This is a genomic window from Shewanella sp. SW24 (assembly GCF_025653395.1).
In the GTDB taxonomy this organism is placed as follows: Bacteria; Pseudomonadota; Gammaproteobacteria; order Enterobacterales; family Shewanellaceae; genus Shewanella; species Shewanella oncorhynchi.
This window is the reverse complement of the sequence record NZ_JAKKSH010000001.1, coordinates 346,030-403,700: the sequence shown is the minus strand read 5'-3', so window position 1 is coordinate 403,700 and position 57,671 is coordinate 346,030. Positions and strand designations below refer to the sequence as shown.

The 57,671-nt window shown below is 46.2% G+C and carries 46 protein-coding genes (2 of these 46 only partly in view); 14 read left to right on the top strand and 32 right to left on the bottom strand.

The window, feature by feature from the left end; all coding sequences use genetic code 11:
* The 19 genes from L5M17_RS01805 to L5M17_RS01725 all read right to left on the bottom strand — a co-directional run.
* Positions 1-234: the 5' end (the start) of a nitrate reductase cytochrome c-type subunit gene (locus L5M17_RS01805; protein ID WP_028760144.1), read on the bottom strand. The gene continues 252 nt to the left of window position 1, outside the view; only the first 234 of its 486 coding nucleotides appear in the window; the start codon lies at positions 232-234; the stop codon falls past the left edge of the window.
* 10 nt (positions 235-244) lie between these two features.
* Complete coding sequence (gene napA, locus L5M17_RS01800) at positions 245-2,734, bottom strand: nitrate reductase catalytic subunit NapA (RefSeq protein WP_028760145.1); 2,490 nt, start codon at positions 2,732-2,734, stop codon at positions 245-247.
* A 2-nt stretch (positions 2,735-2,736) separates the two neighbouring features.
* Complete coding sequence (locus L5M17_RS01795; protein WP_028760146.1) at positions 2,737-2,994, bottom strand: chaperone NapD; 258 nt, start codon at positions 2,992-2,994, stop codon at positions 2,737-2,739.
* 43 nt (positions 2,995-3,037) lie between these two features.
* On the bottom strand, positions 3,038-3,196 hold the full coding sequence (locus L5M17_RS01790; protein ID WP_028760147.1) for a nitrate reductase: 159 nt from the start codon (positions 3,194-3,196) through the stop codon (positions 3,038-3,040).
* 605 nt (positions 3,197-3,801) lie between these two features.
* Positions 3,802-7,677, bottom strand: coding sequence for an ATP-dependent RNA helicase HrpA (gene hrpA, locus L5M17_RS01785; protein WP_411568927.1), 3,876 nt, complete (start codon positions 7,675-7,677; stop codon positions 3,802-3,804).
* A 122-nt stretch (positions 7,678-7,799) separates the two neighbouring features.
* Positions 7,800-8,216, bottom strand: a complete 417-nt coding sequence (locus tag L5M17_RS01780; RefSeq protein WP_028760149.1) for a CBS domain-containing protein — start codon at positions 8,214-8,216, stop codon at positions 7,800-7,802.
* 290 nt (positions 8,217-8,506) lie between these two features.
* On the bottom strand, positions 8,507-9,190 hold the full coding sequence (locus tag L5M17_RS01775; RefSeq protein ID WP_028760150.1) for a response regulator: 684 nt from the start codon (positions 9,188-9,190) through the stop codon (positions 8,507-8,509).
* 49 nt (positions 9,191-9,239) lie between these two features.
* Positions 9,240-11,900: a sensor histidine kinase gene (locus L5M17_RS01770; protein ID WP_263144792.1), complete on the bottom strand. Its 2,661-nt coding sequence runs from the start codon at positions 11,898-11,900 to the stop codon at positions 9,240-9,242.
* 2 nt (positions 11,901-11,902) lie between these two features.
* On the bottom strand, positions 11,903-12,664 hold the full coding sequence (locus L5M17_RS01765; RefSeq protein WP_263144789.1) for a TorF family putative porin: 762 nt from the start codon (positions 12,662-12,664) through the stop codon (positions 11,903-11,905).
* 34 nt (positions 12,665-12,698) lie between these two features.
* Positions 12,699-13,298 carry a potassium-transporting ATPase subunit KdpC gene (kdpC, locus tag L5M17_RS01760; protein WP_263144786.1) on the bottom strand — a complete coding sequence of 200 codons (600 nt, stop codon included), beginning with the start codon at positions 13,296-13,298 and terminating at the stop codon, positions 12,699-12,701.
* Between the two features lie 9 nt (positions 13,299-13,307).
* On the bottom strand, positions 13,308-15,326 hold the full coding sequence (kdpB, locus tag L5M17_RS01755) for a potassium-transporting ATPase subunit KdpB (protein WP_131525163.1): 2,019 nt from the start codon (positions 15,324-15,326) through the stop codon (positions 13,308-13,310).
* Positions 15,327-15,328: 2 nt separating this feature from the next.
* Entirely contained in the window at positions 15,329-17,053 is a 1,725-nt protein-coding gene (gene kdpA, locus L5M17_RS01750; RefSeq protein ID WP_263144782.1) for a potassium-transporting ATPase subunit KdpA, read from the bottom strand.
* 8 nt (positions 17,054-17,061) lie between these two features.
* Positions 17,062-17,142, bottom strand: coding sequence for a potassium-transporting ATPase subunit F (locus L5M17_RS23120; protein ID WP_105252297.1), 81 nt, complete (start codon positions 17,140-17,142; stop codon positions 17,062-17,064).
* A gap of 381 nt (positions 17,143-17,523) precedes the next feature.
* Positions 17,524-18,537 carry an FAD:protein FMN transferase gene (locus tag L5M17_RS01745; protein ID WP_263144779.1) on the bottom strand — a complete coding sequence of 338 codons (1,014 nt, stop codon included), beginning with the start codon at positions 18,535-18,537 and terminating at the stop codon, positions 17,524-17,526.
* A gap of 52 nt (positions 18,538-18,589) precedes the next feature.
* Complete coding sequence (locus tag L5M17_RS01740; RefSeq protein WP_263144774.1) at positions 18,590-20,071, bottom strand: TrkH family potassium uptake protein; 1,482 nt, start codon at positions 20,069-20,071, stop codon at positions 18,590-18,592.
* Between the two features lie 12 nt (positions 20,072-20,083).
* Positions 20,084-20,443, bottom strand: a complete 360-nt coding sequence (locus L5M17_RS23115) for a DUF4118 domain-containing protein (protein ID WP_411568929.1) — start codon at positions 20,441-20,443, stop codon at positions 20,084-20,086.
* A 287-nt stretch (positions 20,444-20,730) separates the two neighbouring features.
* The gene (locus L5M17_RS01735) at positions 20,731-21,891 is read right to left on the bottom strand and encodes a trans-sulfuration enzyme family protein (protein ID WP_263138312.1); all 1,161 of its coding nucleotides are present in this window, start codon (positions 21,889-21,891) and stop codon (positions 20,731-20,733) included.
* A gap of 18 nt (positions 21,892-21,909) precedes the next feature.
* Entirely contained in the window at positions 21,910-22,914 is a 1,005-nt protein-coding gene (locus tag L5M17_RS01730; protein WP_263138310.1) for an isopenicillin N synthase family dioxygenase, read from the bottom strand.
* Positions 22,915-23,300: 386 nt separating this feature from the next.
* On the bottom strand, positions 23,301-24,332 hold the full coding sequence (locus tag L5M17_RS01725; protein ID WP_263144772.1) for an isoaspartyl peptidase/L-asparaginase family protein: 1,032 nt from the start codon (positions 24,330-24,332) through the stop codon (positions 23,301-23,303).
* A gap of 120 nt (positions 24,333-24,452) precedes the next feature.
* On the opposite strand from L5M17_RS01725, the gene L5M17_RS01720 reads away from it, so the two are divergent.
* Both L5M17_RS01720 and L5M17_RS01715 read left to right on the top strand, forming a co-directional pair.
* Positions 24,453-26,303, top strand: coding sequence for an autotransporter assembly complex protein TamA (locus tag L5M17_RS01720; protein ID WP_263144769.1), 1,851 nt, complete (start codon positions 24,453-24,455; stop codon positions 26,301-26,303).
* A complete protein-coding gene (locus L5M17_RS01715) occupies positions 26,300-30,280 on the top strand; it encodes a translocation/assembly module TamB domain-containing protein (protein WP_263144766.1) in 3,981 nt (1,326 codons plus the stop codon). The genes L5M17_RS01720 and L5M17_RS01715 overlap by 4 nt, the downstream gene beginning before the upstream one ends.
* Positions 30,281-30,471: 191 nt before the next feature.
* On the opposite strand, the gene rplY is transcribed toward L5M17_RS01715, so the two are convergent.
* Positions 30,472-30,759 carry a 50S ribosomal protein L25 gene (gene rplY / locus L5M17_RS01710; protein ID WP_028760163.1) on the bottom strand — a complete coding sequence of 96 codons (288 nt, stop codon included), beginning with the start codon at positions 30,757-30,759 and terminating at the stop codon, positions 30,472-30,474.
* A gap of 303 nt (positions 30,760-31,062) precedes the next feature.
* Between rplY and L5M17_RS01705 the strand changes: the two genes are divergently transcribed.
* Positions 31,063-31,494: a hypothetical protein gene (locus L5M17_RS01705; protein ID WP_106650352.1), complete on the top strand. Its 432-nt coding sequence runs from the start codon at positions 31,063-31,065 to the stop codon at positions 31,492-31,494.
* On the opposite strand, the gene L5M17_RS01700 is transcribed toward L5M17_RS01705, so the two are convergent.
* The 10 genes from L5M17_RS01700 to L5M17_RS01655 form a co-directional block, all read right to left on the bottom strand.
* The gene (locus tag L5M17_RS01700; RefSeq protein ID WP_028760165.1) at positions 31,445-31,993 is read right to left on the bottom strand and encodes a DUF882 domain-containing protein; all 549 of its coding nucleotides are present in this window, start codon (positions 31,991-31,993) and stop codon (positions 31,445-31,447) included. The two genes, L5M17_RS01705 and L5M17_RS01700, sit on opposite strands and share 50 nt — an antisense overlap.
* A gap of 154 nt (positions 31,994-32,147) precedes the next feature.
* Positions 32,148-33,626: a L,D-transpeptidase family protein gene (locus L5M17_RS01695; RefSeq protein ID WP_411568928.1), complete on the bottom strand. Its 1,479-nt coding sequence runs from the start codon at positions 33,624-33,626 to the stop codon at positions 32,148-32,150.
* 324 nt (positions 33,627-33,950) lie between these two features.
* The gene (gene mdoH / locus L5M17_RS01690; RefSeq protein WP_105252289.1) at positions 33,951-36,134 is read right to left on the bottom strand and encodes a glucans biosynthesis glucosyltransferase MdoH; all 2,184 of its coding nucleotides are present in this window, start codon (positions 36,132-36,134) and stop codon (positions 33,951-33,953) included.
* Between the two features lie 23 nt (positions 36,135-36,157).
* Complete coding sequence (locus L5M17_RS01685; protein ID WP_263144760.1) at positions 36,158-37,786, bottom strand: glucan biosynthesis protein G; 1,629 nt, start codon at positions 37,784-37,786, stop codon at positions 36,158-36,160.
* 490 nt (positions 37,787-38,276) lie between these two features.
* Positions 38,277-39,674 carry an ATP-binding protein gene (locus tag L5M17_RS01680; protein ID WP_263144757.1) on the bottom strand — a complete coding sequence of 466 codons (1,398 nt, stop codon included), beginning with the start codon at positions 39,672-39,674 and terminating at the stop codon, positions 38,277-38,279.
* 84 nt (positions 39,675-39,758) lie between these two features.
* Complete coding sequence (locus L5M17_RS01675) at positions 39,759-40,418, bottom strand: response regulator transcription factor (protein ID WP_028760171.1); 660 nt, start codon at positions 40,416-40,418, stop codon at positions 39,759-39,761.
* A gap of 20 nt (positions 40,419-40,438) precedes the next feature.
* Positions 40,439-41,347: an FAD:protein FMN transferase gene (locus L5M17_RS01670; RefSeq protein ID WP_263144755.1), complete on the bottom strand. Its 909-nt coding sequence runs from the start codon at positions 41,345-41,347 to the stop codon at positions 40,439-40,441.
* Between the two features lie 130 nt (positions 41,348-41,477).
* Positions 41,478-42,797 (bottom strand): DUF3570 domain-containing protein, encoded by a 1,320-nt coding sequence (locus L5M17_RS01665; RefSeq protein ID WP_263144753.1) that lies wholly within the window; start codon positions 42,795-42,797, stop codon positions 41,478-41,480.
* 164 nt (positions 42,798-42,961) lie between these two features.
* Positions 42,962-43,180 carry a DUF4266 domain-containing protein gene (locus tag L5M17_RS01660; RefSeq protein ID WP_028760174.1) on the bottom strand — a complete coding sequence of 73 codons (219 nt, stop codon included), beginning with the start codon at positions 43,178-43,180 and terminating at the stop codon, positions 42,962-42,964.
* Positions 43,181-43,183: 3 nt separating this feature from the next.
* On the bottom strand, positions 43,184-43,651 hold the full coding sequence (locus tag L5M17_RS01655; protein WP_028760175.1) for a TlpA disulfide reductase family protein: 468 nt from the start codon (positions 43,649-43,651) through the stop codon (positions 43,184-43,186).
* A 384-nt stretch (positions 43,652-44,035) separates the two neighbouring features.
* Between L5M17_RS01655 and hyaA the strand changes: the two genes are divergently transcribed.
* From hyaA to hypA, 11 genes are all read left to right on the top strand, one after another.
* A complete protein-coding gene (gene hyaA / locus L5M17_RS01650) occupies positions 44,036-45,172 on the top strand; it encodes a nickel-dependent hydrogenase small subunit (protein WP_028760176.1) in 1,137 nt (378 codons plus the stop codon).
* A gap of 3 nt (positions 45,173-45,175) precedes the next feature.
* Positions 45,176-46,879: a nickel-dependent hydrogenase large subunit gene (gene hyaB / locus L5M17_RS01645; RefSeq protein WP_105252282.1), complete on the top strand. Its 1,704-nt coding sequence runs from the start codon at positions 45,176-45,178 to the stop codon at positions 46,877-46,879.
* Between the two features lie 19 nt (positions 46,880-46,898).
* The gene (cybH, locus tag L5M17_RS01640) at positions 46,899-47,573 is read left to right on the top strand and encodes a Ni/Fe-hydrogenase, b-type cytochrome subunit (protein ID WP_028760178.1); all 675 of its coding nucleotides are present in this window, start codon (positions 46,899-46,901) and stop codon (positions 47,571-47,573) included.
* A gap of 7 nt (positions 47,574-47,580) precedes the next feature.
* Entirely contained in the window at positions 47,581-48,138 is a 558-nt protein-coding gene (locus tag L5M17_RS01635; RefSeq protein WP_105252281.1) for a HyaD/HybD family hydrogenase maturation endopeptidase, read from the top strand.
* Between the two features lie 3 nt (positions 48,139-48,141).
* Positions 48,142-50,058 carry a NiFe hydrogenase gene (locus tag L5M17_RS01630; RefSeq protein ID WP_263144750.1) on the top strand — a complete coding sequence of 639 codons (1,917 nt, stop codon included), beginning with the start codon at positions 48,142-48,144 and terminating at the stop codon, positions 50,056-50,058.
* On the top strand, positions 50,051-52,570 hold the full coding sequence (hypF, locus tag L5M17_RS01625; RefSeq protein ID WP_411568926.1) for a carbamoyltransferase HypF: 2,520 nt from the start codon (positions 50,051-50,053) through the stop codon (positions 52,568-52,570). Before L5M17_RS01630 ends, hypF begins: the two co-directional genes overlap by 8 nt.
* A gap of 187 nt (positions 52,571-52,757) precedes the next feature.
* Complete coding sequence (hypB, locus tag L5M17_RS01620; RefSeq protein ID WP_263144744.1) at positions 52,758-53,555, top strand: hydrogenase nickel incorporation protein HypB; 798 nt, start codon at positions 52,758-52,760, stop codon at positions 53,553-53,555.
* A complete protein-coding gene (locus L5M17_RS01615) occupies positions 53,555-53,800 on the top strand; it encodes a HypC/HybG/HupF family hydrogenase formation chaperone (protein ID WP_028760183.1) in 246 nt (81 codons plus the stop codon). The genes hypB and L5M17_RS01615 overlap by 1 nt, the downstream gene beginning before the upstream one ends.
* A gap of 62 nt (positions 53,801-53,862) precedes the next feature.
* Positions 53,863-55,002: a hydrogenase formation protein HypD gene (hypD, locus tag L5M17_RS01610; protein ID WP_263144740.1), complete on the top strand. Its 1,140-nt coding sequence runs from the start codon at positions 53,863-53,865 to the stop codon at positions 55,000-55,002.
* A complete protein-coding gene (gene hypE / locus L5M17_RS01605; RefSeq protein WP_168824040.1) occupies positions 54,995-56,011 on the top strand; it encodes a hydrogenase expression/formation protein HypE in 1,017 nt (338 codons plus the stop codon). Before hypD ends, hypE begins: the two co-directional genes overlap by 8 nt.
* The gene (gene hypA / locus L5M17_RS01600) at positions 56,011-56,364 is read left to right on the top strand and encodes a hydrogenase maturation nickel metallochaperone HypA (protein ID WP_168824038.1); all 354 of its coding nucleotides are present in this window, start codon (positions 56,011-56,013) and stop codon (positions 56,362-56,364) included. The genes hypE and hypA overlap by 1 nt, the downstream gene beginning before the upstream one ends.
* Positions 56,365-56,519: 155 nt before the next feature.
* Here hypA and lpxM read toward each other — a convergent pair whose 3' ends face one another.
* The gene (gene lpxM / locus L5M17_RS01595; RefSeq protein WP_263144735.1) at positions 56,520-57,458 is read right to left on the bottom strand and encodes a lauroyl-Kdo(2)-lipid IV(A) myristoyltransferase; all 939 of its coding nucleotides are present in this window, start codon (positions 57,456-57,458) and stop codon (positions 56,520-56,522) included.
* Positions 57,459-57,562: 104 nt separating this feature from the next.
* Positions 57,563-57,671, bottom strand: partial view of an integration host factor subunit alpha gene (gene ihfA, locus L5M17_RS01590; RefSeq protein ID WP_006081370.1) — the end only. It continues 188 nt past the right edge of the window; the window shows 109 of its 297 coding nt (coding positions 189-297); the start codon falls outside the window, past its right edge; the stop codon is at positions 57,563-57,565.

Sequence of the window (57,671 nt, the reverse complement as noted above, 5' to 3'; positions counted from 1 at the left end):
ATAGCCGTCGATCTTGTGTGGGATCACCGGTGGTTGCATGGGATAACTGCGCACTTCCTTCACATCGGTATTACGCACACTTTGCATCGCAGGTGGCGTAGGCTCGACATTGATAGGCGCTTGGCGCAGGGTATCAATTTTATCTTCGGGAATACTGGCGGCAGACACACTTGTCATGATGAATGAGCCAAATACCAATAAACCGATCGCTGAGACTAATTTTAGGGTTTTCATCGTGTTCTCCTTAAACCTTGACGATCTTCACCGCACACTTTTTAAAGTCAGTTTGTTTTGACAAGGGATCTGTCGCATCTAAAGTGACTTTATTAATGAGCTGGCTAGCATCAAACCAAGGCACGAACACTAAACCCACGGGCGGTTTATTGCGGCCACGGGTTTCGACTCTGGTCTTAATTTCACCGCGACGGGACACAACGCGAATTTCATCGCCACGGCGCAAACCGCGTTTTTTCGCATCTTCAGGGTGCATAAAACATACGGCATCGGGGAAGGCACGATATAACTCAGGCACACGTTGGGTCATTGAGCCCGAATGCCAGTGTTCCAGCACTCGCCCCGTCGACAACCAGATATCATATTCTTCATCGGGCGCTTCTGCGGCAGGTTCATAGGGCAGCGCGAAAATCACCGCACGACCATCGGGATGACCGTAGAACTCAAAGCCCTTACCCGCTTTAACATAAGGATCTGTGCCTTCACGGAAGCGCCACTTAGTTTCTTTACCATCGACCACAGGCCAACGTAGGCCATGAGCCTCATGGTAAACATCAAATGGGGCGAGATCGTGGCCATGGCCGCGGCCAAAGGTCGCATATTCCTCAAATAAGCCTTTTTGGACATAGAAGCCAAAGTGTTTAGCCTCATCGTTCAAATACTTAGGATCGGCATCCGCAAGTGGGAACTTATCAACATTACCGTTCTGATACAGGACTTCGAATAGGGTTTTCCCTTTGAACTCAGGGTTCGCCGCTAATACATCCTTAGGCCAGACTTCGTCTGTAGTGAAACGCTTCGCAAACTCCATCAATTGCCACAGATCCGAATGGGACTCACCCGGTGCCTGCACCATTTGATGCCAAAACTGAGTGCGGCGCTCGGCGTTACCATAGGCGCCCTCTTTTTCCACCCACATAGCGGTGGGCAAAATCAAATCGGCCGCTTGAGTCGTAACCGTCGGATAGGCATCGGACACCACGATAAAGTTGGCAGGGTTACGGTAACCCGGTAAACCTTCTTCATTGATGTTTGGGCCCGCCTGCATATTGTTGTTCACTTGCACCCAGTAACAATTTAAGTCGCCATCTTTTAGACGACGGTTTTGCTCGACAGCGTGATAACCGGGTTTAGGTGGAATAATGCCGCTTGGGATCTTCCAAATGTCTTCGGCATGCTTTCTGTGTTCAGGATTGGTCACGACCATATCGGCGGGTAAACGGTGGGAAAACGTCCCCACTTCACGGGCCGTGCCACAGGCGGATGGTTGACCCGTCAAAGAGAATGGACTGTTACCAGGGGTTGAAATTTTACCCATCAAGAGATGAATGTTATAAATCAGGTTGTTACACCACACACCTCGGGTATGTTGGTTAAAACCCATGGTCCAAAATGAGGTCACTTTGATGTCGGGATCAGCATACAGCTTGGCCAGCGCAATCAGTTTATCCTCGGGCACGCCCGACAACTTACTGACTTTTTCGACGCTATAATCCGCCACGAAGGCTTTAAAGGTCTCAAAATCAATTGGGGTTGAATCCCCCGCCGTTTTAACATTTTTCGCTTTTTTCTCAAGGGGATGTGTCGGACGTAAACCATAGCCAATATCTGTTGTGCCCTGACGGAAGTTAACGTGTTTTTTCACGAAGTCCCAGTTCACTTTATCATTCTGAATTATGTAGTTAGCTATGTAGTTCAAAATGGCTAAATCAGTTTGCGGGGTGAACACGATCGGCAAGTCAGCCAAATCGAAGGATCTGTGTTCAAACGTCGACAACACGGCCACTTTTACATGGCTGGCACTGAGACGTCGGTCTGTCACTCGACTCCAGAGGATCGGGTGCATCTCCGCCATATTCGAGCCCCAAAGGACGAAGGCATCGGCGGCTTCCATATCGTCATAGCAACCCATAGGTTCGTCGATACCGAAGGTGCGCATAAACCCGACCACGGCTGACGCCATGCAGTGACGCGCATTCGGATCGATATTATTCGATCCAAAACCAGCCTTCATCAACTTAACGGCAGCATAACCTTCCCACACAGTCCATTGGCCCGAGCCAAACATGCCCACAGCAGTTGGCCCTTTGGCTTTAATGGTTTCTTTCCATTTTTGCGCCATGATGTCAAAGGCACTGTCCCAACTGATGGGCGAAAACTCACCGTGCTTGTCGTATTTGCCATCAGTCATCCGCAGCATAGGCGTGGTTAAGCGATCGCTGCCATACATGATTTTCGATAGGAAATAGCCCTTGATACAGTTGAGCCCACGGTTCACTTCACTGTTGGCATCGCCATGGGTGGCAACCACTTTGCCGTCGCGAGTTGCGACAATCACAGAGCAGCCCGTGCCGCAAAAACGGCATGGGGCTTTATTCCACTCTAATTTGGTTTGTTCTGAGCTGGTAATTAAGTTGCTTGCGCCTGCGGGCAAGGCTAAACCAGCGGCGCCTGCAGCGGCAATCACTGCATTGGCCTTGATAAAGTCACGTCTGTTCATATTCATTCTTCACCCTCTTCGAGCACTTCACTCTGGTGGTAAACCATAGTGGCTGATAACACGCCCGGAATGGCATTGATCGCTTCGATACTGTCCATCAAGGCGCGTTGCGTCTCGCCTTCGATCACGACGACCAATTTCACTTCGTTGTTGACGGAAAGTTCGGCATTTTCAATGGTCATTATCTGTTGTCTAACATCTGCCATTTTCTGCGGTAAGACCTGCACCACTAAACTGGTGATATGGAGTTCTTTGCTCATCCGACATTCCACTCTTATTTTTAACTATTTGATGATGTTACGTTTAACCAGCGCCCGGTGGACCCGTCAAAATTTGGCTGAACCAAATAGCAAAGCCCAGACCACTGACCAGTAGTACGGACAATAACGGTGCGAGAAACACGGTTAAAAAGATAAAGATTTTCAGTTCTAAGGATTTTTCTTCTGCGGTGCTAGCACTCATGCATCCTCCAAGAGGTGTGTTCCTGCCACTTTGAATGCGCTGCAAAAAATCGCCAGCGGCAGGTTTTATGTATATCTATTGCATCTTTGGATCACGAAGCGATCATACCTTTTAGTTGTTAACAAAATGTATACCTCCAAATTGGTAAAGCGGATGATGCTTGATCCAGATCATCAATTTGATGTGAGTATTCGTCAGATCTCAGTTTTTAAACGTTTTTTGCAATTACAAATTAGATGATTGAATTGATTTTATGATTAATAAGCGACTGAAATGGATAAATCACTGCAAGAAAACAACAGAAAAACCTCAAAAAAAACCTGAGTATTCATAAAGGAGTAGGCAGTAGAAAGGTGTAAAAACATGCGAGATAACGACTTGATCCCAAAAGAAAGATATTCGGCATAAAAGCATCGCTGCCACCCAGAAAAAGCGCTCATTTCATGGCGCATCACTGGAGGTATATCGCGTGAGCAGAGTAAGCATAGGGAAAATAAAAAACCGAGAAAATAGTTAGTTTTCTCGGTTTATTTAGTCATTTTTTGATCGCGTTATTGTTACATCAATCGGACAAAGACGCTCAGCTCGACCTTTAAATCAGTCTATTAAACCTGTTGAATATGATTCAAAATGCGCTTTTCAGATATCGGATAAGCCGTGCCTAACACCTGTGCAAAACAAGAGACACGGTACTCTTCAATCATCCAGCGCGCCTCGATTAACGCAGATGGTGTCGGCATAGCACGTGGCACTTTCGCCAGTTGTGCGATTAAAGCTTCTTGAACCTTGTTGATGCTCTGCATATGCAAACGGTCACGGGTCGGATCAACGGGCAACTTCTCGACACGGATTTCAATCGCTTTTAAGTAACGCGCCACATCAGCTAAACGATTCCAACCACAGGATTCGACAAACCCTTTAAACACTAATTTGTCCAATTGGCTTTGAATATCACTCATAGCAAAGGCAATATCTAAGCTAATTTTGCCCTTGAGACGCTTTTTAATGCTCTGGTATAAGGTCAAAATCTGCTCGACCTTCAAGGCGATTTGCTCGGCGGTCGGGTTGAGTTCTTGGCGAACCCAATCCTTTGCCTGCTCAAATTGGGCTTGATTACGCACATCGAGGGCTTTTTCATCCAACAATTGCTGCACAGCGGCGGCAATAATGTCATCAATCAAGATTTGCACTTGACCGAAGGGATTGAAATACATCGCCAATTTCGCCTTATTCGGCAAAGCTTGCTGTAAGTGTTTCACCGGTGATGGAATGTTTAGCAGCAATAACCGTCGCAGACCTTGGCGATGGGCATCTAAGGCCTCAAATTCATCATCAAATAATTTGATCGCAACACTGTCTTTTTTATCGATCAGCGCCGGAAACGCCCGCACTTGGTAATTGCCTTTTTGCTGCTGATATTGCTGCGGCAAATCGCCAAAGGACCACTCAGTTAACGCTTCTTGCTCTATACCTTTATCCGCGACCTGACGAATGGCCTTCGCCACCACGCCCTGCAACTCGGCTTTTAAGGTATCGAGCACACGACCTTCGGCCACTAAGTTGTTTTTATCGTCTTCGATTTTAAAGTTCATCTGCAAATGCGCGGGCAGTTGCGTTAAATCAAAATCTTCCGGCGATATACGCGTGCCACTCATGCGCAATAATTGCTTGCACATGGTCTCAAGCAAACTGGCACTAAAAGGCACCATGGCCTGCACACAAGCGCGGGCATAGTCAGGCGCGGGCACAAAGTTACGTCGTAAACTCTTAGGCAAAGATTTGATCAGCGCGATGCACTTTTCTTCCCTTAGCCCTGCCACTAGCCAATCAAAATCGCTATCGTCGATTTGATTAAGCAGCGCCACCGGAATGTGAACCGACACACCATCATCCGCCGCCGCGGGTTCAAAGTGATAACTTAGCTGCAGGCGTAAATTGCCCTTGTGCCACGTATCGGGAAAATCCAAGGTCGAGATATGGTCGGCATTGCGCTGCATTAACAGCGCTTTGCTGAAATCGAGTAAATCCGGTTGCTCGCGCTTGGCCTTCTTCCACCAGCCAAAAAACAGCTGCGCGTTGTAAATCCCTTCAGGGATCCGCGGCTCGTAAAAATCCACCAACACTTGCTCGTCCACCAAAATATCGCGGCGACGGGATTTATGCTCGAGGGATTCAATGTCTTCGAGCAGCTTTTGGTTAGCGACAAAAAACGCTTCTTGGGTCTGTAACTGCCCTTCAGCCAAGGCGCTGCGGATAAAAATCTCACGCGCTTCAACGGGATCGATGGGGCCGTATTGCACTTTGCGGCGGTGCACAACCGTCAAGCCGTAGAGCACTTGATTCTCAAGGGCGATAACGCTGCCAGGTTTTGCCTCAAAATGGGGCTCAACATAGCTTTTCTTGATCAAATGCGCCGCTAAGGGCTCTAGCCATTCGGGTTCGATTTTGGCGCAGCAGCGAGCGAATAGGCGCGATGTTTCGGTAAGCTCAGCCGCCATGATCCACTTAGGGCCTTTTTTGGCCAACGGCGAACCGGGAAACACAAAGAATTTACGATTACGGGCACCTAAGTACTCGTTATTGTTATCTTTAAAACCCACATGACTCAATAAGCCCGATAAGAGCGCACGGTGCAAGCTGTCGTAATTGGCTGGTGTATCGTTTAGGCGCCACTTTAAATCGTGTACGGCTTGCTTAAGCTGGGCGTATAAATCCTGCCACTCGCGAACGCGCAAATAGGCCAAATATTCATCGCGGCACTTTTTACGGAACTGGCTAGCAGATAACTCTTTTTGTTGATCTTTTAAATGCTGCCACAGGTTTATCCAGCTGACGAAATCGGAACTGGGATCGGCAAAACGGCGATGGGCTTCATCACTGGCTTGCTTCTTCTCCATCGGACGCTCGCGGGGATCTTGAATCGATAAGCCCGCAGCAATCACTAGCACTTCGTTCAAACAACCTAACTGCTGACTCTCGACCACCATACGCGCCAAACGCGGGTCCACAGGAATTTGCGCCAAATTACGCCCAAGTGGCGTCAATACTAGCTTGCCGTGTTTACTCTCAACCGCCTGTAATTCTTCGAGCAACAGGAAACCATCGCGGATATGGCGTGGATCCGGTGGCTCGATAAAGGGGAAACCGGCGATATCACCTAGGCCGATGGCCAGCATCTGCAAAATGACCGAAGCCAAGTTAGTGCGCAAGATTTCAGGATCGGTAAACGCCGGACGATTATTAAAATCCGCCTCATCGTACAAACGAATACAAATACCCGGCCCAACACGACCACAACGGCCTTGGCGCTGATTGGCGCTCGCTTGCGAGATAGGTTCAATCGGTAAGCGTTGCACCTTAGTGCGATAGCTATAGCGGCTAATGCGCGCCGTACCTGGATCAATAACGTAGCGAATGCCCGGCACAGTCAGCGAGGTTTCCGCCACGTTGGTCGCTAATACAATCCGCCGACCTCTGTGACTACTGAAAACTTTAGACTGCTCACCGTAAGATAAACGCGCGTATAACGGCAAAATTTCGGTATCGCGGTAATTACGCCGACTCAATTGCTCGGCCGTATCGCGAATTTCCCGCTCGCCGTTCATAAAGATCAGAATGTCGCCCAGCCCTTCGGCCACCAACTCATCGACAGCGGCAAAAATGCCTTCGATTTGATCTAAATCGGCATCGCTATCTTGCACTAAGGGTCGGTAACGGGTTTCGACCGGAAAGGTACGGCCCGACACTTCGATAATAGGCGCATTGTTGAAATGCTTAGAAAAACGCTCAACGTCTATGGTCGCCGACGTGATAATAACTTTGAGATCAGGGCGTCTTTTGAGAATTTGTTTGAGGTAGCCCAGAATAAAATCGATGTTGAGGCTGCGCTCGTGGGCCTCATCTATGATGATGGTATCGTATTGATCGAGATTGCGATCAGAGGTCAATTCTGCCAGTAAAATACCGTCGGTCATTAACTTGATATAAGAGTCACTCTTAAGCGCATCCGCAAAACGCACTTTAAAGCCAACCACTTCACCGAGCGGACTTTGTAATTCTTCTGCGACTCGGCTCGCCACGCTACGGGCAGCCAAACGTCTTGGCTGGGTGTGGCCTATCATGCCACGGCAACCTAAGCCTAATTCCAAACAGATTTTAGGGAGCTGAGTGGTTTTACCCGAGCCCGTTTCACCGGCGATGATCACCACTTGATTGCCCGCAATCGCGCGCGCAATATCGTCGCGCATCAAGGAAACAGGCAGGTTTTCAGGATAGTGGATTTTAGGCCGAGCGTTACGGCGCTGCTCAACCTTCTCAAACGCCGCCTGCGCTTGCTCGCTCAGCTGAGCTAAGACTTGGGTCTTTTTATCTGAGTCGGCTTCTTTATTGAGCTTAAATAAACGACGACGGATCCGCGACGCGTCGCTCTGATAACAAAGATTAAGAAAGGCGTTCGATAGCGGATGTTTGTCTGAGTTCAAATCCAAATTCCATTGCTAGCATCAAAAACGGCGATCCTAGCAAGGAAAGTGGCGTAATGGTATTGCTAATTTACTCTGCACTCAGTATATGGCGTGTCAGTTTCGCACTAGCTCGACTTAGATTAAACCGGTGACAGATAACATTGTTGCATATAGATATTCATGGCTTTGAGCACATTGGTGCGATTAATCGTGCCAATTACTTTGCCATGTTCAACCACTGGATACACTTTAGGTTTAGGCCCTAGCATTTGTTCTGCGAGCTGCAAAATACTGTCATCTGGCCCAACGAACAGCACTTCAGTGCGCATGCAATCCTTCACCACTGAGGTCATATCACAGTGATAGCTACTTTTGATCATCACAGCCAAACAATCCTGCTGGGATAAAAAACCCACCAAATCGCCCGTATCATCAACCACTGCTGCGCCCATTTTATTATTATCTAACAGCTTTTCGACCGCAGTCGCGAGCGACATATTAGCGCGCAGCAACACGGGCTGACGATCCATATGGTCGCGGATTTTAATTAAGTCCATAGTCTTTCCCTCGAATTAACCCTACGTTTGTAGTCTAGTCAAAATATCGACAAGAATGTGCGATTTATATCGATTGGGCTTATCTAGTGCATAAACCCAATGTCAACAAGAGCTAACAGGACAAAAATAGCGTCAACAAAGGCAGCCAGAAAGAGCGACTTAGAGTTAACTGAAGCGAACACTACAAACTGAAATCAGGTAAGTATCCGATTGAGGCAGGTAATGCCATCAGTCTTCGGTGATCATTTTACTTGTCATTCCAACGCGTTTTAATTCGCTATTGATACAAGCTATAAGTCGATATAAAAGCGATAACCCACACCGGGCTCAGTCCGCACATACTGAGGTTCACTCGGGGAGTCGCCTAATTTTTGCCTTAAGTGACTGACCACAATTCGTAGATAATGTGTGTCTTCTGTATGAGCGGGCCCCCAAATTTCTTTGAGCAACTGAGTCTGAGTGACAACGCAGTTAGGTGACGACGCCAATTTAGACAATACTGCGTATTCCTTGGGTGTAAGTTCGACAATTTGATGATCAACTTTAACCAGCCTGCGACTTAAATCAATCTGCAACTTGCCATCATCTAATATGGGTAATTTTTCAGGTTTGATATGGTCCCTTAAAATCGCCCGCACCCTTGCCAGTAACTCTTCCACACTAAAGGGTTTGGTCACATAATCCTGCGCGCCTGCATCTAATGCTGCGACTTTTTCTTTATCTTGATTACGAACCGACAATACAATCACAGCAACATCGGACCATCCCCGTAACTCCTGTAGCACTTGATGTCCTTCCATATCCGGCAAGCCTAAATCCAAAATGACTAATTCAGGTTGCTGTCGAGCGACAGCTGCGAGCCCTTGCTGACCATTTTCAGCTTCGGTAACGTCATAGCCCTCACTGGTGAGTGCAATCCGCAGCATGCGGCGTATTTGGGTCTCATCATCGATAACCACGATTTTTATTGCCACGTCTCTAGTCCATTCTGTGGTTTATTAAGGATATTTTGGCTAAAAATGATTAGCCAGGAACGGGATAGTCTAACGGCAATTCAACTTCAAAACGAGTACCTTGCCCCTGTAGGCAATCGGTAACGCGAACACTACCGCCGTGTGCAGCTATCATGCCTTTGCAAATAGCCAGCCCCATACCTGTATTCTGTTTTTTCTGATCGCCATCGGCAACCACATAAAACATATCGAAAATTTGATCCCTATGACTGGCGGGAATCCCCGGCCCTCTGTCTTCAATGGCAATACAGCAACGGTGATTAGAAATGGTTAATTCAATACAAATAGGCTCTTCTGGTGGTGAAAATCGAACAGCATTCTCTAGAATGTTAAATAATCCTTGTTCAATCAGCGCCGCATGCACAAATAGGAGTGGGGGTTCTTTTTCTCTGTGATATTCAACGATTGCATTAGGGAAATAGCGTTTAAGCCTGCCAAGTACGCTGCCAATAATGTCATCTGCCGAAACCCAATCACGCTCTATGCTCAAAGTGCCATGACCCAGGCGTGTCATATCGAGTAGATTTTGGATATAGCTGTCCAAGCGACGGCTTTCTTGCAAAATAGTATCAAGTAGCTCGTTACGATCGGCCTCTAGCAATTGTTTATTCAGTAGTTTTAAGCTCTCGGCTGCCCCCATCATGGCTGAGAGTGGTGATTTTAGATCGTGAGACACTGACGATAATAATGCGGAACGTAACTGCTCAATTTCTGTTTTCACCCGTGCTGATTCAAGATCTGACACTAACTGAATACGCCGCCATGTATTAGCACCTTGCTGTAACATGGCCAAAATAAGCTCTCTATCAAACGGACTGAGTTCGTTGACCGTAGGTTGCCAATCTAAAATCGCCGCGCCAATCGTCGTACCTTCAAGTTCAATGGGGAACACACTCACACCCGATGCGCTCAAGGTATCGCTCAAACGCCCCGCCGCTTGCCCATGGCGCAAGGTCCAATCGATTGCGGCTAAATCAAGGTCGTTAAATGGCGTATTCAACAGTGGTAAATAGGATCGCTGACCATCTTTACGCTGCAAAACAATATAACAATCGGCATTCACTGAACCAGCAATCTTGCGCCCTATCGTTTGCCAAAGGGCTTTTTCATCATCGGCAACCGATAATTCTTGGGCAACATCTTTTAAGGTTTCAGCATAACGATTTGACTCACGCAGCAAAATAAACTGATTTCGGATCCGAGATGCCGCCGGTCCACTGATAAGCCCTATACACATCAAAAAAATTAAAGTGGCAATATCATCCTGACTATTTACATTCATAGTAAATTTGGGATCAGTAAGAAAAAAATTAAAGCTAAAAAAAGACCACACCGCAGTTGCCATGGCAGGCCTAGCGCCATAGGTTAAGCCAATGCTGACAATCAAGAAAACATATAACAACACCAGATTGCCATTACTGAGCCAAGTATCTAAAAATGCCACCAGCGGAAAAATAACCACCACGCCAATCAGCCCAAGAATATGGCCTCGAAGATCACCAAAACTGGCTTTAGGCGTAATAGGATCTCGTACTTGCATTTGGTTTTCGGGAGCATGATATACACTGACTTCAACGGGTAAACCAGATTCAACCAAACGTTGGTAGAGCCGTTTACGCCACCAAGGAAAGGTGCGTCTGACGCCTGCGCCCACCAATATAGTGTTAATTCGGTGTAGCGCTATGTAGGGTAAAACCGCCTGATAGCTGCTGGTGCCGCGTAATACCTCGGTCTGCGCACCCAGTTCTTTGGCTAAGGCAAAGGCCTCATTTAGCCTTTTACGTTGGTAAAGACCTAGGGCTTTTCCTGTATCGACCCAGAGTACTAACCAAGGAATTTGCCGTCGCTCGGCGATCTGTCGCCCGATGCGGATCAAATATTGATGATCACTGTTATTACTGACTAGGACTAACAATCTATCTTTGAGCACAAACTCAGTCCCCTGAGCCTTGGCATCGAGCTCACAGAGTAGTTTTGCATCGACTCGCTCTATGACTTTTTTCATTGCCAATTCGCGCAGCGCCGTTAAATTCGATACCGAAAAAAAGGCATCTAAAGCTGAGCGAGCATACTCGGGTAGGTAGACTTTGCCTTGTTGTAAGCGTTCTATGAGTGTTGATGGCGGTAAATCGACAAATATAATTTCATGGGCTTCATCGAGAAAATGGTCGGGGACGGTTTCTCTGACTCGCACTTGAGTGATTTGTAACACTAGGTCATTCAAACTGACCAAATGTTGAATATTGACTGTGGTATAGACATCGATACCCGCAGACAGTAATTCAGCGATATCTTGATAGCGCCGTTTATGGCGGCTACCGGGGACATTCGTGTGGGCCAACTCATCGACTAAGATAAGCTTAGGCTTGCGCAGCAGCGCCGCATCCAAATCGAATTCCATTAACTGATTATGATGATAGTCAATGGATTTACGCGCCAATACCTCAAAACCCGCTAACATGGCTTCGGTATCGGCACGCCCATGGGTTTCAACCAGTCCAACCAGCAAATCTACGCCTTGCTGGGCTATTTCCCTTGCCGCACTGAGCATGGCATAGGTCTTGCCCACGCCAGGTGCCGCCCCAAGAAAAACCGTCAGTTTGCCTTTATCATTTTGCTGTATCTGACTTAAGAGCGCATTGGCTTGCTGTGTTTGACTGATTGGAACCACGATTAGAAACTCCTTGAAAGACTGACTATCCAGCGCGCATCACACAGGGATTGACACTGACTCTGCGATAAATCCGTATCGACATAACCGACACTCAACACATCCTGCTCAGTCATATTGAGGTTCAGCCCCACTCGCCAATCTAAATAGTGGCTATTGCTTGCGGCCATAGAACCTAAAAACAGTGCCATATCTTGCTCGGAGGCAAAAAAATTACTCCCAAGATGCAGCGCTAGGCTTAGATTAGAGAACAGTTGCGGCCCATAACTGGCGTAAACATACTGAAAATCGTCTACATTCTCGCCAAAATAATCAGGAGAATAAACCAGCCCTAACTTAGCATCGGCGTAGCTTACCACAGCATAAATTTCGTTATAACTCAGGTCGGTATCGTCCTGCGAGTATTGGTAACGTATCACGCCTAGGTCCGTTGTTAAGCCATTATCCCAATCCTTGGCCCAGCCAGCGGACAAGTCGAGTTCTAAACTTCCATCCCCAAATTCGATGTTACTGCCCCAAAGCGAGCCATACCAGCCAGAATCATGGTTTAAGGTATATCCTGCTTGAACTGCAGGTCCTTCATCGGTTTGAGAAATACCGCGAAACGCATAATCACTTATGAGCATCACACTCCCTTGACTCTGCCAAGAGGCATTCCCCCCTTGAATCTCAGTGCTGGCAAGCGCACCCATAGAGAGTGAAGATAATGCCATCATCACACCCGCAAAGAGGCGTGAACAAGGAGCAGACTTAATCGGTAACATAAAAATTTATCCTTAAATTCAGTAGAATATTGTTTTATTGAGCGTGTTTAGCAATCTGGTCGAGAGCGAGGTTGAGCTTGAGCACATTGACGCGCGCTTGCCCAAAAATGCCCCACTGCGGTGGTTCGATAAATTGCGCCACTAAGGTCAACACTTGTGGTTCGGCTAACTGTCGAGCCTGAGCCACACGCGCGACTTGCAGTTTGGCTGCAGCAGGTGAAATATGAGGGTCCAGTCCCGCCCCCGATGTGGCGAGTAAATCGACTGGAATATCAGCGGCCTTAACGGATTCCCTGGCTTGGATTTCTTGGCTTGTTGCCATCACACGTTCACGTAACGCCGGGTTACTCGGCGCAAGGTTACTACCGCCTGTCGCCATAGGATCGTAACCGACAGCGCTCGGCCGACTATAAAAATAAGCGGGATTAACAAAGGGCTGAGCGATGAACTCAGAACCCATAGCAATATTATCCCTGTGGATCACACTGCCCTTAGCTTGTACGGGAAATAAAGCGCCTCCGAGCTGAGTCACAGTGCCGGTATAGACAACGCCGCACACAAATAACAGGGCGAGACTGGCTCTCAATCCCATAACGACATGCTGGGTTTTAGTGGTATATACGATTGAATTCATTACTGTCTCCTAGAGCATAAGTGCAATGATTGAGTCGAGCGCTTTAATGCCGACAAAGGGTAAAATCACCCCACCTAAGCCATAAATCAGCATGTTATTTCGCAGTAATTTTTCTGCACTTATGGGTCTGAGCTTGATGCCTTTTAATGCCAATGGAATTAAGGCGGGAATGATAAGAGCGTTAAATACGAGCGCCGCGAGTACGGCTGAGGTAGGGCTGTGAAGCTGCATCAGATCCAGTGCACCAATCGCAGGCAAAGCCCCCGCAAATACTGCTGGAATAATGGCGAAATACTTAGCCACATCATTGGAGAGGGAAAAGGTAGTCAAGGCGCCGCGGGTGATCAGCAATTGTTTTCCGACTTCAACGATTGCCAGTAATTTAGTGGGATCTGAATCCAAATCCACCATATTGCCAGCTTCTTTAGCGGCTTGGGTACCCGAGTTCATCGCAAGCCCTACATCGGCCTGCGCTAATGCCGGCGCATCGTTAGTGCCATCCCCCACCATAGCCACTAATCGACCTTTGGCCTGCTCTGCGCGAATAAGGGCAAGTTTATCCTCAGGTTTAGCTTCAGCGACAAAATCATCGACCCCAGCTTCGGCGGCAATCACGCCAGCCGTTAGTGGATTATCCCCAGTCACCATGATGGTCCGCACACCGAGCGCCCTTAAACGGGCAAACCGCTCCGCAACGCCTGGCTTAATCACGTCACTTAAGGCTATAACCCCTAAAATGTGCGTGCCACTGGCGACGACTAAGGGAGTGCCCCCCTGCAAAGCCACTTTGCGGATAAGCGCGTTAACAGATTCAGGCCAGTGAATTTGATGCTGCTGCGCCCAAAACTGCATCGCATCGCCCGCGCCTTTAATGCCTTGAATACCATCGGTTAAAATCACCCCAGAAACCCGAGTCTCCGGCGTAAAAGGGATAAAAGTCGCATCCGTAGGTTTGACGGGCAATACCGCGCCCAAATCTATGGCCAATTTGAGTACAGATTTCCCTTCAGGGGTGGGGTCATCGAGGGAAGACAGTACCGCCGCATCACGCAACATCTCAGCAGCAATGCCTTTCACGGGTAAAAATGCGGTCGCTTGACGATCACCGAAAGTGATAGTGCCAGTTTTATCTAGCAGTAACGTATCGATATCCCCCGCAACTTCCACGGCTTTACCCGATTTAGCGACCACATTGGCGGCTAAGGCGCGGTTCATGCCTGCAATACCAATGGCAGGTAACAAGCCACCAATCGTCGTTGGGATCAAACACACTAACAGCGCAATTAACATAGTGTAATCAAGGCTTGCACCGACGAAACCCGCCATGGGTGGCAAAGTCACCACCACGATGAGGAAAACCGCAGTCAATGATGCAAGTAGCACAGTCAACGCCGTTTCGTTCGGTGTTTTCTGACGCTTCGCCCCTTCGACCAGCCCTATCATGCGATCCAAGAAGCTATTCCCCGGATCGTTAGCAACCAGCACGGTAATTTCACCCGTAAGTACCTTAGTGCCGCCAATCACACCGGAATGATCTGTACCAGCTTCACGCAGCACAGCGGCAGATTCACCGGTAATCGCCGATTCGTTGATAGTGGCTATCCCTTCGATGATTTCACCATCGGCAGGAATATAATCACCCTGTAAAACCTTCACCTTATCGCCTTTGACAAGCAAAGTTGCGGATACTGATTCCAACTCACCGTGGCGTATGCGCCGAGCCTGCAAGGCCTCTTTCGCCGACTTTAAGCTAGCCGCTTGTCCACGACCCCTTGCCTCTGCCACAGATTCCGCAAAGTTAGAAAACCACACGGTAAGCAAAAGAATAAGGGTCGTGGCTAACTCAAAACCAACAGTCTCGCCATTGAAGAACTTTTGTCCAGTGATCAAAGCGGCGAGTAAAGCACCGACCATCACCACGAACATCACAGGGTTGCCAGCCATACTCACTAAGGACATTTTCTTTACAGCACCAAAGGCAGCTTGCTTCACGCCGGCGCTATCTAATATTTGAGCAGGTTTATGCATGACTATTTCTCCAGACTCATAGTGGCAAGTTCTAAAGCTTCGCCAATAGGCCCTAATACCGCCGCAGGTAAGAAAGACAGGAAGTTAATGATTAAAATCACGGCAATAAGGGTGAAACAAAAGGTGGGACTCTCGAGCTTCAAACTCGCGTTACTGTCGGGGCTCACTCTTTTACTCGACATCATCCCCGCAATCGCCAGCGGTAAAAACAGTGGCAGGTATCGACCAAGCAGTAAGGCGATAACGCAACTGATATTCCACCAAGGCGTGTTATCACCTAAGCCTTCAAAACCCGAACCGTTATTAGCAAAAGCGGAGGTATATTCGTAAAAGACTTGCGAAATTCCATGAAAGCCGGGGTTGCTGTTGCCCGTAATACTCGGGATAGCCACAGTGATCGCCGTCAAACCTAAGACGCATAAGGTAGGTAAAACTAATAGACTTCCCAAAAGGGTGATTTCACGGGTTTCGAGCTTACGACCAAATATCTCTGGCGTACGGCCAATCATCAATCCCGATAAGAAAACAGCAATCCACACATAAACGATAAAGTTAACAAAACCGCAGCCAATACCGCCCCATATCGCATTAAGTAACATGCCTGATCGCGTCATCAATCCCCCGATTGGATTGAAGGAATCGTGCATGGCATTGACCGAACCGTTAGAGGTTTGTGTGGTAAAAGAAGCCCATAGCGCCGATAGCTCAGGTCCAAAGCGAACTTCTTTACCCTCCATATTAGGCCCTTGGGCGCTTAATCCCGCAAAGGCGGCGTTGGGTTGCAACTCGCTGTACACAGTCGCCCCCAGAAAACTGACACTCAATAGACCCATAGCAACCAGAGCCATTAGGGTAAATTTTTTGCGTCTTAGCATTCCGCCAGCCATAAAGACGACGGCCATAGGGATCAGCACTAAGGCTATGGTTTCGATGGCATTACTGACTGGCGTTGGGTTTTCAAGCGGGTTACTGCTGTTGGGGCCATACCAGCCACCGCCATTAGTACCTAATTGCTTGATAGCAACCATTGAAGCAACGGGGCCGATCGGAACGACCTGCTCAGAGATAGGTGCTGCCGCATCTAAGGTGTTCACTTTTTGTGCACCGTCAAAACTACTCGGTACGCCTTGCCAAGTCAGTAACAGCGCCACAATAGCCGCTAATGGCAGCATGAGTCTGAGTACACCGCGCACTAGGTCAACATAATAGTTACCCAGATTTCGAGCCTCGCCCTCTTTGGCGCTGTCATTATTAAGTCCGCCTAACATTCCCCGTAAAATCGCCACACAAACCGCCAGCGCCATGGCTGGAGTGACAAATTGCAGCGTGACAATTAAAAAACCTTGGGATAGATAACTGAGCTGTGCCTGCCCGGAATAGTGCTGTTGATTGGTATTAGTGAGGAATGACACCGCAGTGTGCAAAGCCAGATCCCAAGATAATGGTCCTATGCCATCGGGGTTAAGCGGTAACAGATGTTGGAATAGAAGGATAAGAAACGCCAAAATACCAAGTACTAAGTTGCTGATAAGAAACGCCGCACCATAGGATTTCCAGCTCATTCCAGTATTGGCCTTGACGCCTATAGCCCGATAAATCCACTTTTCAATGGGATTAAATAACCGATCTGAAAAATGGGACTGACCAGAGAAAACCCCTGTCATATAGGATCCCAGCAGCCATGCGAGCCCAAGCGCAGTAATGAAAATAAGGGTGATTTCAAACATAACGACTCCTAAAACTTATTAGGGGCAAACATTGCCACTGCTAAGTAGATGAAAAGTGCTATGGAGAGTATTAGAAATATCCAGTCCATATAATTTGTCCTTAAGAAATTGAGTGACAGGACAAATATATGAATTAACCGCGTAAAGTCTCTAGAATGGCAAAGACGAATCCCGTAAAGAATACGTAAAAATAACAATATTTAGCAAAAGTAGGTGAGGATAAATATGCAACGTTGGTGTGTTTAGCAAGTGGCAAAGAAAGGCTGGGTTTTATCAATATTTTAACAATTATTTGCCGTTATGGGTGATGTCATAGTCTTCAGAATTAGAAGGTAATCCACATCAACTACTGAGTAAATTATTAATAATAAATAGAAATATCAGCTATGGATACTAGCTGATATTGGGGGTTACTCTGCTAAAATAATCCTAGCACTTGATTTAATGAGGGGTAATATATAATAGATAACTCAATTATTCGTTGTTAAATTAAGCTCTATATTTTTTATTTTATTATAGCTATCTGTCTTAATCTCTTTAAGCACACCTTTATTATCATCAATAAATAATGCTTTTATATCATTCTGATTAGCGATGGCTAATCCTTGTTGACTTCCTAAACATAATAGCGCAGTAGACCAAGCATCTGCTCTAGCCGGATCCGTTGCCAACACAGTGACAGATACTGTGTTATGGGTTACGGGTTTACCGGTTCGCGCATCAATAATATGTGAATAGCGCTGCCCTAAATGATCGAAATAGTGACGGTATGTGCCAGATGTCATAATGGCTTGAGGGAAATCAATAAGTAGAACTTTTTGCATTGTACGTTGTTCAGGAAGCGGTTTTTCAATCGCGATTTTCCAAGCAGAACCGTCGAGCTTACTGCCGTGTACGACCATTTCGCCGCCAATCTCTACCAAATAGTTATCGATATTGTATCGCTTTAGCACATCTGCAACTTTGCCTACACTATATCCCTGTCCAATCGAAGATAAATCAAGATGTACCTCTGGCAAATCTTTAGTTAACATTTGATTATTAATACTTAAATGATGTAAGCCAACATAGGTTAATGTCTGTTGAAGTGCACTTTCTGTAGGAATAGTTAATTGGTTATGGGTAAATCCCCACAAATCGAATAATGGTTTAATGGTCAAATCATAACATCCCTCCGTTTTTGACGTGACCTCCTTGGCTATTTCTATTAGTCCTAAAATATCATCCCCGACCGCCATAGCGGAATGCATATTGTTAAAACGAGAAATTACAGAATCAGAACGATAAGTAGACATATGAAGATCTATTTCTGCCAATTGCCGCTCAATATCGCGATTTATCTCTGTACTATTTATATTGTCTTTACTCCAAAATGTCACATGCCAACTCGTCCCCTGCGCAAGGCCTTCTAACTTGGTATAAACTGGCGATTTCTGACACCCTACTAACATAATGAGTAATATACATGCTAATAACCACTTCATATAATGATCCTTTCAATCAATACGGGTGATTGACTGCAAACTAAATTTATATTTAAAATCGCCAAAATGCTCGTGAGAAAATAATTAATACAGGAAATATTTCTAGTCGGCCAAAAAGCATAGCCACACACATCAGCCATTTCCCCGCATCTTTTAAAGTGCCAAATCCAGATGCTGTATCACCATAACCAATCCCCATATTATTAATGCAAGCGGCTACGGTTCCAAAGGAAGTTGCAAAATCATGTCCAATGGCAACCAATCCCCATACAAAAACGCAAGTAAAAAATATATACAGAAAAAATAATCCCCACACTGAACGAATGACCCTGTCTGAAACGACTTGACCACTAATCTTTGTGGTTAAAATGGCATTTGGATGAACTAATTGGTGAATTTCTCGGATCCCTTGACGATACAAAAGTAAAAATCTGACAGCTTTAATACCGCCACAAGTAGAACCAAAACATCCTCCAAAAAAGCTCGCGCCTAATAATAAAAGCACAATATGACTGGGCCAATTAGGATAACCTGCAGAGCCTAATCCATTGTCCGTCATAACTGAAACTGTTTGAAAAAATCCATGTACCAATGAATCTTTAATATCAAAAGTTTGAGTACGATTCAGCTCTAAACAAGCGATCCCAACAACGATAGATAATATGAGAATAAAAAATCGAACCTCCGCATTATACCAAATAGGCTTGAAGCTTCGCCGAACTAACACTATGTAGTATAAGGCGAAATTGATTGCTGCAAGTATTGAAAACACACCACCCACAAGCTCAATTGCAGCACTGTTATAATATCCTAAGCTGTCACTATGTGTGGAAAATCCACCCAATGAAACGGTAGATAGACTATGACATATGGCATTAAACCAATTCATTCCTGCAAGTTTATAAGCAACTGCACAACCTAAGGCAAGTACGCTATAAAGCCCCCATAAATTTCGAGCCGTATCCGCAAGGCGGGGCGTCATCTTTTCCTCTTTCATGGGACCTGGCATCTCAGACTGATATAATTTTGCGCCACCAATACCAAGAAATGGCATAATTGCAACGGCCAAAACAATTATCCCTAACCCACCGAGGAAATTAAGCTGTGCTCGATAAAATAAAATCGATTTGGGTAGTTCATCAATATCTGAAAAAATCGAGGCTCCAGTCGTCGTAATGCCAGACACACCTTCAAACATGGCATCGGTTAAACTCAAGTCCAATCGTCTATCAAGAAGAAAAGGTAATGCACTCATTAAGGAAAATATCAGCCAAAATAAACAAGCGACCATGAAGCCATCACGTTTTTGCAGATTTTTATTTTCCTCACTTGTCATCTTCCAACCGACCACACCAATAAAAAGGGAAAGGAGGAATGTGATTAAAAATGGAGTGATATATCCATCTTTATAAAATAATGCAACAGCGATAGGCATCAACATGGTGAAGCTATATATGACAATCAAAAAGCTACATAGATGAATTATGGTATGAAATCGAGAGCTAGATTTCTGTATTCCACTGACTGCAATCATTCCAACTCACCTTTAGATATTTATCGTGAAAGACTTAATGAATAATTTATTAGGCATCATAAAATACAAGCGCTCACGTCCTGTTCTAAAATCATATGCAATCGATAACAGAGTTAGGTTAGGAAATAGATCTTCCCCTAATACTCTTTGTTGTCGTCTAAGGTGGATTGCAAGTTGACTTATCGTCGCGACAATGGCTATGACAATAAAAGCGATTAGATTGATAAAAACAGCCACATCTATCATTGGGAGGGAATAATAAGGAGCGTTAAATAAAAAATGAACACGAATAGCTTCAAAAAATGCAGCCATATACGCATATTGAAAACAACATTGAAGTGTAATCATAACGACAACGAGTTGGAGTACAATAATAATGCTTTAGATGACACCCTCCAAGAGGGTAAATACAAGCAAATAGCGAGTAAGCACTCAGAAATAAAGCTCAACCTAACAGAGAGTTTAAAAACACTTAGTTTGTCCATCAAAATGTAAGTCGTTATGTCATACAGATTTTCACTTTAACAGACGAAAACAATTCTGACGCGTAAAAAAAACGTAAAAAATTACGGGAATTAACTTTATATAGACGAAATTAATAACATTATACTTTTGAAATCCCCAATCAATTTAACTGGGGATGGCTAGTATCAATATGCTTAAATGGCTAAGGCTTGCTCAAGATCGGCAATCAAATCTTGAGGATCTTCGACGCCAATGCTCAATCTAATCAGGTTGTCATTCACCCCTGAAGCTAGCCGACTCGCGGCATCCATAGCAGCATGGGTGGTACTTGCTGGGTGACAGGCAAGACTCTCTAAGTCGCCTAAACTGACCGCTTGGGTAAACAAGTTCAAATGATCTAAAAACTGCGCCGCTCGATTAAAACCCCCTTCGAGCTCAATACTCACCATACCGCCAAAGGCGTTGATGGTTTCACTCAGAACTTGATGACCTTGATCATCTGCTAGCCCTGGGTAATAAACTTTTGCAACGCTCGGATGGGTTGCAAGAAAAGCGGCGACCTTAGCCGCGCCCGCAAGATGAGCATCCATTCTAAGTGCTAAGGTACGTAAGCCTCGCTGTAATAAATAGGCTTCCTGTGGCCCAATCGCAGCGCCGATATGTTTAAGCGCTATAGTGCGAATAGGTTGCATTAATGCCTTAGGTCCAGCGACAACACCTGCGATTAAATCGCCATGGCCACTTAAATACTTAGTGGCACTGTGCATCACAATATCAATGCCATGTTCCAGTGGTTTGAATAAATACGGGGTTAAAAACGTATTATCACAAATGGTTATAGCGCCCACTTTTTCGGCGGCACGCTTAACCTTACGGTAGTCACTGACTTTTAAGGTCGGATTGGTGATGGGCTCAAATAAAATAATTTTTGTTTCGGCGGTAATCTCTGCCAATAAATGATCATCGTCTTGATAACGGCGCACAGTAATACCCGCGCGGGTTAACGTTTGGATTAAAAATGCCGCAGTGCCACCGTATACGGGGTCGATAAATGCGATTTCATCACCTTGACTGGCTAAGGCATAGAAAATACTGCTGATTGCCGCCATCCCACTCGCAACAACGAGTGCTTCATCAGCCCCTTCCAGTTGTGCTAATTGATATTCAAGCGCCTGCACTGTCGGATTCGCCATACGACTGTAGATAAAGCCCGGTTGCTCACCTGCAAAACGGGCTCGACCATCCTCGGCACTACCGTAGGCGAAGGTGCTACTTTGATAGATAGGAGTTGTAAGAGCGCCCGTCGAGTTATCAGCGGCATAATGGGTGTGAAGTAATTTAGTTTTAAATTGCATAATAGATCCTAATAACCATTAAATGGCATGAGCGAATGAGGCGTAATGTGCTTGAGCAACGTCGGGATGAGAGCGTAAACGCCCTTTTAATACGTTCTGGCCCACTTGGTGGAAAAGTGGATTTAATGGATCGCTTGCCGGTCCTTGAGCTTGGTTCGCCAGATGCTTTGGCAAAGGTAACAAAGGGACTGTCGCATTCAACTGCGCCGCCATAAAAAAGGCGCACGAGTAGCGCTCGACCCCAGCAGGCGGGCTTGTCACCCTATGGTTGGTTGCCTTTAAATACCCATTAGAAGCCAACTCAAGTAATTCACCTATATTCACCACAAAGGCGTCTTCTAATGGCGGTATGCTTAACCAACCGTTGTCAGTCTGAACCTCTAAACCGGATTGCTTATCTTGCAGCACTAAGGTCAAATAGCCAGGATCTTTGTGTGCTCCTACGCCTTGGCCTGAAGTCTGTCCATCCGCGCTGGGATAGCGAATAAGCTTCATATGCTGATAAGGACCCGCTTCGATCGTGGCATCAAAGGCGCTTTCTGGCTGCTCTAGCGCAACAGCTAAAGCCCTCAATAGTGTGACACTGGTATCGCCTAAATCCTGTTGCCATGCCAATAAAGTCGATTTCATCTGTGGTAATTGTGACGGCCATTGATTAGGTCCCTGTAGCTGCCACCATATAGGCACATCAGACTGCTGAGGGTTAGCCACTTCTTCTTGCATGATATCAAACTGTTCCCGCAAGTCCGGTTTCCCTAAGGTCAATTCACCTTGCAAACGGGTATAACCGCGAAAATGCGGTGTATTCGCCATTTTCACCGCAAGTTTATCTACGACGGGCAGCGCAAAGAAATCTGCCGCTAACTGAAGTACTTGCTGCTGTCTAGCAAGCTCAATGCCGTGGCCTGTGAGATAGAAAAAACCTATTCTTCTGGCAGCATCGGCAAGCTTAGTAATAAAAGCGTTACGACGTTGTCCACCGGCATGCCAATCACTTAAATTCAATATCGGTAATTGTTCCATCAATGACTCCCATTTAATGCATTGTCTGAGCCGGATTCTATGCCTTTATGGGTCGATGGATAATGAATTAATAACTATTTGATATATTAAACGGTAATAATAGATCATTTGAATATATAGACATCTAGGCTTCTATACTGCTAGATTTGAATTTCAAAGGTTAAAACAACGCTAATTATTAGGCCAACTCAAACCGCCCACTCAGATAAACATCATAAGCCATACTGCTTAATGATATTTATCTGGTTACTTTTCAATGCATTAGTAAAATTAAGATATAAAAATAAAAGCGAGTCCACTTTTGCGGCACTCGCTTTTTAAGGTTTCGAAGTTTTAACGTTTCTAAGTCATGTCAGTTATAAACCTAGATGCTTCTACCAATGACATTATTGATCATGCCAAATTAGCACTTGGGCTGGCTCACCATTACTACGGGTGGCGCGGTACATACCTTCGGTATTAAATGGCGTAGCAATATTGCCACGCTGATCGACTGCAATCACCCCCCCCGAACCGCCAGCAGTGATAAGACGTTGATTAATAACTTCATCTGCAGCCTGAATGATAGATTTTTGCTGATATTTCACCTTGGCACAAATATCCCCCGCGACGAGGTAACGGATAAAGAATTCACCATGACCCGTTGCCGATACGGCACAAACACCGTTTTCAGCATAAGTGCCAGCACCGATGACAGGAGAGTCACCGATACGACCAAAGCGTTTTGCCGTCATACCACCGGTCGATGTACCTGCAGCTAAGTTACCCTTTTTATCTAAGGCGACAGCACCAACGGTACCAAATTTGTAATCGAGGTCCTTCATCTCAACATTAGCAACTTGTTCAGATTTAGCCGCAACTTGCAGTTTTTGCCGTGCATCGAGTAATTGCTGATAACGCTCGTCAGTATCAAAATGATGGTTTGGCACTAAAGTAAAGCCTTGAGTCAGGGCAAATTCTTCCGCTCCTGCGCCCGAGAGCATCACGTGCTCAGATTTATTCATCACGGCCAAGGCTAAGTCAATTGGATTGGCAATATGACGCACTCCAGCGACAGCGCCAGCATTCATGGTTTTGCCATCCATAATAGAGGCATCTAATTCATGTCCGCCGTCATAGGTATAAACCGCGCCTATACCAGCATTAAACAGAGCACTATTTTCAAGGATATTAATTGCGGTTTGTACTGCCACTAAGCTGTCACCGCCCTCCTCTAAGACTTTTGAGCCTTTATCGACCGCTTCCTTTAACTTATCTTTGTAGGCTTGGCGTTGTTCAGGGGTGAGATTAGCTTTAGAAATCGTCCCCGCACCGCCATGGATCGCAATGGCGAACGGTTTATCATTGGCAAAGGTGTTATGTGACATAAAAAGTAGGCCCGAAATAATTAAACTAAAGGTGGCTAATTTTGTTTTCATTCTTTACATCCCCTTAAAAAGTAGCGTCCTTTGTAACCATTTCATCGTGTAATTTCAATCATCTCCTTGCCTGTTGGTTTTATTCTGGCGACAATGATGCCAAATCACAGGGACTATAAAGTGCAGCCATTTTTGCAAATCACCTCACATTACATTCGTCTTTGCTTGTTTCTGAGTCTGATTTCAGTCACATCAGTCGCGGCAGCAGATGATTTTATCAAATTATCTGTTACAGGCGTAAATGAAGCGCTGCGAAGCAACATAGTTGCTCACTTAGGCGCTTTACCTGAATCTGAGGTGCAGCGCCGTGCCTTTTTGTTTAATGTCGATGACAATATCAGCACTGCCTTAGAATCCATGGGTTACTATCACGGTGAAGTAGAAGAAAAGCTGATTGAGCATGACAAGGGACCGTGGGAATTAAAACTTGAAATCAGCCCCGGCGAGCCAACCATTGTTCAGTGGGTTGATATTAATTTTAGTGGTGAAATGCTTGATGACCGAGCCTTCGATCAATGGCTCGCAAAGGTCAACATTAAACCCGGCGATGTGTTAAATCACGGTGTTTACAGCGACGTAAAATCGCAACTGGTCACCTTAGCCTTGGCACGAGGTTACTTCGATGGCGAATTTACTGAATCACAAATTAAAGTTAACCGCGATATTAATACCGCACAGGTAAGTTTGCATTTTGATTCAGGCAAACGTTACCGATTTGGCCAAGTCAGTTTCGATGGCCATAGCTTAGAACCCGATATATTAGAGGATCTTATCCCCTTTAAAGAAGGTGCTTCATACTCAACTCGCCGTGTAAGCGCCTTGAATCGTCAGTTATTAGATACTGGTTATTTCGCCAATATCAAAGTGATCCCGCAAATCGATAACGTCGAAGATAACCATATTCCAATGCGAGTCGACTTATCGCCTAAGGCAAGTCACGCAATTGAACTCGGTTTTGGTGGTGATATTGGCAAAACAGATCAAGCCTTTGATCCGAGGGTACGCGTGACTTGGCGTACACCACAAATCAATAAATACGGGCATTCCCAAGAAACCAGTCTCGAATGGTCGCCCGATAGACCAAAGTTATTAACCACTTATACGATTCCGCTCACACATCCCTTAGACGATCAATTAAAGATCCGCCTCGGTTTGCTGCGGGACAAATACGGTGTGACTCAAGTATATGATGCCGAGAATCGTGATTTTAGTAACACAGGACAGCTCGAGTCGACTAAGTACCTTCTGGGACTATTACGTCAACAAAGACTAGAAAATCAATGGCTAATGAGTTATTCGTTGGAGGCCATACGCGAAGAATATACTCAGTCTGATGTCGATTATATGCCGTCATTTTATCTGGCAGGAATTAACTTTTCTCGGACTAGCCGGGGGGATAACTCACTGGATCCTAAATCCGGATTTAGACAAATTTACAGCCTAGACTATGCCGATCCCTATTTAGGATCAGAAACCCGCCTAGCCCGCTTGCAAGCTAAATTTAAATGGATTGATACCTTCTTCGATAACCACAGAATCGTCGCTCGTATTGATTTAGCTGCCAACTTAGCTAACGAGAATGATCTTGCCTCTATCCCACCATCACTACGCTATTTTGCCGGTGGCGATCAGAGTGTCCGAGGTTATGGTTATCAAGAACTCGGCCCCTATTTAGACTATGTTGCTGACGATGGAAAAACCAATCGCGAGGTTATCGGTGGCCGCTATTTAATGGTTGGTAGTTTGGAATATCAATATTATGTGACCCCCACTTGGCGGGTCGGCACATTTATCGATGCGGGTAACGCCTTCGATAATAATCAATTTGAACCTGTCGTCTCTGTCGGTGGCGGTATCCATTGGATCTCCCCGATTGGTCCAATCAAATTAGATTTAGGGGTCGGATTGAAAGAAACTGAAACCATTGAAAGATCATGGCGAATTCACCTAACCATGGGGACAGATCTATGAGCCAGCCCCCAGAGCATAATAAGCCAAGCGAACAAGATATCGTTGATAATCCCATCACTGAAGCCGAAGCCACTGAAACCATAGTGACCTCTGTCACCCCATCGGTGTCATTCATTCAAAGACTGTGGCGGCAGTTCAAACTCTGGACTCGGATTATTATCTATGTGCCATTAGGGCTTTTAGTGTTAATCGCCCTATTACTCGGCACTGAATTTGGCTCGCGCATTACCGTGGGTTTAGCCGATCAATTTGTACCCGATCTTGAACTGACTTATACCTCTGGTTCCATTAACAAAGACTTAGCCCTATCACACGCGGCTTGGTCTATGGCCGGAATAAACGTGCAACTTGAGGATCTGCATTTACTGTGGCAACCCGCCTGTTTGCTACAAAAACGCTTATGCATGAATAGCTTATCTGCTGCTAAAGTCGATGTCACTATTGATACCCTAGCGCTTTCTGCAGACTCAAACGAAGCACCAGTCGCGCCACTTGATGAAGAACCCAGCGAGCTCCTATTACCCTTTGATATTGTTTTAGATTCTGCTGAACTCAATGGTGTTAATATCCAAGTGGATGATATGCAATTTACCGCTAATCGTCTTAACGCAGAAGCACAATGGTTTACCGAAGGTTTGTCGGTTAAACAGCTATCCAGCGAAGGATTATTCATACTGATCCCTGCATCAACCGATGTAGCAACGCAAGCCAGCACGCCAGCGGTAACGAATGCAGCAGATCCCAGCACTGCTACGAATACAACACCGACACCGTCGGCCAGTCCGTCGCTAACAAAAGAGGCTGAATGGGCTTTAGCACAATTGCCACAAGTATTTATGCCTTTCCCTGTGACAGTCAATGCCCTAACGCTAGACAACACCACGCTGCAAATCGGCGATCGTAAAGATGTTTTTAGCCATGCAGAACTACAAGGCAGTTTCCGTGAATACCAATTGACCTTAGACCATCTCGCCATCAGCCACACCGATGGCAGCGTCGATATCACAGGCAGCCTAACACTTGATAAAGATTATCCACTCGATTTAGAGGCAAATCTCACCCTTAACCAACTAGTCGAATTGCCAGATCTCACTCATCAAGTATTAACGTTAAAGCTGAGCCAAAGTTTAGGGCAACTTCAGGTGAATGCCGTCGCCAAGGGCGATGCCGACTTTACGCTAGATGGCCAAATAACACTGCAAGACCCTAACCTGCCCTACAAGGTGAAACTTGAACAGACACGGCTTCAGTGGCCACTGAAGAACCCTGAATACTCGGTAAGCAATGCCACGCTCGATAGCCAAGGCGACCTCGTTCGGCAAGAGGCGAGTCTTACTGGCCAACTGATCACACCCTTTCACAAAGTGCTCGACATAGACACTGACATCCATCATCAAGATGCTAAGTTAACTATCAATAATCTTGATGTAATGGGCGCGATTGGTAAGGTCAAACTCACGGGCGAACTCGATTATCAAAAAGCCATTAGCTGGAACGCCAATCTCTGGATCAATGACATCAAATTACAAGAAATACAGCTGCCACAAACGGATACAGCGCAAAGTACAACGGATTTACCGGACAGTTTGATTTCAGGAAAATTACGCACTAAAGGCTCATTTGCAGACCCCCGTTGGCAAGTATCCCTGAGCGATACTGAGCTCACTGGCACTTTGCAAGGTTATCCCTTCGATATTACAGGGGATATCAGTGTGAATGATTCCCTGTATGTCAGTGCTAAGGGGCTGAACGCCAAAGTACTAGGTTCAACTCTGGCACTCAAAGGCGAAGCCAATGCCAATTGGGATCTCCAAGGTGAATTACAAGTGCCCGACTTTGGCCTATGGTTACCTAAGGCCAGCGGCCAACTACAGGCGCAGATCAATGTCACTGGTGACGAGAAACATCCTCAGGTCGAGCTTACAGCGCAGCTGGCAGAACTTTACTATCAAAACATTAAACTGCAGGAATCTAATTTAAAGGCCTATTACAAGCCGCTAGATCAACATGAGTTTGCTATCTCGCTAAAATCAAAAACCTTGCAGATTGCAGAACAAAATTTAGATACAGTGACACTCGGGGCGAAAGGTACCATTAACGCTCAAAAACTCACTCTCAACGCCACGGGCGATCTTGGGCTCGATGCAACGATGAGCAGCCAATACGATGTGAAGAAGTCACGACTACAGCTCGATGTTGATCGTTTAAATCTCAACACGCCCGTAGGCCTATGGCAGCTCGATAACACCATTAATCTGGCTTGGGACCAAATCAAGAATCAAGGCAGCATTACGCCCTTTTGCCTCATGAATCCCAATAGCCGTATCTGCCTAAACAGTAATACACCAATAGGTAAAAAAGGCAGCGCACAGGTGAGCTACTCAGGTAATCCAGGGCAATTACTTATCCCAATATTACCAACGAATATGCGTTGGAACGGCCCTGCATCGCTATTAGCCAATGTTGCATGGGCTGCTGGCCGTAAGCCTACTGCCGATGTGAACTTTGATTTTGCTCCCGGCAGCATTATGCTCAAACGGGATAAAAATCGTGAAGTCACCATTAATTACCAAAACCTATCATTAAAAGCGACCTTAGATGCAAAACGGCTGGCGACGGTTTTAGATTTTGAATCAGAAGGCGTGGCCAGTTGGCAGAGTGAGATTAACGTCAATGTCACACCCGATCGCACCCTGTCAGGTTATGCCAATATCAAGCAAATCAACTTGCAGCCACTTGGAGAGTTTTTCCCTCAATTAAATACAGTGCAAGGTTTGCTGACGAGTCAACTTGACTTTGCGGGTAGTCTAGATGCGCCCGAAGTATCGGGGAGCATGGCCTTAACTGAGGGCGCCTTAGCCCTAACCGCAAACCCAACATTAATCGACAAAATTGACATGTCGATGTCATTTGCGGGTCAACAAGCGCAGCTTAAGGGACGCTGGATGATGGGCAATGGTTTAGGCAGAGTGAATGGTCAACTGCAATGGCCCCAAGGTCAATTTAGTGGCGAGTTAGCCCTCGAAGGCGATAAGCTCGCCGTGATCCAACCGCCACTGGCTATTCTCGATGTCTCCCCCGAGATCAACTTAACCTTCAACAGTAAGCAACTGGCAGTAAAAGGAAAAATAGCAGTACCTTCTGGCAACATTAAAATTGTGCCATTAGCGGAAGGCGGTGTCGCAGCCTCCGAAGACGTGGTATTTGACGACTCCATTGCCGCTACTCAGCCTAAAACTAGCCCCTACGCCATCGTTGCAGATCTGAATATCAGTGTGGGGAACGAACTCAGAATTGATGGTATGGGCCTCAAAGGTAAACTCCAAGGGACCTTAAAGCTACAGCAGCAAGCTTTCCGTCCTCCTTTGCTCTTCGGTAATATCAAAGTCAATCAAGGTAGCTACAAGTTTATGGGCCAAACCCTAAAAATCCGCACTGGTGAAGTGCAATTTGTGGGGCCAACGTCATTACCAAACCTGAATATTGAAGCAATACGGGAAATTAAGACTGAAGACTTAGTGGCAGGTGTACGCGTCACAGGCACGCCATCACGCCCGGTGGTGACCTTATTCTCCAATCCCGCCAAAGAGCAGGCCGAAATCTTGTCTTACATTATCAAAGGCAGTGGCTTTAACAGCGCCAACAATGAGCAAAATAACTCGCTGATGATGGGCGCGGCACTCGGTTTAGGTTCACAAGTGGGCGGCGGCGCAATTAACAACCTAGGGAATACTGCGACAGGACTCATTGAAGAGTTTGGTTTCTCTAACGTGCAACTCGACACTAATGATGAAGGGCGTGTGGCGATCAGTGGCTTTATCGGCGATAACTTAATGGTGAAATACGGAGTAGGTGTATTTAACCCTGGTTACGAAATGACAGTCAGGTATTACTTGCTCTCACAACTCTATCTAGAAACCGTGTCAGGCACTTTAGGCCAATCACTTGATATCTATTACAACTTCAATATCAAGTAACCATATGAATACCAAGATATTGACACTACAAAATTAGCATCCAATCACTCTAACCAAACAATCTCAAAATACGGGTTACAGTATGTTGAGGTTGTTTGGGTAAAGCCTAAGTGTCTACCCATAAATACAAACAACTAAAAATTAGCCACAAAAAAAGCGCCCTTAGGCGCTTTTTGCTTCAGTTACAACAATTAAGCGTAAACGAAGTCAACATGTTCAATGATTGGCTTGAACACGTGGCGTTGCATAGCTTGTGCACGAACACCCACTTCTTTACCATCAACAACGATAGTCAGAGTAGAAGTGTAGAAGTCAGCATTAGCTTGAATGTTAATGATATCTTTGTGATCAAAAACAATAGAAACTGGCTCTTTGCCTTGGCCATAAATAACAGCAGGTACTTTACCAGCATGGCGTAGGCGGCGGCTCGAACCTTTCCCTATTTCAGTGCGGGTTTGTGCTTGGATAGTGTAAGACATGTGTTTCTCACTTAAATTTAGAGTAAAAAGTTGCCGGCATTTTCGACCAATGACGGCTCATATAAAGCGCGCGAATACTAACATAGATACCCAAAGCGCACAAGAATACCGCAAGCCCTCTATTTATCGGCGTCAGCGTTAGCAAAACAGACCGCTATTTATAAAATTGAGGAACTTGTATCTTGGCTGTTACGGCAGAGAAAAGGCTTTGATCTCAAACAAAAAACACGAGATCTAGATCACACTGGGAAATTGAGAAGCCTGTTAAGCTCGGGCAAATTTCGATAACTGCTGTGTCAAAAAATGCGTCATGCGCTATACCAGTTACAACAAGAAAATAGACTTTCATGCCAACTGGCCCGTGAACTCGTCTCTCTTATCGAAACCGTTCCTTATCAGCAAAATACCCTCGAATTAAAATTCTTAGAATTGCTTGCCTGCACCCAACAAAAAAACCGCAGCTTGATCTTACTTATGCAAATTATTGAGTCTGTCGATATTGAGTCGCAGAGGCAAAGACAATATCAATTTTCACAACGTCTCAGCCTATTGATCTGTGATTGGCAACAACATAGAGAAATGAACAAACTCAATCAACAATTTATCCCGCTGCTCAGACATTACTTGATCGAATCGCAAGCCTTGGAACAAGATTTTTATCAGCAGATCCAACAACAGATCATTGCTACCAGTGCCTTACCGGACCACAATCGACGTGCACAAAGCCAGAATTAGGATAATAACCCACACCACCGAGTTTCAGGGATAAAGCCGCCTCTCTGAGGGTTTTTAGTTTAACGCTAGGGATCGCTATGTCCATCGCCATGCCGCGCATGTGATAACTCTTCTTAGCAACTCCGCCACTGTGGCTCACGAGCATGGCATTGGTTTTTGGTGAACGGTAACCAGAAATTACATGGATTTCATCGTTGGTATTCAAGGTTGTTTTGAGCGAGTGGAGTAAATCAAATAAGCGCTTATCCATAGGCGCTGCCACATTCTGACGATGATCCCGCAGCAAATGATTAAAATTGTCTAACACCTTGCTCTGATAATGACCATCTACCCAGTAACTACCATCATCGCGCTCGCCAGTATGACGATTAAACAAACTTAACTCGCGGATCCCTTTGGTTGAACGGCTGGCAACTGCTTTTGAGGGAATAAAGGAACATAATGCCACACCACTAAGGCCTAACAATAACTGCCTACGGGCAGGACATATTAAAGTCACATGATCACCTTTTGTATGCTTTTTGGTCACTAGTAAGGCAAATTATACTGAATAAGCCCTAAGATCAAGTTTTGCCAACCCCATTCTGAGTAGGATTTCAAAATGCCAAGCGAGTTCAGATGCTTATCTTGCTCAGCTTTACAGCACAAAAACGTTAATGTTGTTCCAAAACCGTGGCAGGCACAGCATTCGTCAGCTCAGGTTCCAAATGATAAATATCGCGACGGTATTGCTCCTGCCCACTATCGTCTAACCATGCAGTCCAGTAAACTAGATGCACGGGCAACTTTTCGGAAAGTGAAAACCACTGGGGTTCAGTAATACCAGGGGCTAACTTGTCCCATAAACGTTTGTCTTTTACTAAATGCTCTTTAAACCACTGGGCTAATTCAGTGGCTTTTTCAATACGAATACAGCCAGATGATAGTGCCCTATCGTCCTTTTTAAAGAGACTTGGCTCAGAAGTTCCATGTAAATAGACACTGAAACTGTTATCAAAGTGAAACTTATATTTACCTAATGCATTCTTCGCCCCAGGGCGTTGTACAAGCTGATAGGGAAACGAAGCGCTGGCTAAGGCCTGCCATTCCTCTGGCATGCGTTGCACCCGTTGACCGTTATAATCGTACACATCAAATTGACGTTCATTAAGATAATGACCATTTCGCTGAATTTGCGGCAGAATGTCCCGCCGTAAAATGCTGCTAGGCACTCGCCAACTAGGGTTAAGCACCACGCTAGAAATCTGACTGTCCAAAATCGGTGTTTGCCGAGAAGATTTACCCACAATAACCTTGGAACTTAACACTGGCGTACCATTATCGACCAACGTCATCTCAAAAGCGGGCACATTAATCAGCAAATAACTCGGCTCTAATTTACGTTCAAACACTCTTTGTCGAATAGTGTTTTTAGCTAATAGTACCGCCCTCGCCCTTGGCGATTGGTTCACCCAAAATAAGGTCTGCTTACCTATCACCCCGTCCTGTTTTAGCCCATGCTTTTGCTGAAAGCGCTTAATGCCAATCATAAGTTCTTCGGTATAAACTTGATTCACTCTAAGCTCAGTGGCTAAGTCTCCCAATATCCACACACGCTTTGCTATGGTATCAACGATCTGATGACTCATTCCTAAGGTTAGCTTTTCATCTAGCACTAAAGTTTCCCATGGTTCAATTGTGTCCAATTGCACTAAATGGGCGATTTGCTTAAGCACCCTTTGATATTGGGGATCCTCTGGAATAACGGATGAAACCGTCTCTGGGGCTCCAGCGTTGTTACATTCTGCGGATGTCATCACATAATGCCAGTAACCGGTAACATCAGCTTGGATTCGTACTAAATCAGCAGTAGATAAGGTATTAGGAGAAAGTGTTAAGTCACGATAATGCTGGCCAAATACTGGATTAACGCCTGCGAGATCCAATAGCAACACCTGTGGCACTAAGGCCGCAAGCGGCAGCACAGCAGTAAGATCTTCAGCTTTACCCTTAAGATTTGGCTGCGCAGCAATACTCGAATTTGATGTTAAGGATTGAGCGCCATCAGCTGCACTTACCTTTGGCACTAAAATTATTGGAATACAGAAAAAAAGGCTGAGTAATAGCTGCGCTAGATTACGCCTCGTCGGCATAGGGTTAATCTGCAATGCTTTCAAGTTCGCGATGTTGAACTCCTGCTCTATCAATTTGAGTTCTCTCACGTTTAGCGTTACACGCATGGATGGGGGCAAATAGCGAATGATCTTTTTCAATATCATAAATACTCCCTTAGCTATTTTTAAGGTCACCTGAGAGCCAGCGGTAATATCAGTCAACAACACTATGATATGACTATTCCATGGAGATCAATTAATTACTAGGGGTTAACTCAAGATAACAAAAAGAAAAATGCCACTGAGGTCGTCAGTGGCATTGATATCAAACAAACTCGCATAAATATGCTGAGCAAGTGCTCGTTAGCAAAAAGACACGAGATCTTCTTCGACAAATTGCTCTGGTAATTTCTGTAGGCTACGTAACATCAAAGGATTTGCCAACACCATCGCCATTTCTTGACGATTGAGTAAAGCTAATGCGCTCTGTTGACAACGAGCTTCATGCACCTTCACATGCACTATGGCTTCCATCGCTTCAATTGGTGTACCCGCAGCACGCAAAGGCTGTTTATCCACCATTGCTAAATGCAATTCCATCAACGCAGGGTCTTTAAGTACCTGTGCTAACGTCCAAGGCTCAGCAATGTGTCTTTGGTAAGCGGCGCGCGCTTCTTGCGCTTGCAGACAAATTTGCGCAGGGTTACGTTCTTCTGGTGTTGCAAGAATACCAGCACGCTTGAACACTTCGCCAATTTTGACTGAACCTGTCCATGCAGAAATTGGCACAGCAATCCACAGACCGATCAACGCCGGACTCATCCAAGCTAACAAAGTCAAAGAATCCAAAATAGCCGCATAACCTAACATCACACCTGCCAGCATATGCCAGCGGTGACGATATATTAACGTCATCCAAGGCATACTGCCGTCATCACGACGTTGCGGCGACCAACCACTGTCCCGCCCCATCAGAATTGACATCACAGCACCACAATGGATAAACATCATGATAGGTGCAATCAGCGCTGAAAGTATGACCTCAAAGATCACACTGAATATCGCTTTAATTCGACCACCAACACTGCGAGCAAACTCACCGTCTTTAAGCAGCAACAGGACACCAAATACTTTAGGGCCAAACAAAACCCCCATAGTAATGTAGAACAATCTTAATGCCCTATCCGAGTCCATGATGGGCCAAGTCGGGAACAGTGAAAATTGATCGGTGAAATATTCAGGTCGAATAAAGTGTGCCTGCAAAGCCAACATCAAACCGGTCAAAATCAACATCAACCAGAAAGGAGATGACAAATAAGCCATGATACCCGTCAGTAAATGTAAACGGCTTACCCAGTGCAAACCTTTAGTCGGCAAAATACGCGAATGCTGCAAGTTACCTTGGCACCAGCGGCGATCACGCACGGCTAAGTCGATAATCGACGGTGGACATTCTTCGTATGAACCCGGTAAGTCATAGGCAATGACCACACTCCAACCCGCACGGCGGATCAGCGCAGCTTCAACAAAGTCATGGCTCATGATGTGACCACCAAAAGGTGGCTTACCCTTAAGGTTGGGTAATCCCGCCGCGGTCATAAAGGCTTCGGTGCGGATAATGGCGTTGTGGCCCCAGAAGTTACCTTCTTTTTGTACCCACCAGCCTAACCCGGTACCAATTACGGGACCATAAATACGCGCCGCAAATTGCTGTAAACGGGCCATTAAAGTGGTGCCATTGATCAACGACGGAATCGTTTGGATCAAACCCGCATCAGGATCGGCCTGCATGCGCTGAGCTAAGCCAGTGATGGTTGAAGACTCCATCAAACTGTCGGCATCAAGCACTAACAAGTGATCATAACGCGACCCCCAACGACGGCAAAAATCAGCTACGTTACCCGCTTTACGGGCGACGTTTTTACGACGGCGACGGTAATACACCCGCGAATGCTTATGGGTTTCTTGACGTAACACCAGAAACGCCTGCTCTTCGAGTAAAGCAATATCGGGATCGGTAGTATCACTTAAGATAAACCAATCAAAAGCATGACCATGACCCGTTTGCGACAAGGTTTCAGCCATCACTGAAACCGCCGAGAATACCCTATCAGGAGATTCGTTATAGGTTGGCATCAAAATCGCGGTTCGCGTATGCAGTTCAGTCACTTGCAAATCTTTTGCCCGCGGTTTTCGCAGTAAAATTAAAAAACCTGCAATACCGCTACAAAACGCCAAAGCAATCCAGCAGAAGTTAACCGCAAACAGCACTAGCACTAAATATTCCAGGGGAGTAATTCCGCCAATGCTAAATACCGCCCCCATTTCATAGATAGCAAACAAAGATAATAATAAAGCCCCACCCACCACAAACACACGACGGTAGGTACGCGAGCGTACCCCATCAGCCACAGTGCTACGGCGAGGGAATCCCTCTGGCATCTTACTTAAATTTTGGGGTTCCATAGCGCCAGGCCGTTCATTTGGCATAGCACTACCACCCACGAGGACTTCCGTCTCGAGTACCGAGTTATCGGATACAGTCATATCATGTTGCTCCGTCATGAACCTTACAGCGTCCAGCGATAGAGCCAGGTTTCAACCTGACGAGGAGTTGGGAACTTAAGTTCAGCGCGCAGTTCGATAAGATCTTTATCTTCTGGCTCTAATTCAAAAGCTAAGCGATAGCCATTTTTAGCGGCATTACGGGCAATCACCACGTTCGTGACCACACCACCAGAAGCTTCAACTTTAGCGACTGGCATTTCATCTGTCATCGGACCTTCAACTTGATAGTCGACCACAAATAAACGTCTTGGAGTCGCCTTAGCAATATCGGCACGACCACTGGCAGAGCGAGAAATATGTACGGCACCGACTTTCGCAGCCGGTTCTTCACCCCAACTCATGCGATAGGCAAAATGAAATTCACCGCCAGCAGGAATAGGCTGACGTGGTTTCCAATAACTAACAATGTTGTCATGAATTTCAGACTCTGTCGGAATTTCAGTCAACACCACTGAACCTTGCCCCCAATTACCCACAGGCTCAATCCATAGGCTTGGGCGACGTTCGTAATGGGCTTCTAAATCTTGATATGACGCATAGTCACGCTCACGTTGGATCAGACCAAATCCCTGAGGCGAGTTGTCAGAAAACGCACTGACTTGTAACTGACGTGGATTAGCCAATGGGCGCCATAAATGCTCACCACGACCATTTAACATCAATAAACCATCAGAATCATGTACTTCAGGTCTAAAATCATCGGTGTCGTGACGACCATTGAGTGAATGTAAGAACATGCTAGTGCTTGGTGCTAAACCGACTTTGCTCAGCTCAACACGAGGAAACAGTGTCGCTTCTACATCAATCAAGGTGTTATCACCGGGACGGACAGAGAAAGTATAGGCACCTGCTACGCTTGGGCTATCTAACAAGGCATGCACAACAATCAAGTTGCTGTCATTGTGTGGACGCTCAACCCAGAAGGCGCGAAATATCGGGAATTCTTCCCCTTCAGCGTCAGCCGTTTTTAACGCCAAACCACGGGAAGATAAGCCATAGGCGTTACCTTTACCTAAAGCACGGAAATAACTCGCACCTTGGAATACCATAAGCTCGTCAAATACACCGTTCGTATTCAATTGGTTATGAATACGGAATCCTGAGTAGCCAATGTCATCATTTGGTAGCGCTTGAGTAATCACTTCACCCGCGGTGAAATATTTAGGCTCATAGGCTAAGTGCGTTGCATTCTGACCTTCTACAATCGCAATCTCGATCAGATCCTGAAAATAGAAACCACGGTGGAACATTTGCATTTGAAATGGCACGCCCTGATCACGCCAAATAGACGCATTCGGGTTAAAACGAATATCTCTGTATTCATCGTATGACAGTTTAGCAAGGCCAGCTGGCAAAGGATCTTTGAGGGTCACATAAGGTTTCGCTGCCAAACGTTTTGCAATCTTCACGACAGTTTCGCTATCAAAAGCGCCTGTCTTAGTGAATCTGATTTGATTTTTTGTACTGGGCTGAGAAATCACTTTCGGTGGAGTAACCACAGGAACTGCCTCGGCGGGTTTTGTCTCTTCAGCGTACGCGACACCAGACAGGGCGACTACAGCGCCTAGCGTCAGTGAACATATGAGTGACGAATAAGGTTTGGACGATGGGCAACGCAACAAGCTAACCATAGATAGGTAACCTAAAAAATAAACTAAGAAATCAATGTTTTTTATGTATACAGTGAATTTTTTTCACTCTGATTTAGGGATGAAAAAAAACAGTTGCTTACATATCGCGAAAGATATCAGAAGGAGAAAAAAACTCATAAATAAAGATGCAGTTAACCCCTTCCACACAATACTATTTGAGAATAAGCTTATACCAAAAATGAATATTAAAATAACATTATCATGCTTATTTCTGTTTTCAAAGTTACAAAAACAAATTAAGTGATCCAAATGCTACATTATTGAAAGTAAAATGAGCCTTTTTACACCTCAACTAAGTGTTGATGATCATAGATGAAATATCACAATAAGCGAATCAATCCGTTGGTAAGCCTAAGGATTAACACTAAGACAGCAGGAAAATTCAAAATTTTACCCGCTTAAATGTATCAAAACAACTGAGCTGATGTCACTGAAACTGCGGATCTATTTTAACATTTCATTGCCTGAACTATTTTGGCAGAAAAAGTGTCACAGATAATCCACCTTGATCCCTAGGCGCAATCACTAAACGACCTTGGTGCAATTCTATGATGTGATAGCAGATAGACAAACCTAATCCCGCACCTATGCCTTCATTTTCATTCACACGATAAAAACGTTCTGTCGCATTGGCAATCTGCGGCTCTGTCATGCCTTGGCCTCGATCCGCGACACAAATACAGATTTCATCATCCAAAGCATGGGCCGACACTGAAATCTCCGATTCCTGTGGACTGTATTTACAGGCATTTTCGATAATATTCTTCAGTACAAGTAGCAAATAAAAACGATCACAGGTCACCGTTAGATTGGATCCGATATCGATATTCCATTCATAATCTGTGATTTGTGGCATTAATTGATTAAGCGCATCTTCGACCATAGGCAAAATGGCGTGGGATGACACATTAAGCTCATTAATCGAGTCCACCCTTGCTAATACGAGTAATTGTTCAACGGTATGACTCATGTGCACTACGCCAGCATCTATCGCAGCTAAATGGAATTTCTGCTGCGGATCATCATCAATCAGACTCTCTAAGCCATGTTGATGTAATTTAATCACAGATAATGGCGTTTTAAGCTCATGGGCCGCATCGGCGCTAAAACGACGCTCACGGGCGATAAATCGCGCGATACTATTGATATATAAGTTCAATGCGCGCCGAACAGGGACTAATTCTTTAGGCAATGACATAGTCAACGGGGTCAAATCGTTGGGCGCCCGTCCAATTAATTCTCTTTCAAAGGTTTTTAATGGCCGAAACAAGAGATAAAACAAGAAGCTAACAATAATTAATGTTAAAGGCACTACCATTAAAGGCACGATAACGGCGTTATGCATGATTTGCGATACGAGCTCTTGGCGTACTTCATCCTGTTGAGCAGTGACAATCCAAACATGATTTTTAACCGAAAAAAAACTGAACACATGCCAGAGTTCTCCTTCGAACACTTTCTTATGATAACCCTGTACGAATCGACTGATAGGTTGATGACCAATATTATCCGATAAAACTAAGGCTTCACCCGCCTCACTCCAGATTTGAAACGCCAATTTATGCTCATAGGCCAGTTTCAGCGCATCGGCCTTTTCGGCAAAGGAACTGATCTGGCTATCGGGAACGTGGAGCACTTGGGGTATGACGAGATCCTGAGCTGGTGCATCGGGCTCAGTATGATAGAACAACTCCAACATTTTAGCGGTTTGGAGCATTTGCGCATCGAAGAGTTCTTCGATTTGATGCTTAGAATCCCGAGTACTCAACCAGCTAGACACAGCGACGGATACTGAAATACCTGACAAAATTAATAATGTCAGTACCAAACGCAGTGAATACACATCTAGCCCCTTTAATCGAATCACTTCTTTTTCCTAACGACTATGCTTCAAGTCATCACTGCGTTATCAGTACCCACAAACGTGGAGCTTGTCACTTAACTCTTCAAATTAATTTATTTCAATCAAGGTATAGCCTATTCCACGCACGGTTTTGATTAATTCATTGGCAAGTTTTTTGCGCAGATGGTGGATATGCACTTCTATTGAATTACTGCCGACTTCATCCCAGCCATAGGTTAACTGTTCTAACTGGCTGCGGGTCAATACACGCCCTGCCGACTGAGCGAGTTCGAGCAGTAATTGAAATTCACGCCGTGAAAGCAGCACATTTTGATCGCGAAAGGTCACTTCACGGGTATTTAAATCAATGCAAAGCGCACCAATAATCAAACTGTTGTGATCGAGCCCATACTGACGTCTGACGATGGCACGAATGCGCGCGGCTAGTTCACGCACATCAAAAGGTTTACCGAGATAATCATCGGCGCCCATGTCTAAACATTCGAGCTTAGTGTCAAAATCCGTATTAGCGGTCAGGACTATTGTGGGAATTGACACTCCCTGCTGGCGCCAAGCTTTAAGCAACTCTTTACCATTACCGTCAGGCAATCCCAGATCGAGTACTATGGCACTGAAGCTTTCATTTTTAACCCCCAGCAAAGCTTGCTGATAACTATTAAGGTGATCAACTTGCATACCCAGCTTTGCCAAACTCAAGCAAATCCCTTGGGCTAATAACTCATTGTCTTCAACCAACATAATACGCATTCAATGTCCTTAACTGAGCCCTAACGGAAAATACTGAACTTAACATCTTGTTGCTGTAAAAAATCTTCCGCGTCTCGCCCCTGCAGCATAGCCATAGTGGCGAGCATACCTGCAGTCACGCAGTTTGGCCCTAACACAGTCACAGAGCGCGGCGCATGGATAACGGGATAGCCAGTGCGTGGGTCGACAATATGGCCGTAACGCTTGCCATCGACTTCAAAAAATCGCCGCGTATCGCCACTGGTCGCTAATGCACCCTGACTAATCGCCAGTACACTCGCAGCGTGATCGAGGTGTCGTGGGTCTTCAATTCCCACTTGCCATGGCGTCACTTTGGACACGGGACAAGCGATATCACCGCCAAAATTCACTAACACTGGAATGTCTGGATAACATTCGGCTAACTCATAGGCGACTCTGTCGACCGCATATTCTTTTGCGATACCACCAAAATCCAATTTCATTCCTGTTGGCATCTCAATATGGCGCGAATCAAACTCGATGTGCTCAAACCCCACTAAGGCTTTCGCGGCAAGTATGCGACCATGTTCGGGCAATTGGGCTTTGGGATCAAAGCGCCACAGTTCCATTAACGGCCCAGCAGAAATATCAAAGAGTCCATCACTGAGCTGAAAACATTGTTTAGCAAAAGCTAATAACTGCCAGGTTTCTTCATCGATAAGCTGCTTATGACCATTGGCATGGTTTAATTGCCACAGACAATTCTGCGCGATAAAGCGACTGTATTTATGTTCGATACGCAGCGCCTGAGTGACAGCCATATCCAACATATCGTCTGCAATATCAAATTGATCGCACCCAATGAGTATTTCACAGGGACTCGCCATGGCCCTAAATTCCCCCACATAACCCCAATCACGGCGTTGCAACGAATAAGGCGCGGTCTTTAGGGACGATGTCGACATCATAAATCACCTCTTCACATGGCATCCCACAGGGATTGCGATTGAATAAGTTCAGGCGCAAATTGAGTATGGGTAGCTAAGCTACCCATACAGTTTAACGCCTTGCTATCTGAGCCAGTAGCATTATTTCGTATTAAAAAGAATAACTAAACTGTGCTGTAATTGCCTTCTGAGTCGGAAACAGATCGAAGTTTTGCAGCTCTCCAGGAATCGTAGCGCCGTTATTTTTCGGATCCTGTTGGTAATACTCTAAGCGATACGACATTTCATGACCGCCCGATAATCTATGGCCAAATTTAACCCCAATCGTATAAGCCGACATATCACCGATACGATAATCGGCACTGGCAAACTCTGGCAGTGGCGTATCAGCCATCAAGAAAGGTTGATAGAAGTTAGCCGCCGTTTGTTGGTAATAACGTAGATGCAATTGACCGTAAAAATTGCCCGTAAAGTAATACCGATAATGGGTTTCTAAGGTATGCGATGTGAGGTCCCAGTCATCGGTATTATAACGATAGGAAAAATCCACCACACCCGCATCTAATGCGCCTTTGGCCATCACGTAAAAACTGTGCTTCAAGCGCGAATCGGGGCGGCTTTCATACAATAAATCCTGAGTAATGCCGTTGTTATCCACCACACTGAGCACCTTGTAGGGATCCGTTAAATAGCCATTCACACTCGACAAGCCGTAATTGGCCTGCAACAACCAGCGCTGACTAAGCACTTGGGTGATACCTAACATCACATCCGCGGTCTGCTTATTATCACTGCCACCTTGACGAGTCGCATCGAATGCGCTGCGATAAGCTTCCTCACTGGTGAAGTTATCGCGAATGACCATCGAAGATAAATCCACCGGACGACCGCCAACGGGGTCAACCACATCGAAACTATAAGCCGTACCTAAAAATATAGTGGTGTTGTCTTTATTAAACCCTCGCTCAATTCCGGCATTGATGCCCATTGACATATAATCAAACTCTTTCGAGCCATATGCGCCAACATTGAGTTTCCAATCTGGTGTTAGCACTTCACTCCAACCGACATTGGCTTGTACGCGAGTATCGTGAAAGGTGTCATCTAACGGCGTTTCCCCCGCTGAAACATGATATTGACCATTACCAGATGGTCGAGTAAACGTTTGGCTGGTACTTTGGGCCACGGCGCCCGATGCTGAAGGACCCGTTAGACTGTCAACCACGAGTTTGAGATCCAGCACACTGTCATCGCCAAAGGCTTTTTGCGCTGTGCCTATGGCTTCGATGGCTTGTACTCTATCTTGCTCACCGTAATACATTAACGCTGCATCGATCTTCCAGTCGTCAGCTTTTTTAGATAATTCAGTCGCATGGCCACTTGTTGCAAACAGTCCACAACTGGCTAATGCGAGAGCACCCGCTATCTGCTTCGATTGTCTTGTATTTATTTGGTTCTTTTTTTGGGTCATAGCTGACAACACCTGTAGGTCACTTCAATCTATTCAATACCGCGGGATTTCGCCCCAGATTTTAGAACATCTGCTCGTCAGATTTGTTTTAGTAGGTCTGTTCATTACATCTGTGCGTTACATTTATTCGTTACATCTCAGGGCAAATAACACCAACGGAGAGTTTAGTTACAGCCACATCCACCACCGGCAAATGCACGACCGCCGCTACTGCCTTCTTTACTAAAATAAATATGATCATCGAGTGCTAAGTCGAGCTTTTCACTGTCGAGCGCCATATCGCTGCGGGCCAACTGGCCTTTCTCCCACGGCTGCACTCCTAAACTTGAACATCCACTCAAACCTATGATGAGCGTTACTGCGACTAATGCGGGTTTAAGCATAAATTACTCCTTCAGTAAATTGACGAGCTCTTGCTCGTATTCAGCGGTTTTATCGGCATAAAAACCAACATGATGCTGTACTAACTGACCTTGACGATTGAACATAAAACTGCTCGGCATGCCCAGCAAATCGAAACTGCGAGCGACATCACCTTCGGGGTTAAAACGCACTGAAAAATTGGCAGGGACTTGTTTTAAGAATTCCTGGGCTAACTCATTATCTGTATCTAGGTTGATTGCCACGACAGCTAATCCCTGATCTTGATACTTTTTTTGTATTTCATTCATCCAAGGAAACGATTTACGGCAAGGGCCACACCAGGATGCCCAAAAATCGACATAGACGACTTTGCCTTTAAACTCACTCAGGGAAACGGCTTGGTTTTGCGCGTTAAACACTTGATAGTCCAGCGATGGCGCAGCTTGTACGCCTGCGGCCAATAAACTGAGTAACAATAATATTTTCTTCATAGCATATTCCGCGTTAACGATTACGTTCGAATCTATTAACTGAATCTTAAGGTTTTCTTAAACAAGCTTATATAAGTTTAATTAACCTGCTCGCCCAAACTCACCACGCGAATGAACCATAGTTATCAACATCACCTTAATCACATGAGTGCTGATTAAGTGACCGATTTCATCCAAAATGGCAAATGTGAGACATTTTGTCCCATTAGAAAAAGTGAAATTAGATCTGTGTCATGTTAATTAAATGTCAAAATCAGTTCGGTCACATCTCTTAAAAATTCTTGATATACATCAATAATCTTTACACTCCAACGGCCTAAACTGACACTGTCAATTATGTAAACCCTTACCAATTTACATTTAAATAACAAAAAAGGTTGACCCATGGACACACATGCAGCCCTATATGAACAGGGAAAGGCGCGCTTAGATGCGTTACGCCAATTCGCTCCCCGTCAACAACAATCGCTGATTGAGAAAATGCAACAGCACGGCATTAGTCGCCGTGATTTTATGAAGTGGAGTGCCATGGTGACGAGCATGCTCGCATTACCCCTCCCCTTTAGTAACTTAGTAGCCGAAGCTGCAGAATTAGCCGATCGTGTACCCTTAATCTGGTTACATATGGCCGAATGTACTGGCTGCTCCGAATCTTTAATTCGTACCGATACCCCCAATCTAGACTCACTGATTTTCGATCATATTTCCTTGGAATATCACGAAACCTTAATGGCTGCAGCGGGTTGGCAAGCCGAAGAAAACCTCGAACATGCACTCGAAACCTACAAGGGCCGCTATTTACTGGCCGTTGAAGGGGCGATTCCAACTGCAAATAACGGCAGTTTCTTAACTGTGGGTTGTAAAGGCCACACAGGGTTAGAAATCATCAAGCATGCTGCTGAAGGCGCCGCCGCGATTATCTCTGTCGGCACTTGTGCGGCGTTTGGTGGGGTGCAAGCCGCTTATCCAAACCCAACGGGGGCGAAAGGCGTGCATGAAGTGGTCAGTAAACCCGTGATTAACTTAGGCGGTTGCCCACCGAGTGAAAAGAACATAGTCGGCACTTTGATGTACTTCATCATGTTCGGAAAATTACCTGCGCTGGATATGTTTAATAGACCTAAATGGGCTTACGGCGCACGGGTACACGATAACTGTGAACGCCGTGGCCGCTTCGATGCTGGTGAATTCGTTGAAGAATTTGGCGATCACGGTGCGAAAGAAGGCTACTGCCTTTATAAAGTCGGTTGTAAAGGCCCTTACACCTACAACAACTGCCCAACCGAGCGCTTTAACCATCACACTAGCTGGCCAGTACTCGCTGGACACGGTTGTATGGGTTGCTCAGAACCTAACTTCTGGGACGATATGGCTGACTTTGAAAAACCCCTTGGCCGTCAACTCCTCCATGGATTGGATGCGACCGCAGATACTATTGGTGCGGTGATTTTAGGCGCGACAGTGGTGGGCATTGGAGCCCATGCCGTTGCCAGTATTTTTGCCAAACCGCTGGAGGAATAACCCATGAGCAAGCGCGTTGTTATCGACCCTATCACACGTATCGAGGGTCACTTACGTATCGAAGTCGAAGTTGATGAAAATAACGTCATCAACAAGGCTTGGTCATCCTCCACACTTTGGCGCGGTATTGAAGTCATTCTCAAAGGCCGCACGCCTATGGATGTTGGCCTTATTGTGCAACGTATCTGTGGCGTATGTACCTATTCCCACTACCGCTGCGGTACTGAAGCGGTTGAAAATGCGTTAGGAATTCAAATTCCATTGAACGCGAGATACTTACGTTCATTAATGCAAACCTCTTTATACATGCACGACCATATTGTGCATTTCTACCATCTACACGGCTTAGATTGGGTTGATGTGGTTTCTGCACTGAGCGCCGATCCTGCTAAAGCGGCACAAGTTGCCCTGAAATACACAGACCATCCCATAGCGGCGGGGGAAGGTGATTTAAAAGCGGTACAAGAAAGAGTTAAAGGCTTTGTCGAAACGGGAAAATTAGGTCCATTTGCCAACGCTTATTGGGGCAACGGCACCTATAAATTTACCCCAGAGCAAAATCTTATCGCGCTATCTCACTACCTTAAAGCGCTTGAAGTACAACGTGTTGCAGCAGAAATGCTAGCCATTTTTGGTGGCAAATCACCACATCCACAATCCGTTGTTGTCGGTGGTGTGACTTCGGTGCGCGACATGCTCAGCCCTGCTCGCCTGCAGGAATGGAAGCAAAAACATGCGACAGTAACTGACTTTATTCTGCGTGCCTATCAAGCAGATATCGTGATGGCGGCCGAAGCCTTTGGTACTGAACCTAGCGTGTTGGGCGGCGTAAACGTGAAAAACTTCATGGCGACCGATGACTTTGTGTTAGCCAATGGCGAATACATGTTCAATCAAGGCGTGATCATGAATGGCGACCTTGCTGGCGTCAGTGATGTGAATCCAGATCTGATTGCCGAAGACGTCAGCCACGCTTGGTATAGCGCCGATGCACCGCAACATCCCTATGACGGTACAACGATTCCTAATTACACTGGTTTTGTTGAACGCGACACTGTCTACGGCAAATTGCCAACACTGGATGGTGATGGCAAATACTCATGGGTGAAATCTCCCCGTTATCAAGGTGAACCTGTCGAAGTGGGTCCACTCGCCTGCCTATTGGTGAGTTATGCCCGCGGTAACAAGGTGGTAGTGGATTCGGTTAATGCCCTGCTCGCTCGCACAGGTCTACCCGTAGCGGCTCTATTTACCACTTTAGGTCGCACTGCAGCCCGTATGCTGCAAACAGTCATCGTCGCCCAAGAAGGGTTAAAAACCTTTGATGCGCTGCTGACGAATATCCAGTCCGATGAATCTACCTATGTAAAACCCAATATTGATCCAAATAAAGAGTATGTAGGTCACGCCATGATCGAGGCGCCACGCGGCATGTTAAGCCACTGGATCCGCATTAAAAATGGAGTGATTGAGAACTATCAAGCCGTCGTACCAACTACCTGGAACGCAGGTCCAGTGGATGCCAACGGTAAAATGGGTCCCTATGAAGCCTCTTTAATTGGCTTGAAACTGGAAGATCCTACTAAGCCCCTTGAGGTGATACGTATTATTCACTCATTTGACCCTTGCATGGCGTGTTCTGTACACGTGATGGATTTCAAAGGCCAAGCATTGAGCGAGTTCCGTGTCAGTCCCAATGGTCAATAATCGAGGGAGGGAACGCAAAATGAACCATTCTGCAACCCGCATTCGGACACTGATTTTTAGTCCGGCAATACGGATTTTTCACTGGCTCAGGGCACTGTCAATTCTGGTGCTAGTGATCACCGGATTCTATATTGCTTGGCCGTTTCTTGTGGCGCCTGAAAGTACGGACGTACTCGTACAAGGCTGGATCCGCTTCGCTCATCTGATTTGCGGTTTTGTACTAACCGCAATCACTTTAGTGCGCTTCTACCTGTATTTTTTCAGCCGAAGCGACATTGAGCGGCGCTCATTTCGCGATGTCATGAGCGTAAAAAGCTGGATCACTCAACTGAAATCTTACTTATGGATGGGGCACTTACATAAAGCCGGTGTCTATGGACCGCTGCAATTTGTGACTTATGTAGCAATCTCACTGGTCGCTCTTGTGATATGTATAACGGGTCTGGTGTTGTACGCCAATGTGTATCACCAAGGTTTAGGTGGCATGCTTTGGGGCAGCGCCGCTTGGATCACGGCACAAATGGGTGGGCTCGCACAAGTTAGGATTTGGCATCACTACTTAACTTGGGCATTTGTTATCTTTGTGGTTATCCACGTCTATATGGCGGTTTGGTCAGGGATACGCTTCAAACATAACTCAGTTGACTCGATTGTCTCTGGCTATGACTACCCAAAGCCAGACTCACACCACTAGGAGTCCAATGAAGATATTGCTACTCGGTATTGGCAATGTCCTGTACGCCGATGAAGGCATCGGCGTACATTTTGTCAATTATATAGCTGATAATTATCAGTTTACCCATGAGTCCCACCAGCTAACGCTGCTCGACGGCGGCACCTTGGCTCAGGGACTTATCCCTATTATTTGCCAATACGATTATTTAATCGTGGTCGATACTGTTAACGCCAATGGCGTAGAAGCGGGCGAAGTCTACTTCTTCGATTTTGATAAAGCGCCGAAGGAAATCGACTGGCAAGGCAGCGCCCATGAAGTCGAAATGCTGCAAACCCTCAATATGATGGAAATGGTCGGTGACAGGCCTAAAACCTTCGTGCTTGGCGTCACCCCAACCGTGCTCGAACCTATGGTGCTAGGCTTGACCCCTAAAGTCGCCGCCGCGGTACCTTTAATGGAATCAAGCTTGTTATCCCACTTAGCCTCCCTTGGGTTCACTGCGACGCGTGTTGCCGAGCATAGTATCGACTCGCTGATCCCTGACTCTTATAAACGTGGCGTTACTACTGGTGAAAGTATATAGAAGATGAAAAACATCAGATTTGATTTTACCTGCTCACGTCAGGTGCCTTTGTACGCGCATTTATGTAATCAATATCTAAATTATGATGAACTAAATATCAGCATAGGCTGTGATGGTCAACATAGCTCAGGTCAATATAGTGCAGGCCAACATGACTTTGGCCCTCAAAGCTATTTTATTGAAGCTCAGGGCGAGCAAAACCAACTAGAACAATTGGCCGATGCCATTGCCGCGGACTTTTTGATTTCCGCTTGGTTGATTGACTCTAGCATTAAAGTCATCAACGAGCCCCAAGGCAGTAAAACCTTACTGCCCTTTCCACAGTCTGGATCAAGCCCTGCCATAGTGCCTTTTTGCCAGCATTGTTATCCGTTGATTGGCGATAATCAGTCGGCTAAGTTTGGCACACTCGATTTAATTTGCCCTTGCTGCAAGGGCGAAACACAATTAACGTCCGCACAAAAAGCGTTAACCTTGTCAGATATTAAAGCCATGGCACAGGGACTGCTGACACAAGGCCCACTGACATTAGCGGCCGCCGATAATCTGCAACTCAGCCTGACACCGTTTGAGCAGCCCTTAAGCGAGCGGCCACAACTGTTAATTTGTAATCCCAATACGCTGAACGCCCATTTTTGTCTGAACGATGCGCAGGTGCTCGCGCTTTCGAGTATTGAAAAGCCACTTATCTGCGCGAGACCCACGCAAGAACACGACAAACTCAGTGCGCCGCTGTACGACATTTGCTTTGCCTACAGCCGAGTGATCTTAGTGCTCGGGGAAGTATTACGACAAAAAGGGGTCGATTGGGTTTACATTAAAGGGCCGCATAATAGGCCGAAGCTAGCTTGGGTCGATGGTGCTTGGGCACAAATCGCCAGTCACGATTTAAGCTCAACACAGGTTCAAACCAAGCACTTTATCGCTCCAGAACCCTTAAGGGAAAAAGTCAGTCTTCACGGTTATCAAGCCCAATGGCAGGCGGCGAAACGTTCACGATCGCACCAAGGCGAACTGAGTGTGGCAGTATTGACTCAAGTAGCGTCAAGTGAAGACAGTGATATTCATTGCACTAGTATGCTAAGCGATAATAATCAAAATACAGTCAACACAGAAAATCACACCCTTGCAGACGCAGCGCTATTCAGTGCGCTGCTCAACGGTAAGTTTACCAGTCATAAACAGGCAAAAAATGCCGCGGTCATTTACTTAAGCCATACCCACGCCAGTCAAATTGTCACCTGCGATAATAAGGGCGACACTGAACTCTTCTTTGCCCTGCCCGAGCTGCCCGATAACGGTTACGAAATCTTCCATCAACTGGACAGCAGTCCGCAAAAAGCCGTAGCGCAAAAATTTAAGAGCCTGTTCCCCGAAGATTACCTAAAACTTTTAAGCCTAAAGCTTCACGGCAGACGGGACAACTTACAAAGCCTGTGGGCGATTGCTGCCATATTAATTGGCCTTAATACACAAGAAGAGACTCAAAGCCAAGCAAGGCTCAGCGATGCACTCATGGCCGCCGCCATGCGCTACCACGGTGCTAATGCACCGCGTATCGATTATCCGCTGACCAAAGGTGAAGCCCACCGCAGCCTAAATTGGTGTAAAACCTTAGGCACTGTCTTAAGTTTTCGTATTGCGGGTAATGACGATCCGAGTCAGCTCGCCTTTGCGATGCAAGACTCGCTGGCGGACTATTTATCTAACTGGATCGAGCATATCGACTTAAATATCGGCGTGCACAATATAGCCTTAGCGGGCAATGAATTAATCAATGAAACCCTGTGCAAACGCATCAGCTTACGCTTAGGCAAAAACTTCCCCTTAGTGGTCAATCGCAGCCTAGATTTAGACGGCGATAACTTAGCCGTTGGGGCACTTTACGTTAAGCAGCGCCAACTGAATGCCCATGATTAGGAGGCCAAAAGTTAAGTCACAACGTATGAAGCCACATAGGCACAATAGTCGCCACAAAAAGCACAGTGACCTGCAGATAAAACGAAGGCTCGCGTTGGAATACCTTGTCCACAAGGGAGCCACGTTAAAGCGTTGTCAGCTGCACGTCACTGGCATAGTACAAGGGGTGGGATTTCGCCCCTTTGTCTATCGTTATGCCCTTGAGTTTCAACTGACGGGCACTGTGCTCAACAATGCCAAGGGTGTGACCATTGAGCTGCAAGGTAATGATGAAAACCTCACTCGCTTTATCACTGTACTCAATACCACTCCACCGCCACTCGCCCGTATCGACAATATCAGTCAAATACCACTGCCGATTTTATTAAGCGAAACCACGTTTGAGATTATAAAAAGCGACAGCCATGAGGACGATGACCCAAGTTCACCGATAGGTGCGCAGGTGGCGGTATCGGCAGATAAAAGTACCTGCCAAGATTGCTTGAACGACATGCATAATCCTGATGATCGTCACTTTGGCTATGCCTTCACCAACTGCACTAACTGTGGCCCTCGATACACAATTATCAATGCTTTACCCTATGATAGACACAACACCGCCATGGCCGATTTTGACATGTGTCCCGAGTGCGCCAAAGAATATCAAAACCCACTCGACCGCCGCTACCATGCCCAGCCCGTGAGCTGCCCCGCCTGTGGCCCCAGACTCAGTTTAAAAACACCGCAAGGGGAATACATCCTTCCCAATGCCTCAAATCTCAGCGCACCTGAATTGAGTACGGACCTTGCGGTACTGACAGCAGCGACAGACAGATTACGCCAAGGGCAGATTCTGGCAATTAAAGGATTGGGTGGATTTCACTTAATCTGTGATGCCCGAAGTGACAATGCCGTCAACGCACTCCGGCTGCGAAAACAGCGCCAGGCCAAGCCGCTAGCGGTGATGATGGCGGATATCACCATGGCGCAGCACTATGTCACAGGGACGGATGCCGAGTGGCGAGTGCTGAGTTCGCAGGAAAGGCCCATAGTGCTTATGAGCAGCCGAGCCGAACATGATCTCAGCTTAGCTGTCGCCCCCAATCTGAATAAACTCGGGGTATTTTTACCTTACACACCGCTACATCATTTGCTATTAGGTCTCTTCAAAGGGCCATTAGTTGCGACCAGCGCCAATGTTTCCGGTGAACCTATCATCACTGATTGTGATGAGCTTATTAGTCACTTAAGCCATGTAGTGGATGCGATAGTCGATCATAATCGGCCGATTATTAATGGCTGTGATGACAGTGTGGTGCAAGTGATCCAGCCGCAACTGGATTCCTCCGCAGAGGTGCAAGTATTGCGCCTCGCCCGCGGCTATGCACCGTTAAGTTTCCCCTTAGAGATACCGCTGACCCAATCGATTTTGGCCGTGGGCGCACAGCAAAAAAATGCCATCGCCTTAGGCTTTGGCAATAATGTGTTTTTAAGTCCCCATATTGGCGACCTGTTCAGTGTCAGCGCCGAGCAGTATTTTGAGCGCACCTTAGCCACTTTTGCTCGGTTGTATCACTTTACGCCAAATCTTATTATTTGCGATAAACACCCAGATTATGCCCCTTCGCGCTGGGCTGAAATGCACTCAAACTCGAGTATAAAACTCAGCGATACCAGTCAAAATCAATGTTTATCGGTGCAACACCACCATGCCCATGTGCTCAGCGTAATGGCAGTTAACCAATATCGAGATCCCGTATTGGGCTTTAGTTTTGACGGTACTGGGCTTGGCGACGATGGCAGTTTATGGGGCGGTGAAGTGCTATTAACTACGCTCGATAAAGCCGAGCGACTGGCCCATTTTGAGCCCATAGCCCTGCTAGGCGGCGAGCAAGCCATTAAGCAACCCGTGAGGTTGTTACTGGCATTATTATTCGAGCAAATGAGCCTCGATACTGTACTCGCATTGCAATTACCTATATTAAACAACATGCGCCCAAACACTCTGACTAACTTACATAAGATCTGGCAGAACGGCAGTGCGATAAAAACCTCCTCTGTCGGACGACTGTTCGATGCCCTCGCCTGCGCCTTAGGCTTAATAGAAACCACACTGTTTGAAGGTCAAGCAGGCATGGCGATAGAAGCCGCGGCCAATCGCGCCGATGCATTAGCCCTTGAAGTCATTTCGCTTAACTTACCTCTTGACATCGACCAGTGGCGAAGCAGTGAGATGTTCAAGCAAATTGTTGAATTGATTACAGCACAACCGCTAACAGACAATAGATGCTATGCCATCGCCCGCGCCTTTCTACACACATTAGGTGATGCTATTTGTGATTATGCTGCCCAGTATCAACACCTCCCAACCGTGCTCTGCGGTGGCGTATTTCAAAATAAATACCTCTTAGAATACTGCCTGAGCAAGCTCAGCGCCCAAGGAAATAAAGTGTTATCCAGTAAACAGATACCCATCAATGATGGCGGCATCGCCCTAGGCCAACTTTGGTATGGCATTCATCAGAGTCAATAACCTTACTTATTTGATAACCCCTGATGTTCGCTCGCCATTTTTATCCCCATAAACCTGACGAACATCAAAGATCCGTAGCGCAATTTGTATCACACTCAACATTAGCGTAACCAAATTAACGATTCGTACATCAATCATTATTTGTCAGGCAAAGTCCTCGTACTCTGCCGATACAAGGAGAGGTAAAATGTGTAAAGACTGCGGCTGCTCCGTTACCCGCCACGACCATGATCATCTAGGCGCGCATGCCCATAGCCATGAGCATAATCATGACCATTCACATACTCATGAGCATAGCCATCAAGAGTTACACACAAATCCTCAGTTAAACGATAAAAAAACCTTGTCAGTCATCCACAAAATTTTAGATAAAAATGATGTCGAAGCTGGACATAACCGCGCCCACTTTGAGGCACATAATATTACTGCCTTCAACATCATGAGTAGCCCGGGCAGTGGCAAAACCACCCTATTAGAAAATCTCAAAGAATACACGCAGCTCAACTATGCGGTGATCGAGGGCGACTTAGAAACCTCACGCGATGCCGACCGCTTAATCGCTAAAGGCATTAAAGCCTATCAAATTCAAACGGGCAGCGCCTGTCACCTCGACGCCTTTATGGTGCACGGTGCCCTACATCATCTGCCGCTTGAAGGACTCGATATTTGCTTTGTCGAAAACGTCGGTAATCTCGTCTGCCCAGCCAGTTATGATGTGGGCACTCACAAAAATATCGTGCTGCTATCAGTGCCAGAAGGCGATGATAAGATTGAGAAATATCCTGTGATGTTCCGCCGCGCCGATGTAGTTTTTATCACAAAGTGCGATCTACTGCCCTATTTTGATTTCAAGATGGACGAAGCCAGAGCGCAGCTTAAAAAACTCAATCCAGCAACTCAAATTATTGAAGTCTCAATTAAAGATGGCGACTCCATGCAGGCTGTAGCCGCTTGGCTTAAAGACAATATTCGAGGTGCACAATAATGTGCTTGTCCATACCTTCCCAAGTGGTGGCGGTCGATATTGAGCGCCAGAGTGTCACCGTCGATACCTTAGGCGTGCGCCGCGATGTCAGCAGTCATTTAATGAATGAGCCACTGGAAATTGGCGACTATGTGTTGATCCATATTGGTTTTGTGATGAACAAAATTGATAAGGAAGATGCGCAGCAAAGCATTGATCTATACAAAGAAATCGTCACTAAGCTTGAAAATGAAGCCATACACTGACCATCAGCAGTGCAGGATTAAGTCGCAAGGCGCACCCCTATCGAGTGCACCGAGGAAAAAGCATGCTTGAACTAAAACACCTCTATCAAGGCTTTCGCGATCCCCAAACGATTGCCAATTTAGCACGGGATATTCGGTTAACCGCTAAATTGGTTAAGCAACAAATCAATATCATGGAAGTCTGTGGCGGCCATACTCATACGATTATGAAATACGGCTTGCTAGACTTACTGCCAGATAATATTGAATTTATCCATGGTCCTGGCTGCCCAGTGTGCATTATGCCTAAAGAGCGCATCGACCAAGCCGCGGCGCTTGCCTCCCAAGAAAATGTTATTCTTGTGACCCTGGGCGATATGATCCGCGTGCCCGGTTCTCAAGGCTCTTTAGCCAGTTTTAGGGCCAAGGGCTGCGATATTCGCCCAATTTACGATCCCTTAGATACGCTCAAAATTGCCCGCGATAATCCTGATAAAACCGTAGTGTTCTTCGCCATTGGCTTTGAAACGTCAACCCCAATGACAGCAATTTTGTTGCAACTGGCCGAACACGAAAGACTCGAAAATCTACTGTTTCATATCAATCATGTATTAGTGCCACCCGCAATTGATGCCGTAATGCACGACCCAAAAGCCAGAGTGAACGCCTTTATCGGCCCAGCCCATGTGAGCGTGATCAGCGGCGCAAAAATCTATCGCAGCACAGTCGAAAACTATGGCACGCCCGTGGTTGTCGCAGGATTTGAGCCCGTCGATGTGGTGGAGTCGATTTTACGGATTGTGCGCCAAAAAGCCGCAGGTAAAGCGGAGCTCGATATCCAATACAGCCGCGCAGTATCGGAGGACGGCAACCTCACGGCGCAGGCCAAAGTAAATCAATTCTTCAATGTCAGACCGCAATTTCGCTGGCGTGGACTAGGCCCAATCCCCAATTCAGCGCTGCAGCTTAAACCCGAATATGCCCACAGAGACGCCGAACTGCGCTTTAAAGACCGCCTACCTGTGAAGGAAATTGACGATCATAAAGCCTGCCAGTGCGGCGATATACTTCGTGGGCTTGCTAAACCAAAGGACTGTAAAATTTTTGGCCGCGGCTGCAATCCCGAAACGCCCTTAGGCAGTTGCATGGTCAGCTCCGAAGGTGCCTGCAATGCCTATTACCGCTATCAAGGTATCGATATCAAGGAGCCACATCATGGCTGATACGCTTAAAGATAAATCCATTCAACTCAGCCACGGCGGTGGCGGCAAAGAAATGAATAAACTGATCCGTGATCTGTTTTTTGCCGAGTTTGATAACCCAATCCTTCGCAGCGAAGAAGACGCTGCCAAACTCGATTTGCACGGTGCCAACGCCTTTACCACAGACTCTTTCACCGTATCCCCTTTATTTTTTGCCGGCGGTGATATCGGCAAGCTCGCCATCGCAGGCACAGTCAACGATCTCGCTATGATGGGCGCAGAACCTCAGTATTTGAGTTGTAGTGTGATCATCGAAGAAGGCTTTTCTATCAAGGATTTAACTACGATTGTCCGCAGTATGGCGAAAGAATTAAAACACAGTGGTGCACGGATTGTCTGCGGCGACACTAAAGTCGTACCCAAGGGGTGCGCCGATGGTTTATTTATTAATACCTCAGGCATTGGTCGTATCTTGCGTCCCAATATTTCCTCGGCGAATGTCACCGTGGGCGATGCCATTATTGTCTCCCGTGATATTGGCTGCCACGGTGCAGCGATTTTAATGGCGCGTGAAGGACTCACGCTCGAATCTGCATTGCAAAGTGACTGCGCGACGCTCTGGCCCATAGTCGAGCAATTAATCGCCGCCAATATTCCCATTCATGCGATGCGCGATGCGACTCGCGGTGGCTTATCGGCAGTGCTCAACGAATGGGCCGTCGCCTCCAATGTCGGCATCACAGTGAATGAAGCCAGTATTCCCGTTAGCGATGAAGTCAAAGGTCTGTGCGAACTCTATGGTTTCGAAGCCATGGATCTTGCCAACGAAGGCACTTTCATCCTCGCCGTTCCCAACGACATCGCCTTAGGCGCGCTCGAGATCATGCAACGCTTTGGGCGCTGTGAGCATGCAGCGATAATCGGCACTGTGAGTGAGGATTTAGTGGGGAAAGTCGTGCTAAGAACGCCTTGGAATACTAAGCGTTATCTCGATCTTCCCCAAGGTGAACTGCTGCCAAGGATTTGCTGATGCACGAATATTCGATTGTGAGTGCCCTGATTGAGCAATGCGAACAGCATGCGCAGGCCAATCATGCCGATAAAATCACCCGAGTGGATATCAAACTGGGAGTCATGAGCGGGGTTGAACCTAGCCTGCTACAAACGGCCTTCGATACGTTTAAGCTCGATGGGATTTGCAAAGAAGCCCTACTCAATATGCAAATTCAGCCGCTAGTGATACTTTGCCAAGACTGCCAGACTGAATCCGTACTGAGTGAGCGCACGGTCGTCTGCCCTGCGTGTCAAAGCTTTCGTACTCGCGTACTCGATGGCGAAGATATGTTACTGATGCAACTTGAGATGGAACAGAACGAGGATTAATCATCCACGATACGCATTGTTAACGACAACGCTATTGATAAAACGCTCTATAAATAAAGAATGCTATCAATAAAGAACGCTCTTCAACACAAAAATGGCTTCGAGCACTTCGCGCTCAAAGCCATTTTAAACCACACTATTTCAGTCACGCTACATCAGCTGTAGATAGAAGCTTCACCCTCTGGGCGCGTCTTGAGCACCCGCAGGAACCACATATACTGCTCTGGGTAAGCTAAGATAACTTGCTCGACCACTTTGTTCAGTGCCAACGCCTCGTTTTCTTTGCCCACCATGTCTTCAGGCGCAACGGCCGTCATCACAGTGAGATCAAATTGGCGTGAGGTTTGATTGTAGCCAATCTTTACTGGCAACACTTGGGCATTCCCCGCCTGCGCTAAACGCCCAACAACAGGTAGCGTTGCCTTCATTGTGCCTAAAAAAGGCGCAAACACACTTTGTTCAGGACCTAAGTCTTCATCGGGAAGATAAAAGAAACTGTTACCGCGCTTAAGCTCAGCCAATAACGCCCGAATGCCCGCCTCGCGCATATACACATGGCCACCACAACTGCTGCGTACACGATTACTAAACCAATTGAATAACCCGTTTTTATGGGCTTTGGCCATAGTCACCATAGGCAACTCAAGGTTAAGGCGTAAACCAGCATAATCGATTGGCCACACATGGGGCATGATAAAAATGATCGGTTGCCCCGCGGCCTGCGCTTTAGTCACATGCTCAAAGCCGATTAAATTCACTCGACGACGCAAATGCGCTTTTGAGCGCACCAGCAATTCGCCCTGTGCTAACAACACCAAAACGAAGTTTTGCACGTTCTCACGGATTAACACTTCAATCTCGGCGGTGGATTGTTCAGGAAAGCACGCTCTTAAGTTGGCTCTGGCAACGCTAATGGGCTTTTTGGCAATTGGCATCACTATTTTTGCCAATAATCTTGCTATGGGATCACGCAGCCATGCGGGCATGAGTCCGAAAATCACTAATAGACCAATCACTAACCAAGTGGCCCAGTATCTAGGGTGTAATAAGGCGAGTTTAAAACGACGGTCAAAATGTTTGGGCTGTCTTGACAAAGAATTCACCTCAGACAGTGGATAAAAACAATGGAGATATTGCATGAAAAAATAAACAGGAAAGCCACTCTCTAAGGAGTGGCTTTCCCATCAAACAAACGAAATTACTTACCCGTGTTTGCTGCTTCTACACGAGTTTTCAGCTTTTGGCCGGGACGGAAAGTCACGACACGACGAGCAGAAATTGGGATATCTTCGCCTGTTTTTGGGTTC

Bases quoted from the DNA above. Each gene is read 5' to 3' on its own strand.
- napA (WP_028760145.1), bottom strand. From the start codon at position 2,734: ATGAACAGACGTGACTTTATCAAGGCCAATGCAGTGATTGCCGCTGCA.
- L5M17_RS01795 (WP_028760146.1), bottom strand. From the start codon at position 2,994: ATGAGCAAAGAACTCCATATCACCAGTTTAGTGGTGCAGGTCTTACCG.
- L5M17_RS01790 (WP_028760147.1), bottom strand. From the start codon at position 3,196: ATGAGTGCTAGCACCGCAGAAGAAAAATCCTTAGAACTGAAAATCTTT.
- L5M17_RS01780 (WP_028760149.1), bottom strand. From the start codon at position 8,216: ATGGACTTAATTAAAATCCGCGACCATATGGATCGTCAGCCCGTGTTG.
- L5M17_RS01765 (WP_263144789.1), bottom strand. From the start codon at position 12,664: ATGTTACCGATTAAGTCTGCTCCTTGTTCACGCCTCTTTGCGGGTGTG.
- kdpC (WP_263144786.1), bottom strand. From the start codon at position 13,298: ATGAATTCAATCGTATATACCACTAAAACCCAGCATGTCGTTATGGGA.
- kdpB (WP_131525163.1), bottom strand. From the start codon at position 15,326: ATGCATAAACCTGCTCAAATATTAGATAGCGCCGGCGTGAAGCAAGCT.
- kdpA (WP_263144782.1), bottom strand. From the start codon at position 17,053: ATGTTTGAAATCACCCTTATTTTCATTACTGCGCTTGGGCTCGCATGG.
- L5M17_RS23120 (WP_105252297.1), bottom strand. From the start codon at position 17,142: ATGGACTGGATATTTCTAATACTCTCCATAGCACTTTTCATCTACTTA.
- L5M17_RS01745 (WP_263144779.1), bottom strand. From the start codon at position 18,537: ATGAAGTGGTTATTAGCATGTATATTACTCATTATGTTAGTAGGGTGT.
- L5M17_RS01740 (WP_263144774.1), bottom strand. From the start codon at position 20,071: ATGATTGCAGTCAGTGGAATACAGAAATCTAGCTCTCGATTTCATACC.
- L5M17_RS01735 (WP_263138312.1), bottom strand. From the start codon at position 21,891: ATGCAATTTAAAACTAAATTACTTCACACCCATTATGCCGCTGATAAC.
- L5M17_RS01730 (WP_263138310.1), bottom strand. From the start codon at position 22,914: ATGGAACAATTACCGATATTGAATTTAAGTGATTGGCATGCCGGTGGA.
- L5M17_RS01725 (WP_263144772.1), bottom strand. From the start codon at position 24,332: ATGAAAACAAAATTAGCCACCTTTAGTTTAATTATTTCGGGCCTACTT.
- L5M17_RS01715 (WP_263144766.1), top strand. From the start codon at position 26,300: ATGAGCCAGCCCCCAGAGCATAATAAGCCAAGCGAACAAGATATCGTT.
- rplY (WP_028760163.1), bottom strand. From the start codon at position 30,759: ATGTCTTACACTATCCAAGCACAAACCCGCACTGAAATAGGGAAAGGT.
- L5M17_RS01705 (WP_106650352.1), top strand. From the start codon at position 31,063: ATGCGTCATGCGCTATACCAGTTACAACAAGAAAATAGACTTTCATGC.
- L5M17_RS01695 (WP_411568928.1), bottom strand. From the start codon at position 33,626: ATGCCGACGAGGCGTAATCTAGCGCAGCTATTACTCAGCCTTTTTTTC.
- mdoH (WP_105252289.1), bottom strand. From the start codon at position 36,134: ATGACTGTATCCGATAACTCGGTACTCGAGACGGAAGTCCTCGTGGGT.
- L5M17_RS01685 (WP_263144760.1), bottom strand. From the start codon at position 37,786: ATGGTTAGCTTGTTGCGTTGCCCATCGTCCAAACCTTATTCGTCACTC.
- L5M17_RS01675 (WP_028760171.1), bottom strand. From the start codon at position 40,418: ATGCGTATTATGTTGGTTGAAGACAATGAGTTATTAGCCCAAGGGATT.
- L5M17_RS01670 (WP_263144755.1), bottom strand. From the start codon at position 41,347: ATGATGTCGACATCGTCCCTAAAGACCGCGCCTTATTCGTTGCAACGC.
- L5M17_RS01665 (WP_263144753.1), bottom strand. From the start codon at position 42,797: ATGACCCAAAAAAAGAACCAAATAAATACAAGACAATCGAAGCAGATA.
- L5M17_RS01660 (WP_028760174.1), bottom strand. From the start codon at position 43,180: ATGCTTAAACCCGCATTAGTCGCAGTAACGCTCATCATAGGTTTGAGT.
- L5M17_RS01655 (WP_028760175.1), bottom strand. From the start codon at position 43,651: ATGAAGAAAATATTATTGTTACTCAGTTTATTGGCCGCAGGCGTACAA.
- hyaA (WP_028760176.1), top strand. From the start codon at position 44,036: ATGGACACACATGCAGCCCTATATGAACAGGGAAAGGCGCGCTTAGAT.
- hyaB (WP_105252282.1), top strand. From the start codon at position 45,176: ATGAGCAAGCGCGTTGTTATCGACCCTATCACACGTATCGAGGGTCAC.
- cybH (WP_028760178.1), top strand. From the start codon at position 46,899: ATGAACCATTCTGCAACCCGCATTCGGACACTGATTTTTAGTCCGGCA.
- L5M17_RS01635 (WP_105252281.1), top strand. From the start codon at position 47,581: ATGAAGATATTGCTACTCGGTATTGGCAATGTCCTGTACGCCGATGAA.
- L5M17_RS01630 (WP_263144750.1), top strand. From the start codon at position 48,142: ATGAAAAACATCAGATTTGATTTTACCTGCTCACGTCAGGTGCCTTTG.
- hypF (WP_411568926.1), top strand. From the start codon at position 50,051: ATGATTAGGAGGCCAAAAGTTAAGTCACAACGTATGAAGCCACATAGG.
- hypB (WP_263144744.1), top strand. From the start codon at position 52,758: ATGTGTAAAGACTGCGGCTGCTCCGTTACCCGCCACGACCATGATCAT.
- L5M17_RS01615 (WP_028760183.1), top strand. From the start codon at position 53,555: ATGTGCTTGTCCATACCTTCCCAAGTGGTGGCGGTCGATATTGAGCGC.
- hypD (WP_263144740.1), top strand. From the start codon at position 53,863: ATGCTTGAACTAAAACACCTCTATCAAGGCTTTCGCGATCCCCAAACG.
- hypE (WP_168824040.1), top strand. From the start codon at position 54,995: ATGGCTGATACGCTTAAAGATAAATCCATTCAACTCAGCCACGGCGGT.
- hypA (WP_168824038.1), top strand. From the start codon at position 56,011: ATGCACGAATATTCGATTGTGAGTGCCCTGATTGAGCAATGCGAACAG.